General features: G+C 70.8%; 57 protein-coding genes and 1 riboswitch (2 of these 58 only partly in view). Of the genes, 25 read left to right on the top strand and 32 right to left on the bottom strand.

Translation table 11 applies throughout. From position 1 onward, the window contains the following. Positions 1-2,181, bottom strand: the 5' portion of a protein-coding gene (gene ileS, locus EUA06_RS07405; protein ID WP_129474350.1) for an isoleucine--tRNA ligase. The gene continues 1,053 nt to the left of window position 1, outside the view; 2,181 of the gene's 3,234 nt are visible here — the first part of the coding sequence; its start codon is at positions 2,179-2,181; its stop codon lies beyond the left edge, outside the window. Between the two features lie 396 nt (positions 2,182-2,577). After that, a complete protein-coding gene (locus EUA06_RS07400; protein WP_129474349.1) occupies positions 2,578-3,477 on the bottom strand; it encodes a hypothetical protein in 900 nt (299 codons plus the stop codon). Between the two features lie 325 nt (positions 3,478-3,802). On the opposite strand from EUA06_RS07400, the gene EUA06_RS07395 reads away from it, so the two are divergent. Next, positions 3,803-4,333, top strand: a complete 531-nt coding sequence (locus EUA06_RS07395; protein WP_207208247.1) for a DinB family protein — start codon at positions 3,803-3,805, stop codon at positions 4,331-4,333. 22 nt (positions 4,334-4,355) lie between these two features. Here the strand turns inward: EUA06_RS07395 and EUA06_RS07390 are convergent, their stop codons facing one another. Then, positions 4,356-5,060 (bottom strand): hypothetical protein, encoded by a 705-nt coding sequence (locus tag EUA06_RS07390; RefSeq protein WP_129474348.1) that lies wholly within the window; start codon positions 5,058-5,060, stop codon positions 4,356-4,358. A 66-nt stretch (positions 5,061-5,126) separates the two neighbouring features. On the opposite strand from EUA06_RS07390, the gene dapD reads away from it, so the two are divergent. After that, positions 5,127-6,068 carry a 2,3,4,5-tetrahydropyridine-2,6-dicarboxylate N-succinyltransferase gene (gene dapD / locus EUA06_RS07385; RefSeq protein ID WP_129474347.1) on the top strand — a complete coding sequence of 314 codons (942 nt, stop codon included), beginning with the start codon at positions 5,127-5,129 and terminating at the stop codon, positions 6,066-6,068. Positions 6,069-6,113: 45 nt separating this feature from the next. Beyond that, on the top strand, positions 6,114-7,049 hold the full coding sequence (locus EUA06_RS22720; protein WP_207208246.1) for a VldE C-terminal domain-containing protein: 936 nt from the start codon (positions 6,114-6,116) through the stop codon (positions 7,047-7,049). Between the two features lie 35 nt (positions 7,050-7,084). Here the strand turns inward: EUA06_RS22720 and EUA06_RS07375 are convergent, their stop codons facing one another. From EUA06_RS07375 to fdxA, 7 genes are all read right to left on the bottom strand, one after another. Next, positions 7,085-8,659 (bottom strand): glucoamylase family protein, encoded by a 1,575-nt coding sequence (locus tag EUA06_RS07375; RefSeq protein ID WP_129474346.1) that lies wholly within the window; start codon positions 8,657-8,659, stop codon positions 7,085-7,087. Between the two features lie 47 nt (positions 8,660-8,706). Next, complete coding sequence (locus tag EUA06_RS07370; RefSeq protein ID WP_129474345.1) at positions 8,707-9,588, bottom strand: carbohydrate ABC transporter permease; 882 nt, start codon at positions 9,586-9,588, stop codon at positions 8,707-8,709. Beyond that, on the bottom strand, positions 9,585-10,535 hold the full coding sequence (locus tag EUA06_RS07365) for a carbohydrate ABC transporter permease (protein ID WP_129474344.1): 951 nt from the start codon (positions 10,533-10,535) through the stop codon (positions 9,585-9,587). The genes EUA06_RS07370 and EUA06_RS07365 overlap by 4 nt, the downstream gene beginning before the upstream one ends. Position 10,536: 1 nt before the next feature. Then, complete coding sequence (locus EUA06_RS07360) at positions 10,537-11,838, bottom strand: sugar ABC transporter substrate-binding protein (protein WP_129474343.1); 1,302 nt, start codon at positions 11,836-11,838, stop codon at positions 10,537-10,539. Between the two features lie 4 nt (positions 11,839-11,842). Then, on the bottom strand, positions 11,843-12,829 hold the full coding sequence (locus EUA06_RS07355; protein ID WP_129474342.1) for a LacI family DNA-binding transcriptional regulator: 987 nt from the start codon (positions 12,827-12,829) through the stop codon (positions 11,843-11,845). Positions 12,830-13,036: 207 nt separating this feature from the next. Next, positions 13,037-14,155, bottom strand: a complete 1,119-nt coding sequence (gene dapC / locus EUA06_RS07350) for a succinyldiaminopimelate transaminase (protein ID WP_129474341.1) — start codon at positions 14,153-14,155, stop codon at positions 13,037-13,039. Then, positions 14,155-14,481, bottom strand: coding sequence for a ferredoxin (gene fdxA, locus EUA06_RS07345; protein ID WP_091193074.1), 327 nt, complete (start codon positions 14,479-14,481; stop codon positions 14,155-14,157). The genes dapC and fdxA overlap by 1 nt, the downstream gene beginning before the upstream one ends. A gap of 66 nt (positions 14,482-14,547) precedes the next feature. On the opposite strand from fdxA, the gene EUA06_RS07340 reads away from it, so the two are divergent. Beyond that, on the top strand, positions 14,548-15,465 hold the full coding sequence (locus EUA06_RS07340; protein WP_129474340.1) for a GNAT family N-acetyltransferase: 918 nt from the start codon (positions 14,548-14,550) through the stop codon (positions 15,463-15,465). Between the two features lie 209 nt (positions 15,466-15,674). Beyond that, on the top strand, positions 15,675-16,937 hold the full coding sequence (gene aspS / locus EUA06_RS07335) for an aspartate--tRNA(Asn) ligase (RefSeq protein WP_129474339.1): 1,263 nt from the start codon (positions 15,675-15,677) through the stop codon (positions 16,935-16,937). Between the two features lie 31 nt (positions 16,938-16,968). Here the strand turns inward: aspS and EUA06_RS07330 are convergent, their stop codons facing one another. The 5 genes from EUA06_RS07330 to EUA06_RS07310 form a co-directional block, all read right to left on the bottom strand. Continuing rightward, positions 16,969-18,723, bottom strand: coding sequence for a VanW family protein (locus EUA06_RS07330; RefSeq protein WP_129474338.1), 1,755 nt, complete (start codon positions 18,721-18,723; stop codon positions 16,969-16,971). Next, a complete protein-coding gene (locus EUA06_RS07325; protein WP_129474337.1) occupies positions 18,698-19,087 on the bottom strand; it encodes a hypothetical protein in 390 nt (129 codons plus the stop codon). The genes EUA06_RS07330 and EUA06_RS07325 overlap by 26 nt, the downstream gene beginning before the upstream one ends. Beyond that, entirely contained in the window at positions 19,084-19,986 is a 903-nt protein-coding gene (gene mshB, locus EUA06_RS07320; protein WP_207208245.1) for an N-acetyl-1-D-myo-inositol-2-amino-2-deoxy-alpha-D-glucopyranoside deacetylase, read from the bottom strand. The genes EUA06_RS07325 and mshB overlap by 4 nt, the downstream gene beginning before the upstream one ends. 5 nt (positions 19,987-19,991) lie before the next feature. After that, complete coding sequence (locus EUA06_RS07315) at positions 19,992-20,285, bottom strand: hypothetical protein (protein ID WP_242498006.1); 294 nt, start codon at positions 20,283-20,285, stop codon at positions 19,992-19,994. A 98-nt stretch (positions 20,286-20,383) separates the two neighbouring features. Continuing rightward, entirely contained in the window at positions 20,384-21,247 is an 864-nt protein-coding gene (locus EUA06_RS07310) for a hypothetical protein (protein WP_129474334.1), read from the bottom strand. Between the two features lie 356 nt (positions 21,248-21,603). Between EUA06_RS07310 and EUA06_RS07305 the strand changes: the two genes are divergently transcribed. After that, on the top strand, positions 21,604-22,707 hold the full coding sequence (locus tag EUA06_RS07305; RefSeq protein WP_129474333.1) for a hypothetical protein: 1,104 nt from the start codon (positions 21,604-21,606) through the stop codon (positions 22,705-22,707). A gap of 44 nt (positions 22,708-22,751) precedes the next feature. Here EUA06_RS07305 and EUA06_RS07300 read toward each other — a convergent pair whose 3' ends face one another. Genes EUA06_RS07300 through EUA06_RS07290 form a run of 3 tightly spaced genes read right to left on the bottom strand, consistent with a single transcriptional unit; the run spans position 22,752 to position 25,952 of the window. After that, entirely contained in the window at positions 22,752-23,558 is an 807-nt protein-coding gene (locus EUA06_RS07300; protein ID WP_129474332.1) for a thioesterase family protein, read from the bottom strand. A gap of 25 nt (positions 23,559-23,583) precedes the next feature. Further along, the gene (locus EUA06_RS07295; RefSeq protein WP_165354298.1) at positions 23,584-24,633 is read right to left on the bottom strand and encodes a family 43 glycosylhydrolase; all 1,050 of its coding nucleotides are present in this window, start codon (positions 24,631-24,633) and stop codon (positions 23,584-23,586) included. Between the two features lie 29 nt (positions 24,634-24,662). Next, positions 24,663-25,952: a cytochrome P450 gene (locus tag EUA06_RS07290; RefSeq protein WP_129474330.1), complete on the bottom strand. Its 1,290-nt coding sequence runs from the start codon at positions 25,950-25,952 to the stop codon at positions 24,663-24,665. 33 nt (positions 25,953-25,985) lie between these two features. Between EUA06_RS07290 and EUA06_RS22325 the strand changes: the two genes are divergently transcribed. From EUA06_RS22325 to EUA06_RS07255, 8 genes are all read left to right on the top strand, one after another. After that, complete coding sequence (locus EUA06_RS22325) at positions 25,986-26,333, top strand: DUF3054 domain-containing protein (RefSeq protein ID WP_165354297.1); 348 nt, start codon at positions 25,986-25,988, stop codon at positions 26,331-26,333. Beyond that, a complete protein-coding gene (locus EUA06_RS07285) occupies positions 26,317-27,519 on the top strand; it encodes an MFS transporter (RefSeq protein WP_207208244.1) in 1,203 nt (400 codons plus the stop codon). The genes EUA06_RS22325 and EUA06_RS07285 overlap by 17 nt, the downstream gene beginning before the upstream one ends. A 20-nt stretch (positions 27,520-27,539) precedes the next feature. Beyond that, the gene (locus tag EUA06_RS07280; protein ID WP_129474329.1) at positions 27,540-28,433 is read left to right on the top strand and encodes a carbohydrate kinase family protein; all 894 of its coding nucleotides are present in this window, start codon (positions 27,540-27,542) and stop codon (positions 28,431-28,433) included. Further along, a complete protein-coding gene (locus EUA06_RS07275) occupies positions 28,433-29,341 on the top strand; it encodes a pseudouridine-5'-phosphate glycosidase (protein ID WP_129474328.1) in 909 nt (302 codons plus the stop codon). The genes EUA06_RS07280 and EUA06_RS07275 overlap by 1 nt, the downstream gene beginning before the upstream one ends. Before the next feature lie 66 nt (positions 29,342-29,407). Continuing rightward, positions 29,408-29,621, top strand: a riboswitch (cobalamin riboswitch). A 136-nt stretch (positions 29,622-29,757) separates the two neighbouring features. Further along, complete coding sequence (locus EUA06_RS07270) at positions 29,758-32,142, top strand: ribonucleoside-diphosphate reductase subunit alpha (RefSeq protein ID WP_207208243.1); 2,385 nt, start codon at positions 29,758-29,760, stop codon at positions 32,140-32,142. After that, entirely contained in the window at positions 32,139-33,161 is a 1,023-nt protein-coding gene (locus tag EUA06_RS07265) for a ribonucleotide-diphosphate reductase subunit beta (protein ID WP_242498005.1), read from the top strand. Before EUA06_RS07270 ends, EUA06_RS07265 begins: the two co-directional genes overlap by 4 nt. 69 nt (positions 33,162-33,230) lie before the next feature. Next, positions 33,231-33,551, top strand: coding sequence for a hypothetical protein (locus EUA06_RS07260; protein ID WP_129474327.1), 321 nt, complete (start codon positions 33,231-33,233; stop codon positions 33,549-33,551). 31 nt (positions 33,552-33,582) lie between these two features. After that, positions 33,583-33,999, top strand: coding sequence for a VOC family protein (locus EUA06_RS07255; RefSeq protein WP_129474326.1), 417 nt, complete (start codon positions 33,583-33,585; stop codon positions 33,997-33,999). 9 nt (positions 34,000-34,008) lie between these two features. Here EUA06_RS07255 and EUA06_RS07250 read toward each other — a convergent pair whose 3' ends face one another. From EUA06_RS07250 to EUA06_RS22320, 3 genes are all read right to left on the bottom strand, one after another. Further along, positions 34,009-34,854 (bottom strand): alpha/beta fold hydrolase, encoded by an 846-nt coding sequence (locus EUA06_RS07250; RefSeq protein WP_129474325.1) that lies wholly within the window; start codon positions 34,852-34,854, stop codon positions 34,009-34,011. Between the two features lie 68 nt (positions 34,855-34,922). Continuing rightward, complete coding sequence (locus EUA06_RS07245; protein ID WP_129474324.1) at positions 34,923-35,552, bottom strand: NADPH-dependent F420 reductase; 630 nt, start codon at positions 35,550-35,552, stop codon at positions 34,923-34,925. A gap of 35 nt (positions 35,553-35,587) precedes the next feature. Next, positions 35,588-35,737, bottom strand: a complete 150-nt coding sequence (locus tag EUA06_RS22320; protein WP_165354296.1) for a hypothetical protein — start codon at positions 35,735-35,737, stop codon at positions 35,588-35,590. A 26-nt stretch (positions 35,738-35,763) separates the two neighbouring features. Here EUA06_RS22320 and EUA06_RS07240 point away from each other — a divergent pair, with 26 nt between their 5' ends. Further along, positions 35,764-35,994, top strand: a complete 231-nt coding sequence (locus EUA06_RS07240; protein ID WP_129474323.1) for a helix-turn-helix domain-containing protein — start codon at positions 35,764-35,766, stop codon at positions 35,992-35,994. A 57-nt stretch (positions 35,995-36,051) separates the two neighbouring features. Next, the gene (locus EUA06_RS07235) at positions 36,052-37,152 is read left to right on the top strand and encodes a tyrosine-type recombinase/integrase (RefSeq protein WP_242498004.1); all 1,101 of its coding nucleotides are present in this window, start codon (positions 36,052-36,054) and stop codon (positions 37,150-37,152) included. A 328-nt stretch (positions 37,153-37,480) separates the two neighbouring features. Here EUA06_RS07235 and EUA06_RS07230 read toward each other — a convergent pair whose 3' ends face one another. After that, positions 37,481-38,656, bottom strand: coding sequence for a serine hydrolase domain-containing protein (locus EUA06_RS07230; protein ID WP_129474322.1), 1,176 nt, complete (start codon positions 38,654-38,656; stop codon positions 37,481-37,483). Positions 38,657-38,857: 201 nt separating this feature from the next. Here EUA06_RS07230 and EUA06_RS07225 point away from each other — a divergent pair, with 201 nt between their 5' ends. Both EUA06_RS07225 and EUA06_RS07220 read left to right on the top strand, forming a co-directional pair. Continuing rightward, positions 38,858-39,832, top strand: a complete 975-nt coding sequence (locus tag EUA06_RS07225) for an alpha/beta hydrolase (RefSeq protein WP_207082456.1) — start codon at positions 38,858-38,860, stop codon at positions 39,830-39,832. Between the two features lie 36 nt (positions 39,833-39,868). Then, positions 39,869-40,939, top strand: coding sequence for a helix-turn-helix domain-containing protein (locus EUA06_RS07220; protein ID WP_129474321.1), 1,071 nt, complete (start codon positions 39,869-39,871; stop codon positions 40,937-40,939). 118 nt (positions 40,940-41,057) lie between these two features. On the opposite strand, the gene EUA06_RS07215 is transcribed toward EUA06_RS07220, so the two are convergent. The 5 genes from EUA06_RS07215 to EUA06_RS22710 all read right to left on the bottom strand — a co-directional run bounded on the left by EUA06_RS07215 (position 41,058) and on the right by EUA06_RS22710 (position 43,839). Next, the gene (locus EUA06_RS07215; protein WP_129474320.1) at positions 41,058-41,315 is read right to left on the bottom strand and encodes a Txe/YoeB family addiction module toxin; all 258 of its coding nucleotides are present in this window, start codon (positions 41,313-41,315) and stop codon (positions 41,058-41,060) included. 1 nt (position 41,316) lies between these two features. After that, a complete protein-coding gene (locus EUA06_RS07210; protein WP_129474319.1) occupies positions 41,317-41,574 on the bottom strand; it encodes a type II toxin-antitoxin system Phd/YefM family antitoxin in 258 nt (85 codons plus the stop codon). Between the two features lie 251 nt (positions 41,575-41,825). Then, complete coding sequence (ychF, locus tag EUA06_RS07205; protein ID WP_129474318.1) at positions 41,826-42,902, bottom strand: redox-regulated ATPase YchF; 1,077 nt, start codon at positions 42,900-42,902, stop codon at positions 41,826-41,828. 125 nt (positions 42,903-43,027) lie between these two features. Further along, the gene (locus EUA06_RS22715; protein ID WP_207208242.1) at positions 43,028-43,453 is read right to left on the bottom strand and encodes a M57 family metalloprotease; all 426 of its coding nucleotides are present in this window, start codon (positions 43,451-43,453) and stop codon (positions 43,028-43,030) included. Beyond that, the gene (locus EUA06_RS22710; protein ID WP_207208241.1) at positions 43,429-43,839 is read right to left on the bottom strand and encodes a hypothetical protein; all 411 of its coding nucleotides are present in this window, start codon (positions 43,837-43,839) and stop codon (positions 43,429-43,431) included. Before EUA06_RS22710 ends, EUA06_RS22715 begins: the two co-directional genes overlap by 25 nt. Positions 43,840-44,029: 190 nt before the next feature. Between EUA06_RS22710 and EUA06_RS07195 the strand changes: the two genes are divergently transcribed. Beyond that, positions 44,030-44,548 carry a PH domain-containing protein gene (locus tag EUA06_RS07195; RefSeq protein ID WP_129474317.1) on the top strand — a complete coding sequence of 173 codons (519 nt, stop codon included), beginning with the start codon at positions 44,030-44,032 and terminating at the stop codon, positions 44,546-44,548. Continuing rightward, a complete protein-coding gene (locus tag EUA06_RS07190; RefSeq protein ID WP_165354295.1) occupies positions 44,545-46,044 on the top strand; it encodes a PH domain-containing protein in 1,500 nt (499 codons plus the stop codon). The genes EUA06_RS07195 and EUA06_RS07190 overlap by 4 nt, the downstream gene beginning before the upstream one ends. Here EUA06_RS07190 and EUA06_RS07185 read toward each other — a convergent pair. Together EUA06_RS07185 and EUA06_RS07180 are read right to left on the bottom strand one after the other, a co-directional pair. Continuing rightward, positions 46,041-47,837 (bottom strand): acyl-CoA dehydrogenase, encoded by a 1,797-nt coding sequence (locus EUA06_RS07185; RefSeq protein ID WP_129474315.1) that lies wholly within the window; start codon positions 47,835-47,837, stop codon positions 46,041-46,043. The two genes, EUA06_RS07190 and EUA06_RS07185, sit on opposite strands and share 4 nt — an antisense overlap. 81 nt (positions 47,838-47,918) lie before the next feature. Continuing rightward, entirely contained in the window at positions 47,919-48,728 is an 810-nt protein-coding gene (locus tag EUA06_RS07180) for a M57 family metalloprotease (protein WP_129474314.1), read from the bottom strand. A 220-nt stretch (positions 48,729-48,948) separates the two neighbouring features. Here EUA06_RS07180 and EUA06_RS07175 point away from each other — a divergent pair, with 220 nt between their 5' ends. Further along, complete coding sequence (locus EUA06_RS07175; RefSeq protein WP_129474313.1) at positions 48,949-49,728, top strand: exodeoxyribonuclease III; 780 nt, start codon at positions 48,949-48,951, stop codon at positions 49,726-49,728. Here the strand turns inward: EUA06_RS07175 and EUA06_RS07170 are convergent. Then, positions 49,721-51,049: an MFS transporter gene (locus EUA06_RS07170; RefSeq protein ID WP_207208240.1), complete on the bottom strand. Its 1,329-nt coding sequence runs from the start codon at positions 51,047-51,049 to the stop codon at positions 49,721-49,723. The genes EUA06_RS07175 and EUA06_RS07170 overlap by 8 nt on opposite strands. A 71-nt stretch (positions 51,050-51,120) precedes the next feature. Here EUA06_RS07170 and EUA06_RS07165 point away from each other — a divergent pair, with 71 nt between their 5' ends. The 3 genes from EUA06_RS07165 to EUA06_RS07155 all read left to right on the top strand — a co-directional run bounded on the left by EUA06_RS07165 (position 51,121) and on the right by EUA06_RS07155 (position 53,896). After that, complete coding sequence (locus tag EUA06_RS07165) at positions 51,121-52,116, top strand: GlxA family transcriptional regulator (protein ID WP_129474312.1); 996 nt, start codon at positions 51,121-51,123, stop codon at positions 52,114-52,116. 144 nt (positions 52,117-52,260) lie between these two features. Then, positions 52,261-53,430, top strand: coding sequence for a DNA recombination protein RmuC (locus tag EUA06_RS07160; protein ID WP_129474311.1), 1,170 nt, complete (start codon positions 52,261-52,263; stop codon positions 53,428-53,430). 22 nt (positions 53,431-53,452) lie between these two features. Further along, the gene (locus EUA06_RS07155) at positions 53,453-53,896 is read left to right on the top strand and encodes a DUF6542 domain-containing protein (RefSeq protein WP_129474310.1); all 444 of its coding nucleotides are present in this window, start codon (positions 53,453-53,455) and stop codon (positions 53,894-53,896) included. 18 nt (positions 53,897-53,914) lie between these two features. Here the strand turns inward: EUA06_RS07155 and EUA06_RS07150 are convergent, their stop codons facing one another. Both EUA06_RS07150 and EUA06_RS07145 read right to left on the bottom strand, forming a co-directional pair. Beyond that, a complete protein-coding gene (locus tag EUA06_RS07150; RefSeq protein ID WP_129474309.1) occupies positions 53,915-54,538 on the bottom strand; it encodes an L-threonylcarbamoyladenylate synthase in 624 nt (207 codons plus the stop codon). Between the two features lie 11 nt (positions 54,539-54,549). After that, positions 54,550-55,545 carry a 4-hydroxy-3-methylbut-2-enyl diphosphate reductase gene (locus tag EUA06_RS07145; protein WP_129474308.1) on the bottom strand — a complete coding sequence of 332 codons (996 nt, stop codon included), beginning with the start codon at positions 55,543-55,545 and terminating at the stop codon, positions 54,550-54,552. Positions 55,546-55,592: 47 nt separating this feature from the next. On the opposite strand from EUA06_RS07145, the gene xseA reads away from it, so the two are divergent. Continuing rightward, on the top strand, positions 55,593-56,178 hold the 5' end (the start) of the coding sequence (gene xseA, locus EUA06_RS07140; protein ID WP_129474307.1) for an exodeoxyribonuclease VII large subunit. It continues 668 nt past the right edge of the window; only the first 586 of its 1,254 coding nucleotides appear in the window; its start codon is at positions 55,593-55,595; its stop codon lies beyond the right edge, outside the window.

Here is a 56,178-nt window from a genome sequence, read left to right as displayed (position 1 = left end):
GCTGTCGGTCCGCCAGGTGGCCTCGTGGCCGCTGCCGTCGCCCGCCGCGTTGGCGTACAGGCTGAAGAAGGACCAGCTGTTCCACAGCGGGATCAGCACCTGCCGCACCGAGTCGCGGATGCCCTGCTCGGTGACGACGAGGTTGCCGCCGCGCAGGATCGGGCTCGACATGAGGAACCAGCGCATCGCGTCGGCGCCGTCGCGGTCGAAGACCTCGCGGACGTCGGGGTAGTTGCGCAGCGACTTCGACATCTTCTGGCCGTCGTTGCCCAGGACGATGCCGTGGCTCAGGCACGTCGAGAACGCCGGACGGTCGAAGATCGCGCCGGCCAGGACGTGCATCGTGTAGAACCAGCCGCGGGTCTGGCCGATGTACTCGACGATGAAGTCGCCCGGGAAGTGGTTGTCGAACCAGTCCTTGTTCTCGAACGGGTAGTGCACCTGCGCGAACGACATCGAGCCGGAGTCGAACCACACGTCGAGGACGTCGGTGACCCGGCGCATGGTCGACTTCCCGGTCGGGTCGTCGGGGTTCGGGCGCGTCAGGTCGTCGACGTACGGGCGGTGCAGGTCGGGGTTGCCGGCCTGGCCTAGCGGCAGCCGGCCGAAGTCGCGCTCGATCTCCTCGAACGAGCCGTAGACGTCGATCCGCGGGTAGTGCTCGTCGTCGGACTTCCACACCGGCACCGGGCTGCCCCAGAAGCGGTTGCGGGTGATCGACCAGTCGCGGGCGTTCTCCAGCCACTTGCCGAACTGGCCGTCCTTGATGTGGTCGGGCACCCAGCGGATGTCCTGGTTGAGCGCGATCAGCCGCTCCTTGACCTTGGTCACCTCGACGAACCACGACGAGACGCCCTTGTAGATCAGGGGCTGCCGGCAGCGCCAGCAGTGCGGGTAGGAGTGGTCGTAGGTCTCGCGGCGCACGAGCACGGTGCCGGGCGTGACGGAGCCCGTCTCGCCGGCGCCCGTGGTGGCGGCCTTGAGGTGGTCGATGACCTGGAGGTTGGAGTCGAAGACCTGCATGCCCTCGTAGTCGGTGACCGGGAACGTGAACCGCCCGTCCTTGCCGACCGGCATGACCGCCTCGATGCCCTCGCGGTCGGTGACGACCTTGTCGTCCTCACCGAAGGCGCCGGCGGTGTGGACGAGCCCGGTGCCGTCCGTGGTCGTGACGAACTCGGCCGGCACGAGGCGGAAGGCCTTCGGGTGGCCGGCGTAGTAGGAGAACGGCGGGGCGTACTCGAGGCCGACGAGGTCGGCGCCCGTGTGCCGGGAGACGATCGTGGGCTCGTCGGTGTCGGGGAAGAGCTCGCGCTTGTACGACGCCAGGCGGGCGTCGGCGATCAGGTAGCGCTCGGTGCTGCCGGTGGGTCCGTCGGACTCCACGACGACGTAGTCGATGTCCTCGCCGACCATGACGGCGAGGTTGCTCGGGAGGGTCCAGGGGGTGGTCGTCCAGACGAGGACCTTGACGCCCTTCATCGGGCCGTCGGTCGTGACGTCGTAGCCGACGGTGACGGCCGGGTCCTGCCGCATCTGGTAGACGTCGTCGTCCATCCGCAGCTCGTGGTTGGACAGCGGCGTCTCGTCCTGCCAGCAGTAGGGCAGCACGCGGAAGCCCTCGTAGACCAGGCCCTTCTCGTGGAGCTGCTTGAAGGCCCACATGACCGACTCCATGAACTCCGGGTTCATGGTGCGGTAGTCGTTGTCGAAGTCGACCCAGCGGGCCTGGCGGGTGACGTAGTCGCGCCACTCGCCGGTGTACTTCAGGACCGACTGGCGGCAGGCTTCGTTGAACTTCTCGATGCCGAGCTCGACGATCTCGTCGGTGGTCTTGATGCCGTTGAGCCGCATCGCCTCGAGCTCGGCGGGCAGGCCGTGGGTGTCCCAGCCGAAGCGGCGCTCGACCTTGTGGCCGCGCATCGTCTGGTAGCGCGGGATGAGGTCCTTGACGTAGCCGGTGAGCAGGTGGCCGTAGTGCGGCAGACCGTTCGCGAACGGCGGGCCGTCGTAGAAGACGAACTCGTTGCTGCCGTCGTCACCCGCGTCGCGCTGCTCGACGCTCGCGCGGAAGGTGTCGTCGGCCTCCCAGTAGGCGAGCACCGCCTCCTCGATCGCCGGGAAGCGGGGGCTGCTCGCGACGGTCGTGGCATCGGTGTGCGAGACCTTGGGGTAGGTCATCTGGGTGCTCCTCGCGGTGCGTCGTGTCTCGGTCTCCTGACACGAGGACGACGTCTGCCGCGGTACCACCTCGCTTGGGATCCGGGGATCCCCGCTCGTTCCGGCTGTGTCGGGCCGCACCCGCCGGGTTCTACTGAGGTGCCGGCCGGATCGCCGTACCCGTTCTTCCCGAGGCTCGCCGCTGATGACGGCTCAGACGCCTGCCGCGATCGTACGGCGCGCGCCGAGGCCCGCGCCAATCGGTTTGCCGCCGCCTCGGTAGTCCAGTGACTTCTGGCTGCCCCGTCGGGGTAGTCCAGTGAGAATTGGCTGCCGGACCCCCTCCTGGACAGCCATCCCTCACTGGACTACCCCGGTCGGCAGGCAAGGTCGAGCAGCCACCTCACCCGCCACTGATCAGGCAGCCTGGCGGTAGCGGAGGTAGCGGTCGCGCTGCCAGTCGGCCAAGTCCCGCCGCTGGGCGACGGTCTCGGTGGGCGTCCACCACGCCGGTGGGTCGATCGTCCAGGCGCGCTCACCCGCGCGCGTACGTGCTCGTGCGCCCGCTGCGAGAAGGCGACGGGTGAAGGCACCGAGGTCGTGCCAGTCCGTGGCGAACATCGCAACTGGCTCGAGGCCGAGGTCTCGGAAGTCCGCGTCCTGGCAGTTGTCCTTGGACGCTCCCACGAGACTCAGGTGGCTGTCGCCGTGGTACAGCCCCACCAGCCCGGTCGCTGGGTCGATGAGGTCAGGTGTCCCGACGTGATGTCCGTCCAAGGTGAACACGGGCACGTTGCATCGGGGTCGGGGCAGGCCGGCACGCCGCGTCCAGACGCCGCGCATCCTGGTCTCGCGCGGCGACCACGAGTTCTCCTCGGCCTCGAGCAGCGAGTCACGCGCCTGTTGGATCCCGGTGACCGGCCCCAGCTGACCGACGTACGCCGTCACCTCCGCGATGGACACGAGGTCGGAGTAGCACGCCATGTCGATCGCCTCGATCGCCGCGCCCAACCCGTCGGCGTACCTCATCTCGAAGACGACCGACCGGACCGCCATGGTCACCGCGAGGCCGTCGACGACCTCGATCTCGTCGGGGTGCAGGAACTCCTGGCTGACCTCGAAGCCGGGCTGCGCCCGCACGTTCCTTCGAGCCACGACCGTCACCGGCCTCGGTCGTACGCCGTCGTAGGTCCCGTCGAACCACGTGCCACCGAGCCAGGCCAGTCCGGCCCATCCAGTGACGGCTTCGTCCTTCTTCAGCACGGCCGCCGCCTCGACCGCCCGCTGGGCGGGTGTCTGCACGACGTGCGCAGGCACGACGAGCCCGCAACCGGTCGTACGCCATCGCGGACCGCGCGCCTGCCCCCGTGGCGGGCCGAGGAGACCGGCCGCGTCACATCTGACGGGCGCGACCAGACCCGGACGGCGCGGATGGAAGGGCGGCGGCGTGAACACCCCACGAGCGTTCCCGGGCTGGAGGGGGCGTACCGGCTGTCCACAGGGCAGGTTCAGGGGCCGGTGTAGTCCAGTGAGGGTTGGTCGTCGAAGGGCTGGTTCGGCAGCCAGACCTCAGTGGACTACCGAGCGCGGCCGACCAGATCTCACTGGACTACGCCGCCGCGGGCCCGGTTGGGTGGGCCCCATGAACTTCAACGGCATGTGGCTGCCCCAGGACCAGGACCCGCGGATGCAGGAGGGACCGACCCGCGGGGAGAAGGAGTGCCTGGTCGGCTACCTCGAGCACTACCGCGGCACCCTCGCGCTCAAGTGCGACGGCCTCGACGCCGACCAGCTCGCGACGAGGGCGGTGCCGCCGTCGAACATCTCGCTGCTCGGGCTGGTGCGCCACATGGCGCGGGTCGAGCAGAGCTGGTTCCGCCGGGTGATCGAGGAGCGGATGGACATCCCGCGGCTCTTCCAGGACGACGACGGCGGGTTCGACCTCCCGGACGTCGACGACGACCTGGTCCGTGAGTCCCACGCGCTGTGGGAGGGCGAGATCGCGTACGCCCGCGAGGTGCTGGACCGCACCGACCTCGACACCGTGGTCGACGTCCACGGCGAGCCCACCGAGGTGCGCGACATCATCGTCCACATGATCGAGGAGTACGCCCGCCACTGCGGGCACGCCGACCTCGTGCGCGAGTGCATCGACGGCCGCACCGGCCAGTGAGCAGGTCCGGTGAGCAGGTCGACTAGAGGTTTGCGCGGACGGTGAAGCGCAGCACCCCGCGACACCGGTCGTCAAAGGAGTACGTCATGGTGCCCACGCCGCGCGTGGTCGTGAGGAAGTCCAGCACCAGCTCCATCTGCGAGCCGTCGGCACCGACCGCCGTGCCGTAGACCTCGTTGTTGCGCGGGACGGCGATGGCGGGGAAGAGGAAGTCCGCGGTCGTGCCGCAGCTGGTGCGCACCGTGCCCTTGAGGACGTTGATGTAGCCGCCGAGGAGCTGGAAGCCCACGCCGTCACCCGACCACCCCGTCGCACGCGGCGGCAGGGGTGCGGGCCGCAGCCCCAGCTTCACCGACGTACGCCCCAGGGGGACGCCGAGCTCGGTGGCATCGAGCTTGAGGGTCGACGACGCCACGCGGAGCTTCGCCCACACGAGCCCCGTGCGACTGCCCTGGGCATCGAGCGCGCCGACGGAGAGCTTGCGGAACCGGACGCCGTTGCCGCTGCCGGTGACCTGGACGTCCTCGGCAGGCACCGAGGAGGTGTTGGTGACCGTGACCTGGATGCGCGTCCAGACGCCCTTCACCAGCGTGTCGGAGCGCGGCGCGGTGACCTTCAGGGTGACCCCGTCCGCGACCGTGCCGTCCGCCACGGCGGGGCCCACGCCCACGACGGCGAGGACGGCGGCGAGCACGAGGCCGACCACGGAGGAGAGGTGCCTGGTCATGGGCGCAGTGTCGCACCGGGCGGACGCGCATGTGGGCGGAATGGGTCGCATCCGTAGGCTGGTGAGGTGACTGCTGCCTCCGGCTACGGCCTCCTCACCCTCGCTGACGACACCGTCCTCGACGCCTGGTTCCCCTCCCCCGCGCTCGGCGCGACCGAGGGCGACGCACCGGCCGAGCTGACGGCGCTGGAGGGCGACGACGACCTCCGTGGCGTACGTCGCGAGGTGCGGCTGGTCGAGATCGACGACCTCGACGCCGCTCCGGCGTCGACCGAGGACGTCTGGCTGCGGCTGCACCTGCTGTCCACGCGCCTGGTCAAGCCGCACGGCCAGTCGCTCGAGGGCATCTTCGGCCTGCTGGCCAACGTCGTGTGGACCTCCGCGGGCCCGTGCACGGTCGAGGGCTTCGAGGCCACCCGCGCCCGGCTCCGCGGCGCCGGACAGCACGTGACCGTCTTCGGCGTCGACAAGTTCCCGCGCCTGGTCGACTACGTCCTCCCCACCGGCGTCCGCATCGCCGACGCCGACCGCGTGCGTCTCGGTGCACACCTGGCCGAGGGCACGACCGTGATGCACGAGGGCTTTGTGAACTTCAACGCCGGCACGCTCGGCGAGTCGATGGTCGAGGGCCGCGTCTCCGCGGGCGTCGTCGTCGGCGCCGGCTCCGACATCGGTGGCGGCGCGTCCGTGATGGGCACGCTGTCCGGCGGCGGCAAGGAGGTCATCTCCGTGGGCGAGCGCTGCCTGGTCGGCGCGAACGCCGGCATCGGGATCTCGCTCGGCGACGACTGCGTGGTCGAGGCCGGCTGCTACGTCACCGCCGGCACCAAGGTCACCGTCGCCGACATCGACGGCAAGCCGCAGGTCGTCAAGGCGGCCACCCTCTCGGGCGTCGACAACATCCTGTTCCGCCGCAACTCGGTCAGCGGCGCCATCGAGGCCGTGCCGTGGAAGGGCGGGTCGGACGGCGCCGGCATCGCCCTCAACGCGGCACTGCACGCCAACTAGCCAGGGCCCGCGATGCCGTCGTTGCGGACGGTCACCATCGGAGCGGTGGTGGCCCTGGGAGCCGTCGCCACGTCCGTCGTGCTGGTCGAGCGCGGCGGCGTGCCGTCCATCCTCGACACCAGTGGCTGCACCGCCGAGGTCGACGGCCACCGGGTCGAGATCGACCTCGAGCAGGCCGAGAACGCCGCGCTCATCACCGCCGTCGCGATCGAGCGCGGCCTGCCGGCGAGGGCCGCGAGCATCGCGCTCGCCACGGCGTTCCAGGAGTCGAAGCTCTACAACATCGACTACGGCGACCGGGACTCCGTCGGGCTCTTCCAGCAGCGCACGTCGCAGGGCTGGGGGACGATCCCCCAGCTGATGGACCCGGTCTACGCGACCAACGCCTTCTACGACGCGCTCGAGAAGATCGACGGCTATCGCGAGATGGAGATCACCGTGGCGGCGCAGGCGGTGCAGCGTTCGGCCTACCCCGATGCGTACGCCGACCACGAGGACGACGGTCGCGCGCTGGCCTCGGCCCTCACCGGCAACTCGGCGCAGGCGATGTGGTGCGACGTCCCGGGCGACGCCGACGAGGACTCGGACGACCTCGACGACGCCGGGCTGGTCGCGCGGGCCGCGGTCGTACGCACCGACCTCGAGGCCCGGTTCGGCGCGCTGTCGCTCGGCGGCTTCGAGCCGCGGGGCGTCTCGAGCGGGCACATGGACGGATCGGCGCACTACGAGGGGCGCGCGATCGACATCTTCTACCGACCGATCAACGCCGAGAACAACCAGCGCGGCTGGGCGATGGCCACCTACCTCGTGGCCAACGCCGATCGCCTCGACATCAAGACGCTGATCTTCGACGACCGCATCTGGCATGCCGGCTCGCGATCGGGCGACGGCTGGACCGACTACCGCGTGCCGTCGTCGTCAGGCGGTGACCAGCAGATCCTGGAGCACCGCGACCACGTGCACGTCGACGTCTTCGACTGACGCCAGACGTCGACGCGCACGTGGGGTGACTCAGGTCAGCGGGCCTGCGTGGTGAAGACCTCTTCCTCCATCAGCGGTCGCACCTTGTCGGACAGTGCGCCGCGGCTGACGTAGGTGCGCAGGGAGTCGCCGGCGAGGGCGTTGCCGAGCGCGGCGACGACCATGCCCTGGTCGAGCGCGAGGTACTTCTTCGACACCGTGCCCGAGCGGACGGCGACGGCGTCGTAGAAGCCGCCGGGGCCGTAGGCGTCGAAGTTCTCCCGCAGCTTCGCGAGGTTCGCCAGTGCCTGGTCGGGCGCGTAGCGCAGGGCGAGGAAGGACGCGTGCGGGGTGACCACGCCGTCGCCGTACGCCGTCGGGGCGGGCGTCCCGGCGCGGTCCGGGCAGCCCTCGTAGGCCTGCTCCCAGGAGGTCCGCTCCTGGTCGGAGGTGTAGCCGGGACCGTCGATGCCGAGCTGGTCGACGCCGTACTCGCGGTAGCCGCCGGCGGGGTCGTTGGACGGGGAGAAGCCCCAGTAGCCGTAGCCGGCCTCGTCCATGCCGTGCTCGATCTGGGCCTGCACGTAGAGCGGGTGGTTGACGCCCCACGAGCGGGCGCCCCACGTCTCCTCAGGCACGAACAGCGGCACCATCAGCGCCTCGAACATGCTGCCGCCCCACGTCGGGACCAGCCGGTGGCCGCGGTAGGGCAGGGTGCCCTCGAAGACGTCGACGCCCTCGTAGGTGTGCCACTCGCCGGTCGGCTTGGTCTCGGTCCACGACCAGTCGCACGTCGGCGGGAAGGTGCGCAGCGTGCCGAAGTAGTGCTTGGCCGGGATCTGCCCGGCGGCGATGCCGAGGTAGGAGGCGATGCGCGGCTCGGTGTTGAACGACCCGTAGTGGTGGCAGGTGTAGTAGACGTCCTCGTCACCGCGGTAGTTGTCCGCGACCGAGCAGCCGGACGGCGGGTCGACCCAGAAGCCGCCGCGGATCTGACCGCCCACGGGGGCGTCGCTGCCGGGCTCCTTCCGAACCCCTTCGGCCGGGTTGTAGTAGTAGCCGAAGTCCATCTGCGAGCGGATCGCCCGGGCCTGGTGCTTCAGCGCCGGGATCGCCCGCTCGGTCAGGAGCAGGCCGGTCGCGAGCCAGCCGTTGTCGACGCTGGAGGCGAACTGCTCGATGGCCCCGCCGCCCGGGAAGACGTCCAGCTTGTCGCCGGTCGCAGGGTCGTACCAGTTGTAGAACATGCCGGACGGCTCGTGCTTCTCCATCCCGGCGACGGTCGCGATCGTCGTACGCGCCCGCTCGCGCGCCTCGCGACGCGAGATCAGCCCGGTGTCGCGGGCAGCGACCGTGCTCCAGAGGTAGGCGCCGATGTTGGTCGGCGAGGTGTAGCCGCTGCGCGAGGAGGCAGCGAGGTCGCCGCCGATGTTGTCGGCCGGGAGCCCGGTGGACTCGTCGGTCATCGCGGCCATCGACCTCCAGCTGTCGGCCATGTACTCCTCGAGCACGGCGCGGGACCCGGACGAGGGACGGTCGCCGGCGGCGGCCGGTGTCGGCGGCTGGATCGCCAGTGCGGCAGCCGCGAGGGCTGCGGTCGCGGCGAGCGCGACGGGTGGACGGATCTTCATGGGGTGGTGCCTCCTTGCCCGAGAAAGGGCGTCGGTGTGTGGCGTGGCTACTTGATGCCGGTCATCGCGATGCCCTGCATGATGTGGCGCTGCAGGACCAGGAAGATGGCGAGCACGGGCAGCACGACGACGACCGACCCGGCGAGGAGGAGTCCGTACTGCGTGGCGTTCTGGCCGACGGAGTAGAGCGCGAGGGCGACCGGGAGGGTGTACTTGTCCTCGGTCTGCGCCACCACGAGCGGCCACAGGAAGTTGTTCCACGAGGTCAGGAACGTCAGGATCCCGAGCGTCGCGAGCGCAGGTCCGCACAGCGGCAGGATCACCGAGAAGAAGATCCTCAGCTCGCCCGCGCCGTCGATGCGGGCCGCCTGGATGAGCTCGTCGGGCAGCGTCTGGATGAACTGACGCATGAGGAAGACCCCGAAGGGCCCTGCCAGGAACGGCAGGATCATCCCCAGGAGCGTGTTGGACAGCCCGATGTTGGTCGTCAGCACGAAGAGCGGCACGAAGGTCACGACGCCGGGGATCATCAGGGTGCCCAGGACGATCGCGAAGAGCGCCTTCTTGCCGGGGAAGTCCAGCTTGGCCAGCGCGTAGCCGAGCATCGAGCAGAACACCATGTTGCCGGCCGTGACGGCCAGCGCGACGATCGCCGAGTTCAGGAAGTACGTCGGGAAGTCGAGCTTGGTGAACAAGGTGGCGTAGTTGTCGAGGGTGATCGTCTCGGGCCACCATGTCGGCGGCACGGCGCGCACCTCGGCCTCGGGCTTGATGCTCGAGAGCAGCATCCAGACGAACGGGACGACGACCAGGAACAGCCCGACGAACAGGACGGCGTAGAGCCACGACGGCGTACGACGCCACTCCCCTCCGTCGCGGGCAGCCGGGGCCTTCGGCGCGGTCTGCTTCTCAGCGGTGATCGTGCTCATTTCTTCGCTCCCTTGACGGTCGCGTCGTCGCGCTCTCCCAGCCAGCGGAACTGCGCCCACGTGAGGAGGACGACGGCGAGGAACAGCAGGTAGCTGGCCGCCGCTGCGTAGCCGTAGTTGCCGAACCCGAACTGGTCGAAGGTGAAGTAGGTGGCCGACCGGGTCGAGTCGAGCGGACCGCCCTTGGTCATCACGAACGCCTCCTCGAAGAACTGGAGGTAGCCGAGGCCGGTGATGACCGCGCCGAACAGCAGCGTGGGTCGCAGCATCGGCAGCGTGATGTGGCGGAACCGCGCCCAGCCGCTGGCGCCGTCGACCTCGGCCGCTTCGTTGACCTCCTGCGGGATGGTCTGGAGACCCGCCAGGAAGATGACCATCAGCGTGCCGAAGTTGCGCCACACGGCCATCAGGACCAGCGACGGCAGGGCCAGCGTGGTGCTGTCGAGCCAGCCGGGACCGTCGATCCCGACCCAGCCGAGCAGGGTGTTGAAGAGGCCGCCGTTGTCGCGGTAGAGGAACTTCCAGACCACTGACACCGCGACGATGCTCGTCACGACGGGCAGGTAGTAGCCGACGCGGAAGAACCCGCGGAACCGCTCGACCCGGTTGATGCCGATGGCGACCAGGAGGGCGACCGCCATGGTCGCCGGCACGCCGAGCAGCAGGTAGAGCAGGGTGTTGAGGGTGACCTTGCGGAACAGCGGGTCCTGGACGAGCTGGACGTAGTTGTCCAGGCCGACCGGGTTGACCGCGAGCGGGTCGCGGATGTCGGTGCGCCGCATGTCGGTGAAGCTCATCCCGAGGCTCGCGAGCACGGGCCCGAGGCTGAACACCGCGAACAGCAGCACGAACGGCAGCGCGAGCGCCCACGCGGCGACGGCCTGCTGCCGCCGCGTGGGGTCCACGTGCCTGCTCCTGCTCGAGCCGGTGCGGGTGACGGTGCTCATGTCACAGACCGGTGCCGATCTGCTCGGCCTGGCGCTGCATCTCCGCAACGGCGTCCTCGACCGAGGTGTCGCCCTTCGTGGCCTTCTCGACCTCACCGTCGATCACGGTGGCGACCTCCTCCCACGTCGGCACGGCCGGCGGGGCGAGGGCGTTGTCGAGCTGCTCACCGAACACGGTCAGCTGCGGGTCCTCCGAGAGCTCGCCGGTCTCCCACGACTCCGAGACGGCGGGCAGGTCGCCCACCTCGTCGTAGAAGCCCTGCTGGGTCGCGGGGTCGGCGAGCCACTGGACGAACTTCCAGGCGCTCTCCTTGTTGTCGGAGTCGGAGAAGACCGCCAGGTCGCCGCCGCCGACGAACGACGTACCGCCGGCGCTGTCGACGCCCGGCAGCAGCGCGACGCCGTACTGGTCCTCGTCCACGCCCTGGTCCTCGACCAGGCCGGTGTGCCAGGGGCCGGAGATGAACGAGCCGTAGGTGCCGTCGGCGAAGCCGCTCTCGAGCTCGCCCGGGTCGAGCATCCGCGTCGGCGAGATGCCTTCGTCGAAGAAGGACGTGTAGTAGTCGAGCGCCTCGACCATCTCGGGGCTGTCGATGGTGTACTCCGTGCCCTCCTCGTTGGTCACGGCAGCGCCGTTGGTCCACGCGAACGGCAGCACCGTCTGCCACGAGCCGGTGTTGCCGGCCTGGAGCTGGATGCCGTACTCCGCGCCACCCTTGGACTGGAGGTCCTGGGTGAACTGCTTGAGGTCGTCCCACGAGGTGGGGGCCTCGTCCCAGCCGGCCTTCTGGGCCAGGTCCTTGCGGTAGTAGAGGACGCGGGTCTCGACGTACCAGGGCACGCCGAAGGAGGTGCCGCCCACCTCGGTGCTGCCCCACGCGCCGTCGAAGAAGGCGGCGGAGTCGACGAGGTCCTCCGGGAGGGGCTCGAGGCCGCCGGACTCGGCGAACTCGCCCATCCACGTCGTGCCGACGAGCGTCACGTCGGGGGTCTCACCGGCGGCGATCGCGTTGGCGATCTTGTCGTGGGCGCTGTCCCACGGGACGGCCGTGACCTCGACCTCGGCGTCGGGGTTCTCCTCGGCGAAGGCCTCGGCGAAGTCGCCGAGCACCTCGCCCTCGGTGCCCATGGCCCAGACCTCGATCGTGCCGGTGGCCTTGCCGTCCCCGATGGCCTCGCCCTGCTCGACGGGGGCGTCGCTGCCGGCGTCGCGGCCGCAGGCCACGAGGGCCAGGGAGGCGAGTCCGAGGATCGCACCTGCTCGCGCCGTGCGTCGGAGTGGGTTGGTGGCGGGGGTGGTCATGTTCTTACCTTTCGCGGGGGGAACTGCTGGATCGAACGATGAGCTCGGTGGGGAGGACCTCGATGCGCGGCTCGGCCCGGCGGCCGGCGATCAGGTCGTCGAGGAAGCGGGCGGCGGTGGCACCGAGGTCGCGGAGGGGCTGTCGGACAGTGGTCAGCTCGGCGTAGCGGGCGGCCATGATGTCGTCCCAGCCGGTAACGAGGACGTCGCGCGGGACGACGACACCGCGCTCGCGCAGGGCGGTCATCAGGCCGAGCGCGAGCTCGTCGTTGGCGCACGCGATCGCGTCGGGCAGGGCATCCTGCTGGCAGAGGTGCTCGGCGGCGACGGCACCGCCCTGCTCGTCCATGGTCTCGACGCGCAGCTCGCTCACCTCGAGGCCGGCCTCGTCGGCGCCGGCGCGCAGCCCGGCGAGGCGCTCGGTGACGTCGGGCGAGCGGTCCGGGTTGCCGAGGAACACCACGGACCGGGCGCCCGAGGCGGCCAGGTGGCTCGCGAGGGCATGGGCGGTGCGGTGGTTCTCCGCGGCGACGGAGTCCACGCCGGTGACCGGCGGCCGGGCCACGGTGACCAGCGGGACGCCGCGCTCGGCCAGCTCGAGGAGCACGTCGTCGGAGACCGTGTGGCCCAGCACGACGAGTCCGTCGCAGCGACCGGCGAGGCGGGTGATCATCTCGCGCGCTGCGGGGCGTCCGTGGGTGGCGAGGATGAGGACCGCGCGGCCGAGCTCGGACGCGACGTCCTCGTAGCCGACGACGACCTCGCCGTAGTAGGGACCCGAGAGATCGGGGAAGACGATGCCGTTCGCGCCGTGGCGGCGCTCGGCGAGCTGGCGGCCCAGCTGGGAGGGCGTGTAGTCGAGCTGGTCGGCCGCCTCGCGGACCCGGCGGAGGGTCTCGACACTGACGATCGAGGGCTCGCGCATCGCGCGGGAGACGGTCGCGATGGAGACGCCGGCGCTCCTGGCCACGTCGCGGATCGTGGACGCCATCCGACACCTCCTTGAGCCTGAAACCGGTTACAGAAACCGGTTACACCGTGACGGTGATCACCTGCCTCTGTCAACCCCTGGTGGGTCGCCCGGGCGTGTCGCGGGGGTCTGCATGAGTCCCCGCACGGGCGGGGACTCTGACACTTGGAGGGGGTCGCAAAGGCCTACAAGTGCCCGACTCGCCCTCCCAGTTCGCGCCCTGGCGGTTCAGGCGGAGAGGCGGGCCACCGCGGCGTCGACGCGCTCGTCGGTGGCGGTGAAGGCGACCCGGACGTGCTGCTTCCCGGCGGCGCCGTAGAAGTCCCCCGGAGCCACGAGGATGCCCCGGGCGGCCAGCCACGCGACCGTGCTCCAGCAGTCCTCGGCACCCGCACCTGACAGACGCTGCGCCCAGAGGTAGAGCGACGCCTCGGAGTGGTCGATCCGGAACCCGGCCGACTCCAGCGCCTGCTTCAGCTTCGCCCGGCGGGCGGCGTACGTCGCGTGCTGCACGTCGACGTGCGCGTCGTCCTCCAGTGCCGCGATCATCGCGCGCTGCTGGGGCCCGGGCATCTGGAGGCCGAGGTTCTTGCGGACCGCGAGCAGCTCGCCGACCAGGGCGGGGTCGCCGGCGACGAAGGCGCAGCGGTAGCCCGCGAGGTTCGAGCGCTTGGACAGCGAGTGGACGGCGAGGATGCCGTCGTGCGAGCCGCCGCTGACCTGCGGGTCGAGGATCGAGAGAGGGGCGTCCCCCGACCAGGCGCACTCGATGTAGCACTCGTCGGACACGAGGATCGTGCCCCGCTCGCGGCACCACTCGACGACCTTGCGCAGGTGCGCGAGCGGCAGGACCCGACCGCTGGGGTTGGCCGGGCTGTTGAGCCACAGCAGCCGCGGAGTGCGTGGGCCGAACGCGGTCAGGGAGTCGGTGGCCAGGCTGTCGGCACCCGCGAGCGCGGCGCCGACCTCGTACGTCGGGTAGGCCAGGGCCGGGTAGCCGACGAGGTCACCGGGGCCGATGCCGAGGTGCACCGCCATCGAGCCGATCAGCTCCTTGGAGCCGATGACCGGCAGCACGCCGTCGAGGCCGAGGCCGGTGACCGCGTGACGGCGGGCCAGCCAGTCGATCGCCGCGCGACGGGTGGCCTCGAGGCCGATCGTCGTGGGATAGCCCGGTGAGTCAGCGGCGTCGCGGAGGGCCTGCTGCACGACCTCGGGAGTCGGGTCGACGGGCGTGCCGACCGAGAGGTCGACGACGCCGTCGGGGTGCGACCGTGCCGTCGCGGCGTGGTCGGTGAGCTTGTCCCAGGGGAAGTCCGGGAGGCGGCCGGAGACCGGCCCGGCCATCACTCGTCGTGCTCCTGCGGGGGCAGCGCGGCGACGAGCGCGTGGTCGGCGTCGATGACGCCCATCTTGGCGGCGCCACCGGGCGAGCCGAGGTCGTCGAAGAAGTGGACGTTGGCGTCGTAGTAGCCCTTCCACTCCTCCGGGGTGTCGTCCTCGTAGAAGATCGCCTCGACCGGGCAGACCGGCTCGCAGGCGCCGCAGTCGACGCACTCGTCGGGGTGGATGTAGAGCATCCGCTTGCCCTCGTAGATGCAGTCGACGGGGCACTCATCGACGCACGCGCGGTCCTTGAGGTCGACGCACGGCTGGGCGATGACGTAGGTCACCAGGTCCTCCTGAGGAGCGGGGAGCACGGATGGGGGTCAGACGAGGATCACTCTAGTATCCGGGGCGTGTCGGAGAAGTCAGAACCCCAGCCAGTGGGCCAGCACTCCCTCGGGCCGCACGTCGTGGGCCAGCGGATCGTCGTACGACACCGGCTGCCCGACGGCTCCGCGACCGACGTCCTGGGCGTGTGCACGTCGTGGGGTGCGGACACCCTGATCGTCGATCGCGACGGCCCGACCGACAAGATCGGCCCCGTCTCCATCGCCCTGGTTGACATCGTCACCGGCAAGCCGGTGCCCCCGCGCGCGTCGGTCCGGTCGCGGGTCGAGGCCCACGAGGTCGAGGAGCACATCGGCGCGCTCTGGTCGACGATCTCGACCGAGCCCCTGGGCGACTGGCTGCTCCGCGCCTCTCCCCCGCACGGCGGCCGGCTGCGGCGCCGGGGCAACTCGGCGCTGGCGATGCGCGAGCCCGGGATCGGCTGGGCGGACGCGGCGTTCGGCGTACGCCGCTTCTACGACGCGCTCGACCAGCCGCCGATGCTCCAGGTCCAGCGCGGGTCCGTGGTCGAGAAGACCCTGCTCCCGCTCGGCTTCGGCTCCACCGGCGACGGCGACGCCCACGCCCAGCTGGCGTCTGTCGCGCGGGCCCTGCGGTCCGTGCGCGCGGTCGCGCCGACCGTGGAGGCGACGCTCGACGAGTCGCCGCGCGAGGCCACCGTCTCCCTGGCGGACGGAGTCGCGTCGGGCCGGGGCGTGCTGTCCGGCGACTGGCTGCTCCTCGAGTCCGTCGCCGTGGACCCCGCCCACCGTCGCCGCGGTCTCGCGACCGCGGTGCTCGCCGAGCTGCTGGACTGGGGCGCCTCCCTCGGTGCCACCACCGCGCTGCTCCACGTCGAGGTCGTCAACACCGGCGCGATCGCGCTCTACGAGCGGCACGGCTTCACCACGCACCACACCAACCGCTACCTGTCCGCGAGTTAATCGACTTGCTGCGACGTCGGACCGGCCCGCATCATCGTCGCGACGACCGTGAGGACTGACACCCCTCCTGCACGCCAGCAGCGACGCGGCCGTCCGCGCGTCCGGCGTACACCGACGAGAGGCCGGTCTTCTCAGCCGGCGAAGGTGTGGTGGCACCGCGACCTTGCCCCCGCCCACACCTCCAGGGCCACATCCACCTGGAGGTATCCATGAGATCACTCTGTACGTCGCTCGCCACTACCGAACCCGGCTCGACCGTCACTCTCGAGGGTTGGGTGCACCGCCGACGCGAGCTGTCGCGGGTCACCTTCCTCGTGCTGCGCGACCGCAGCGGGCTCGCCCAGGTCGTGCTGCCGGCCGGCACGCCGGTGCCGCCCGAGGAGACGACCGTCCGGGTCACCGGCACCGCGACCGCGAACGCCCAGGCACCCGGCGGCGTCGAGGTCACCGAGGCCGTCGTCGAGCTGTTGACCGAGCCGGCCGCGACCCCGCCGGTCGAGCTCTGGCGCCCGTCGCTCGACGCGTCGCTGCCCACGCTGCTCGACCACGCACCCGTCCTCTGGCGTCACCCCTCCCAGCGCGCGAAGTGGGAGCTCGCGGCGGCGTCGCTGAAGGGCTTCCGGGCGACCCTCGACGGGCTCGGGTTCACCGAGGTGGCCACGCCGAAGATCGTGGGGACGGCGACGGAGTCCGGCTCGTCGGTCTTCGAGGTCGACTGGTTCGGCCGGCCGGCGTACCTCGCGCAGAGCCCGCAGTTCTACAAGCAGCAGCTCGTCGGGGTCTTCGAGCGGGTGTACGAGGTGGGGCCGGTGTTCCGCGCCGAGCCGCACGACACGGTGCGTCACCTCGCGGAGTACCGGTCCCTCGACGTCGAGCTCGGCTTCATCGAGGACCACCGCGACGTGCTCGCGGTCCTGCGCGAGGTGCTCGCGGGGATGGTCGCGTCGATCGAGCCCTCGCTCGCCGAGCGGGCCGGCGCCCGGCTGCCGGTCGTGCCGGAGGAGATCCCGGTGGTCCACTTCGCCGAGGCGCTCGCCCTGGTCGGCGCGCCGGCCGACGAGCCCGACCTCGCACCCGAGCACGAGCGGGCGCTCGGCGCGTGGGCGCTGGCCGAGCACGGCAGCGACTTCGTGGCCGTCGAGGGCTACCCGATGGCGAAGCGGCCGTTCTACACCCATCCCCAGCCCGGCGACGAGCGGTGGTCCAACAGCTTCGACCTGCTCTTCCGCGGCCTCGAGCTGGTGACCGGCGGCCAGCGGCTGCACCGGCCGTCCGACTACGCGCAGGCCATCCGGGCACGCGGCGAGGACCCGTCGGCGTACGACTCCTATCTCCAGGCGTTCCGGCACGGGATGCCGCCGCACGGTGGTTTCGCGATCGGGCTGGAGCGCTGGGTGGCGCGGCTGGTCGAGGCGGCCAACGTCCGCGAGGTCACGCTCTTCCCGCGCGACCTGCACCGGCTCACGCCCTAGGGCTCCGTGATCGGCCCGGCGCCGTCGGCGACTACTCGTCGACGGCGTCGGGGTTGGTGCAGATGACCGTGTCGCTGGGCGTGTACGTCGTGCTGAAGACCTCGTCGTCGCGGGTCTCGGTGTTGCCGTTGACGGGCGTGAAGTAGCGCACGACGTCGATGTCGAAGCCGCCGTAGCCCTCGTTGGCGTGGCACGTCAGGTCGTCGATCCTGCGCACCTTGGCCTTGGTGAGGTTGTAGCGCTCACCCGCGGTGGTGGTGATGTCCCAGTACTTCGTCGAGTACATGGTCACCGTGGCGGAGCCGGAGGTGCTGGGAGTCGAGGGGGTGACCGAGGCGTCGATGAGGATGCCGTAGGGGGTGTCGTTCCTGAACTGCAGGTCGACGGCCCCCCAGGCCACCGTCGCCTCGCGACCGATCGGGTAGCGGTCGATGTAGAACGAGTGCGGCTTGTGCTCGACGTCCTCGAGGCCGGCGAAGAACATCGCGTTGAACGTCGTCGTCGCGATCTGCGAGACGCCGCCGCCGAGGTCCTGGATGAGGATGCCGTCGCTGATCACGTAACCCTTGGTGAAGCCGTTCGCCACGGTGCGCTCGCCCACGGTGCCGTTGAGCGAGAACGTCTCCCCCGGCTTGAGCACGGTGCCGTCGATGAGCTCGGCGGCCCGGCCGAGGTTGATGTTGCGGTACTCGGCGTAGGGGAAGTAGGTGGTGAAGGTCGACACCTGCTCGCGGATCTTGAGGGCGCGCGCGTCCTTGGTGGTGAAGGCGGGCTGCGCGACCTTGGCGGCCAGCGTCAGCGTGCGCTCGCCCTGCGGCTTCGCGACGGTCTCGAGGAAGCCGGCCTCGAGCTGCTGCTCGTCGAAGGTGACACCGGGCTTGGCGGGGACGACCTGCGGCGTGCCGTTGACGAGGGTGACGGTCGCATCGACGGGTGCGCCGCTCGTGACCTTGGCCCCGACGACCTCGGTGAGCTTCGCGGCGTCGAGCGTCGGCACGAGCTCGCCGTCGGTCGGCACGAGGCTGAGGGCGGCGGTGTAGTCGGCCGGGAAGACCTTGACGTTCGATCCCTCGAAGCTCAGCGTCACCGGCGCCGCCACGGCCGGCGAGGCGAAGGTGTCGAGGGTCTCCTCGACGTCACTCGCGTCGATCGCCGGGACGACGTCGGTCATCTCGAGCGCGACCTCGCCGGGCTCGTCCTCGAGGAAGGCCGTACGCAGCACGGCGAGGGTGTCGCTCGGGTCGAGGGCCGCGCCGGTGCGCGCCTTCTTCGTGACCACCCGCGCGCCGTCGAACGACACCGCGCCGTCACGGGCCGTGGCGCCGTACTGCTCGTCGAGGCCGGTGAGGTAGGTCTCGAAGGCGGTGTCGTCGACGACCACCTCGGCCTCGAAGGCGTCACCGCCGGTGAAGTAGTTCCAGAGCCGGACCGGGTCCCAGCTCTCCTCGCCGCCGGCCTCGGCGACGGACGCCTCGTAGTCGACACCAAGTCCTGCCTGCGCCGGGGCGATCGCCACCGGCTGGCCCTCGACCGTGGTCGCGATGTCGCGGTTGACCTTGTCGGCGAGGCCCGCCTCGAGCCGCTGGGCAGCCTCGGCCTGCGGGTGCCCGCCGATGCGGACGCCGGAGACCGTCGTGTTGCGCGGGACCTTGTCGCCGGCGATGTAGTGGGCGGCGACGTAGAGCCCGCCGAAGAGCACCACGAGGCCGAGCAGGAGCCACACGACGACCGACGCGCCGGCCTTGTCGCGGGGCTGCTCGCTAGTGCTCCTGGGGTTCTTCGCCACGCGGCGAGTCTAGGTAAGGAGTCCTCGAACTCCCTGATCCTCGGCGCGCCGTGGCTCCGCTCCGGAGGGTCGCCAAGGCGGCCAGCAGCAGCACGAACGAGGCCGCCAGCCAGGACCAGCCGGCGGCGTCGGAGGCGACGAGGAAGCCGCCCGCCGGGCGCTCGACCGCGCCCCGCGCGACCGCCAGGCACCACCCGACGGCGAACGCGAGGCGTACGACGCCCGGCGGAAGCCACCCGAGGGTCGCGATGCCGGCGACGAGCGCCAGTGCCAGGCCCCACCAGTGCTGGTGGAGCAGCGTGCCGGCCGCTCCGGAGAGGAGACCGACGACGCTGGCGAGCAGCGCCATCACGGCGGTGCTCACAGCCCGGCGAAGAGGTCCTCCTCGAACCCGTCGGAGCCGGCGGGGCCGGCGGTGCCCTTGACCAGGCGGTAGTACTCGTCGGACCACCACGAGTGGCCGCTCTCGGCGCCGGAGAAGAAGTGGCCGTCCTGCTCGACCTGGGTGGCGTGCTTGCGCAGGGCGTCCATCTTGCGCCCAACCGTGGCGGAGCCGTCGACGCGGGCGCTGATCAGCTCGTCGGGGGTGACGAAGGGCGGCAGCTTGCCGTCGGGCTCCATGCCCTTGAAGGTCTCGGTGTCGCCGGACTCGCGGAGCTTCCGGAGGCTCTCGCGCATCCGCGACTCGCTCATCGCGGTCCAGTAGATCTTCGTGATGTCGTGCGGCTCACCGAGGTCGACGCGGTAGGAGGGCGCGGCGCCGAGCTGGGCGGCGTACATCGCGACGCGGTGGGCCTGGATGTGGTCGGGGTGGCCGTAGCCGCCGAACTGGTCGTAGGTGACGAGCACCTGCGGGCGCACCTCGCGGATCACCTTCACCAGCTCGTCGGCGGCCTCGATGAGGTCGGTGGTCCAGAACGCGTTGTCAGGGATGGACTCGGCCGGGATCGCGTGACCGTCCTCGTGCCAGGCCATCCCGGAGTCGTGGAAGCGACCGAACCCGCCGAGGAAGCGGTGGTCGGTGACGCCGAGGACCCTCATCGCCTCGTCGAGCTCGCCGCGGCGGCGCTCACCGAGGCCGCCCTCCTTCTCGTAGGCGAGGTGGGCCAGGTCGGGCACCAGGACCTCGCCCATCTCGCCCGCCGTGCAGGTGACCAGGGTGACGCCGACGCCCTCGTCGACGTAGCGCGCCATCGTGGCGCCGGTGCCGATGGACTCGTCATCGGGGTGGGCGTGGACGAGCAGCATGCGGTGGTCGGTCATGAACCTCAGCCTAGGTCTGGGCGCTTGATCCGTTTCGGCGCCATCGGGAGGTGCAACGGCGGGAGCGGTGGTCCCTGTTCCCCCGGCCCGTCGTCGTCCTCGTCGAGCCAGCCGTCATGGGTGTCGACGAGCACCTCGAGCATGAAGGCCGGGGCGTCGGTGACGACCGCCCACGGGTGGTCCTCGTCGTCGTCCTCCCCCGCCAGCCGCTCCCGCTCGACGTGCGCCTCGAACCCGTCCGCGCGGAGGCGTCGTACGACTGCCTGCGCGTCGTCCTCGCCGAAGAAGATCGCCCTCACGGGGGCCATCCTCCCCGGCCTGCGGTAGTCCCCATCAAATGGGTCGTGATGATCGGTTGGCGACAGCCCATCTGATGGGGACTACCCCGACGGGAAGATCAGGCGAGCCCGTGGGCCTGCGCCCACGGTTCCCACCAGGCTGGCTTCTCGAGCGTCCACCCCCGACGCTCCGGCGGGAGGAACAGGGACCGGTCGCGCGCGGCGTGCATGCGCTTCGCCACCAGATCGGCGTCCCGCAGGTCGCCGCCGACCACTTCGAACACCTCGATGCCGGCCGTGCGGAGCCGTTCGTGTCGTGCGACATCTTCACGATGGCGCTCGCCGTCCTTGTGGTCTGCGCCCTGGTACTCGCCGGCGCAACCCGCCTCCTCATCGAACAGGTCGGGGATCGCCAAGAGGTTCCCCGCTAGGTCGAACACCGGTCGGTTGCACAACGGTCGGGTGAGCTCGGCGTCGATGACCCATACGAGCACCATCCGCACCTCCTGCGGGCTCCAGCAACCGAAACCCGCGACAGCGGCCGCGTCCCTCGCGAAGCCCACACCGGTCCAGGCGTTCCGGGAGGCGACGTACGCCCGGAACCCATCGGCCGTCACCTCATGGGCCGCGATGGCCATCTCGATGTCCACGATCGCCTGGCGCATGACCCGGTGACGGCGGACCTCGTCGAAGAGGGCCCGCTCGGCCACCGCCGTCCATACGCCGTCCACCAGCTCGCGCTCACGCGGCGGAAGCTGTTCGAAGCTGACGGTGATCCGCGGGTCCGGGCGGAGCAGGCCGTGGCCGACCACCACCGGTACGGGCAGCAGCTCGTCGGCCGCTGCCGTGCCGTCGAAGAACGTCGTTCCCCTCCACCGCAGGCCGGCCCAACCGGTCACTGCCCCGTGCATCCGGATCCGGCTGCCCTGTTCGAGGATGCGCTGCTCGACGGATGTCTCGTCGATGTCGGCCGGGACGTACATCCCCGACGACGTCTGTCTCCAGCTCGGCCCCCTGGCCTGCGAACGTGTCGGTCCGACCGCCCCGTCGACATCGACCCGGACAGGCCTCACGAGGTGAGTCGCCCGAGGAGTGCGTGGCGACCATCGGTGTTCGTCCATCGGACGAGCAGACCGCGGCACACCGACGTACGTCGTCCGCCGGGTGCGGAGCCTGTGGACAGTGCACGGGCAGCCGACCTGTGGACGTCTGGTGGCACCTCCTTCCTGACGTAGTCCCCATCAAGTGGGCTGCGGCGGCGCCAGCTGGACGACCCATTCGATGGGGACTACCCGTTGAGGGGACGGCAGGCGGGCCGGCGCTGGCTAGGGTCGAACGCGTGAGCACCGCGTCGGAGTCGCCCTACGTCGAGGGGGTGCACCTGCAGCGCACGGACGAGAACGTGCGCGAGATCGCGGCGCTCGCGGAGGTGCTGGGCGAGCCGACCGGGCTCGACGGGGTGCTCGCCGACCTGAAGTACGACGTACGCCGCTCGCGGGCGCCTCGGCTGCTGGGGCGGGCGGTGCGCGAGGCGTACCGCTGGGACGACTACGACGAGCGCGACGAGCAGTGGTACCCGCAGGGCATCTCGACGAGCGCCGACTCCTCCGACACCGAGGACATCGGCGGCCGGAGGGTGGTCGTCACGACGTGGTACTCGACCGGCAGGGACGGCACCAAGCGCGGGTCACGGGTGACCTTCGTCGACCTCGACTCCGGGAAGTACCGCCACGTCCTGCTGGTCTCGCCGGTCTTCGACAAGGCCGGCCACCTGGTGCTGAAGCCGATGAGCATCCACGCCGGCGGCATCGTGTGGGCCGGTCCCTACCTCCACATCGCGGCCACCAACCGCGGCTTCGTCACCGCACGCGTCGACGACATCATGCGGGTGAGCGGCGACGACGACCACCCGGAGAAGTTCGGCCTCGACGGCGCGCGTCTCTACTCCTACGGCCACCGCTACGTGCTGCCGGTGCGCTTCACCTACCAGGCCTTCACCGACGAGGGCCACGAGAAGCTGCGCTACTCCTTCATGTCGCTCGACCGGCGCTCGGACCCGCCCGCGCTGATCGCAGGTGAGTACGCCCTCGGCGCGAAGGCCACGACCCGGCTGGCCCGCTACCCCCTGGACCCGCAGACGTGGCAGCTCGCCGTGGGCGACGACGGCTTCTCCCGACCGCTGGCGCTCGACGAGGGCGGGGTGCGCCAGATGCAGGGGGCGGTGATCGCCTCGGGGCGCTACCACGTGACGGTCTCGCACGGGCCGTGGATGCCGGGGACGGTGTGCGCCGGCCAGCCCGGCTCGATGAAGGTGCACCGCTGGGCGCTGCCGATGGGTCCGGAGGACCTGTCCTACTGGCCGTCGACCGACCGGATCTGGTCGGTGACCGAGCACCCCCGACGCCGCTGGATCGTGTCGATGGACCGCGCGTTCTTCGACTGACTGGCCCGTGAGTCGCTGGGAGACTCACGGTCCATCGGCGCAGGTCAGCCGCGCGGCTGCATCGCGAGCTGCCGGCTCTGGGCGACCAGCCGCCCGGCCGAGTCCCAGACCTCGCAGTCCTCCTCGAACATCCCGCCCGCGACGTTGCGGGTGCGGTGCGAGACCTTCAGCCACCCGGGAGCGGGGACGGCGCGCACGTGCACGGTCAGCTCGAGCGTCGGCGCCCAGCCGGGTCGGCCGAGGTCGAAGGTCACCGGCGGCAGCGCGTCGCAGACCATCAGCAGCCCGACCGGGTCGACCTCGTGCCCGTCGGCCATCCGGAACCACGCCTGGATGTGGCCGTTGCCGCTCGGCGCACCCATCGCCCAGCCCACGCACGCCGGGTCGAAGCGGAGGTCGAAGCGCTCCATCAGCGGCGCGACCCGGCGCACCTCCTCCGGGGCCATCGTCCCGGGCACGCACTCCTCGACCGGCGGGAGCGTGGGCTCGACGGCCGTGGTCGAGACGTCGGACGGCATCGCCCGCAGGTCGCCGTACGTCGCCAGCGCGGTGATGCGCGTAGCGCCCTCCTGGCCGAGCTCGGCTGCCACGGTGGCGACGCTGCCGCCCTCGCGCAGCACCTGGGTCGAGACCTGCGCGGGGCCGGGCGTGGACGCGGAGAGGTAGTAGGCGCTGACCGCGAGCGGGTGGGGCTTGGCCGGCACGGCCTCGGCGATCGCCCGACCGACGATGCCGAGCAGGTAGCCGCCGTTGACGCCGCCGCCGACCAGCCAGCCGGGATCGAGCTCGGCGCCGAAGAGACCGTCGCCGGACGCGGTCAGCGAGGTGTGCGAGTCCCACTCAGATGCCATGGGCCGAGCCTAGGACGGTCCGGCCTCAGGGAGCCCGGAGCCAGCCGGTGACCTCCGGCACACCGCCGACCCAGCCCAGCTCGGCGGCGTACATCGCCCGGATGCCGCGCTGGCGCGGCTTCATGTCCCACTTGCCCCGGCCGACGCACGGGAGGTCGGTGCCGCGGCAGGTCCAGCCGTGGAGGAACGCCAGCGTCCGGCCGCCGCTGCCCTCGACGAGGTCCGCGCCGCCGGGCCCGCAGAGCGGCGTCGTCACGGTGTCGAGCAGGGTCGTCGGCACGGCGGCCGACCAGTCGAGCAGCAGCGGCGACGACCGCCACGTCGTCGCGTAGCCGCACCGGGTCCAGTCGCCCTCCGACGCGAACATGACGTAGCCCTCGGGACGCTGGGTGAGGACGGGGTTCTCGATCACGCCGGCCGAGCGCACCAGCTCGAGGCTGGTCGCGCCGGGCGCGACCGACTGCCCGGTCGGCGCGAGCGGGACGATGCGGACGGTCGAGGGGATGCGGTCGGTCTTGTAGAGGAGGTACGGCGTGCCGTCGGCGTCGCGGAAGAAGGACGGGTCGATCACGCCGGCGCGCGGGAGGGTGGGGTCGCGCGGCAGGAGCGGGTCCTGCGCCGTGGGCACCCGGGTGTACGACGGACACACCAGCGGACGGCGCCCGACCGGGCGGAACGGACCGCGCGCGGACCCGGAGCGGGCGACGCCGATGCAGCGACCGGTCGCGCCCAGGCTCGGCACGGGCGTCGCGTAGTAGAGGAGCCACGTGCCCCGGACGCGTGCGACGTCGACCGCCCAGATCCCGCCGTCGCGCGACCACGACGGCTTGTGGGTGAGCAGCCCGGGGCCGCGCCGCCACGGACCGTCGGCGCTGCGCGACCAGGCATGGGGCACGCGGTCGCCGGTGGAGTAGGCGACCAGGCCCGACCCGGTGGCGACGACGGCCGGGTCGGGGAAGTCGACGCCGAGGACGGGACGCGGGACGGAGTCGTCGGCGAGCGCGGGGGACGCGACCCCGAGAAGGGTGGCGGTCAGCAGCAGCACGAGCAGGCGTACTGCTCCCCGGATCGACACCGCCGGACGGTATCGCGCCTGCAAGCCAACTAGGGACGCAGCGTGGCGGGAAGTCGCTCGTAGCCACGCAGGATGCGGGTCTCCCGACGACGGGCGCCCGGCTCGAGGCGCAGGTCGGGGTAGCGGTCCCAGATCGCGCGCAGCCCGACCTCGCCCTCCATCCGCGCCAGCTGGGCGCCGAGGCAGTGGTGCCGCCCGGCAGAGAAGGCGATGTGCTCGCGGGCGTTGGCGCGGCCGACGTCGAAGCGCACCGGGTCGTCGAAGACCTCGGGGTCGCGGTTGGCGGCGCCGAGGATCGCGGTCACCATCGACCCGGCGCGGACGGACTGGCCGGCGACCTCGGTGTCGCGCAGCGCCATCCGCCCGGTGAGCAGCACCGGCGGGTCTAGCCGCAGCGCCTCCTCGACGACGTTGGTCCACAGCGACGGGTCCTCGACCACGCGAGCCCGCTCGGACGGGTGCTCGTGGAGCAGCGCGATGCCGTTGCCGAGGAGGTTCACGGTCGTCTCGAAGCCGGCGGCGAGGACCAGGCCGGCGGTGGCCTTGAGCTCGGTCTCGTCGAGGCCCTGCCCGTCCTCGCGCGCCGCGACGAGCTGGCTCAGCAGGTTGTCGCCGGGCTCGCGTCGCAGGTGCTCGAGGTGGTCGCCGAGCCAGGCGTCGAAGCGCGCCAGCGCCTGCGAGACCGAGCGGTAGCGGGCCAGTCCCAGCCCGAGGTCGAGGCTCGGCGCGGCCGCCGACCCGAAGTCGAGGACCTTCCCGCGCTCGGCGTCCGGGACCCCGAGGATCTCGGCGATGACGGTCACCGGCAGCTGCGCGCAGTAGGACTCGACCAGGTCGACCGGGCTCGTCGCCCGCGGCTCGAGGGCGTCGAGCAGGTCGGCCGCGATCTCCTCGGTGCGCTCGCGCAGCCGCTCGACCGCACGCATCGTGAAGACCCGGGTGACCAGCTTGCGGTAGCGGGTGTGGTCGGGCGGCTCGGTCACCAGCAGCGACGGCGGCTGCACCGGGTGGAGCGTGGTGGGTGAGGCCCACCGACCGATCCGGCCGAGCATCCCCTCGTCGGTCGGCAGCCCCGAGCGGAAGTCGTCGCTGGTCAGCACCTGGCGTACGGCGGCGTGGCTGGTCGCCACCTGCCCGATGCCGGAGCGGTAGAGCGGGCCGCGCGAGCGGATGTCCTCGATGAGGTCGAAGACCCTCTCCTCCGAACCCATCGACCCGACCCGGATGAGCTGTGCCTGCAGGTCCCCGCGAGCTGCGGCCCGCCGCAGGAACAGCGTGGGCAGCCCGTGGGCCACGCCCCAGTGGACCGTCGACTTCATGTCCCGACAGTAGCTGTGCCTAGGGTCGGTCCCATGTCCGGTCGAAGGTGGCTCGTGATCGATCTCATGCTGGTTGCCGTCTTCGCGGTCATCGGCCGACTCAGCCACTACGGCACCCTCACCGCCGGCGGCTGGTGGACCACTGCCTGGCCGTTCCTGGCGGGCACGCTGGTCGCCAGGGCCGCCCTGGTCGTCGTACGCCGTCCGCCCGAGGCAGTCGCCTCGGGAGTGGTCGTCTGGCTCGGCGCGCTGGTCGTCGGGATGCTGCTGCGACAGGCGAGCGGCCAGGGCACGGCCACCGCCTTCGTGGTGGTCGCCACCCTCGTCCTCGGCGCGCTGCTGGTGCTGCCTAGAGTCGTTGCACGTGTCCGACGTCGATGACCGCCCGCGCGGCGCAGCCCTCCCCTTCGCCGTCCTCGTCATCGCGATCGTCCTCGTCTCGATCAACCTGCGACCGGGCGCCTCGTCGCCCGGCCCGGTGCTCCAGGAGGTGCGCGACGGCCTCGGCATGAGCGCGGGCATCGCGGGTGCGATGACCGGCCTGCCGGGTCTCTGCTTCGGCGTCGTCGGCGCGCTCGCGGTGGGCTTCGCGCGCAAGGTCGGGATGACCGCGGGCATCGCCATCGGCCTCGCCGCTGCAGCGGCGGGCCTGCTGCTGCGGGTGGCGACGGACAGCGTGCCGCTCTTCCTCGTCCTCACCGTCGTGGCCCTGTCCGGGATGGCGGTCGGCAACGTGCTCGTCCCCGCCTGGGTCAAGGCCCACGGCCACGCGGTCGTGCTGATGACGGTCTACGGCACCGGGCTCGTCGTCGGCGCCACGTTCGCGGTGATCGTCACCGCCCCCGTCACGGAGGCGACGGATTCGTGGCAGGCCGGGCTCGGGGTGTGGGGCGTGCTGCTCGCGGTCGCGGTGCCGCTGTGGGTGTGGCTGGCGCTGCGCGAGCGGCGTTCGCCGACCGAGCACGACGTCAGCGGCGAGGCGCCGTCGGGACGCGTGGTCCACTCACCCACGGCGATCGCGCTCACCGTGCTCTTCGGCATCCAGTCCATGCACGCCTACGTCCAGTTCGGCTGGGTGCCCACCATCTACCGCGACGCCGGGCTCTCCGCGTCCCACGCCGGCGCCCTGCAGGGACTGCTCTCGGGCGTCGGCATCCTCGGCGCGCTCGCGATGCCGACCGTGATCGCCCGCGGACGCGGGCTCCGCGGGCTGATGGTGCTCTTCGGACTGACGCTCGCGGTCGGCTACGTCGGCCTGCTGCTCGCCCCCGCGACGGTCCCCTGGATGTGGGCGTTCTCGCTCGGCTTCTCCGGACTGGCCTTCCCGACCGCCATCTCGCTCATCACCGCACGCACGCGGCACCCCTCGGTGACTGCCCAGCTCTCCGGCTTCGTGCAGCCGATCGGCTACGCCCTGGCCGCGATCGGTCCCTTCGCCGTCGGCCTGGTGCACGAGGCGACCGGCGACTGGACGCTGGTGCTGGTGCTGCTCGCACTGACGTCGGTGCCGTTGACCTTCGCCGGGCTCCGCGTCGCGCGACCGGCGTACGTCGACGACGAGATCTGACCCTCTGTCAGGATCTGCCCGTGGAGAACTGGGTGGTGGTCGTCGGCGGCACCAACATGGACGTCGTCGCCCGCACCTCCGCCCCGCTCGTCGCCGCCACGAGCAACCCCGGCCACACGCGGATCTCGCCGGGAGGCGTCGGCCGCAACATCGCCGCCTGTCTCGGCCTCCTCGGTGCCCCGGTGCGGCTGGTGTCGGCCGTGGGCGAGGACGCCTTCGGCGACGAGGCCCTGCGCGTGACGGCCGCGTGCGGTGCGGACGTCTCGGCCGTACGCCGCGTGCCGGGCGCCGCGACCGGCACCTACACCGCTGTCCTCGACGATGCCGGCGAGCTCGTCGCGGCGGTCTCCGACATGGCCGTCGTCGACGCGCTGGTGCTCGAGACCGTGCACCTGAGCGATGCCGCGCTGGTCGTGGTGGACGGCAACCTCGCCCACGCGCAGGCGTCGCTCGTCGTGGCGGCAGCCGCGGCAGCGGACGTGCGGGTGGCCTTCGAGCCGGTGTCGGTCGCCAAGGCCGCGAGGCTCGCCGACCTCGTGCACGACCTCTTCCTCGTCACCCCCAACGCCGACGAGCTGGCGGCCGTCACCGGCCGACCCACCGACCAGTGGCGCGAGTCCGTCGCCGACCTGCACGCCCGCGGCGTCGAGCACGTCTGGGTGCGGCAGGGCGCGGACGGCTCGTGGATGTGCACCAGCGGCAGCGAGCCCGTCCACCTGGCCCCCGAGCCTGCGACCGTCGTCGACGTCACCGGTGCCGGCGACGCGATGCTCGCCGCGTGGGTCGCCGCGTGGCTGGACGGCGCCGACCCGGTCGCGGCGGCGCGCGCGGGCCACCGCGCGGCGGCCGCCACCATCGAGAGCCCGCACACTGTCCGGCCGGACCTGGCCGTCGTACTCACCGAGGAGCCCTGATGTCCATGCTGACGATCACCGACGAGGTCCGCGACGCGCTCTCAGACGGCCGGCCCGTCGTCGCGCTGGAGAGCACGATCATCAGCCACGGCATGCCCTACCCGCAGAACGTCGAGATGGCCCGCACCGTCGAGGGCATCGTCCGCGACGGCGGCGCGGTGCCGGCGACCATCGCGGTCCTGCACGGGAAGCCGACGATCGGCCTCTCCCCCGACGACCTCGAGCTCCTCGCCTCCGACGAGTCCGTCATCAAGGTGTCCATCCGCGACCTGCCCTACGTCGTCTCGCGCGGCCTGCACGGGGCGACGACCGTCGCCTCGACGATGCGGCTGGCGGCCCTCGCCGGCATCGGCGTCTTCGTGACCGGCGGGCTCGGCGGCGTGCACCGCGGTGCCGAGACGTCGTACGACGTGTCGGCGGACCTCACCGAGCTGTCGACGACGTCGGTGGCCGTGGTCTGCGCCGGCGTGAAGAGCATCCTCGACATCGGGCTGACGCTCGAGAAGCTGGAGACGCTGGGCGTGCCGGTGCTGGGCTACGGCACCGACGAGTTCCCGTCGTTCTTCTCCCGCTCGTCGGGGTTCGGCGCGCCGATGCGCGTCGACACCCCCGCCGAGGTCGCCGCACTCATGAAGGCGAAGTGGGACCTCGGGCTCGACGGCGGCGTGGTCGTCGCGAACCCGATCCCGGCGGAGGCCGAGATCCCCGCCGACGAGATCGGCGCGATCATCGACCGGGCGCTCGGCGACATGGACGCGCTCGGCATCCGCGGCAAGGACGCGACGCCCTACCTCCTCGGGCGCATCGTCGAGATCACCGACGGCGAGTCGCTGAAGGCCAACATCGCCCTCGTGGAGCACAACGCGAGGCTCGGCGCGGCGATCGCCGGGGCGTACGCCGGACGCTGACCTGCGGTTTTCCGCAGGACACGCCGACACAAGATGTGGTCCCCCACTTCGCTATCTGCCCTACATATGGTGTTCCACGCAGCTGGTTCGGCGCGTCATCCAGGCGCGTCGAGGCAACAGGGAACCCGGTGTGAGTCCGGGACTGCCCCGCAGCGGTGAGTGGGAACGACAGCCGTCACACAGCACTGGATCGCACGATCTGGGAAGCGACGGCCAGTAGGGGTCGAGAACGTTCGACGTGCCCATGAGTCCGAAGACCTGCCAGCGCACCGCGCCCGTCCGGGTGCGGTGGTCCGAGGCCTCGTGGGACGGCCGGTGGGCACGTACGACGTCTGCGCGGGCACTCCCCGTCGCCAGCGTCGTACGCCCTCCTCTCCCGCGACCCCGGACTCCGTCCATCTCGCGAGGAGAGAGAAGTGACCATCACCGAGTCACCGGGCCGTACGGCCATGCAGGTGCGCAAGCGGAACGGCGACAGCGAGCCTGTCGACGTCAACAAGATCGTGCGGGCGGTCGACCGGGTCAGCGCCGACCTGGCCGACGTGGACCCGATGCGGGTCGCGACCCGCACGATCAGCGGGTTGTACGACGGCGCCACCACCGCCGAGCTGGACCGGCTGTCGATCCAGACGGCCGCGGAGATGATCGGCGAGGAGCCGCAGTACTCCCGGCTGGCCGCACGCCTGCTGGCGGGCTACATCGACAAGGAGGTCCGCAACCAGGGGGTCATGTCGTTCAGCCAGTCGGTCGCGCTCGGTCACGCCGAGGGCCTGATCGGCGACGACACCGCGCGGTTCGTCAAGGACAACGCCCGCAAGCTCGACTTCGCGATCGACGACGGTGCCGACCACCGCTTCGAGTACTTCGGGCTGCGCACGGTCTACGACCGCTACCTGCTCCGCCACCCGTCGAGCCGGCTCGTGGTCGAGACGCCGCAGTACTTCCTGCTGCGGGTCGCGTCCGGTCTCGCGCAGAGCCCCGGCGAGGCGATCCGGTTCTACCGGCTGATGTCGTCGCTGGCCTACCTGCCGAGCAGCCCGACGCTGTTCAACTCCGGCACCCGGCACACGCAGATGTCGTCGTGCTACCTCGTCGACAGCCCCCGCGACGACCTCGACTCGATCTACGCGCGCTACGCGCAGGTCGCCAAGCTGTCGAAGTTCGCCGGCGGCATCGGGATCGGGTTCTCCCGGGTGCGCTCCCGCGGCGCGCTGATCCGCGGCACCAACGGCCAGTCCAACGGCATCGTGCCGTTCCTGCGCACCCTCGACTCGTCGGTCTCCGCGGTCAACCAGGGCGGACGCCGCAAGGGCGCCGCCTGCGTCTACCTCGAGCCGTGGCACCCCGACGTCGAGGAGTTCCTCGAGCTCCGCGACAACACCGGCGAGGACGCGCGCCGCACCCACAACCTCAACCTCGCCCACTGGGTGCCGGACGAGTTCATGCGACGGGTCGAGGCCGATGCCGACTGGTCGCTGATCGACCCCGACCAGGCCCCGGAGCTGCCGGACCTGTGGGGTGCCGCGTTCGACGAGGCCTACCGCCGTGCCGAGGAGGACGGCCGCTACGTCCGGCAGGTCAAGGCGCGCGAGCTCTACGGGAAGATGATGCGCACCCTGGCCCAGACCGGCAACGGCTGGATGACCTTCAAGGACGCCAGCAACCGCACCTGCAACCAGACCCGCGATCAGCGTCCCGGACAGGGGGCGGGCGGTCCGGTCGTCCACCTGTCCAACCTCTGCACCGAGATCATCGAGGTGTCCTCCGACGACGAGACCGCGGTCTGCAACCTGGGCTCGATCAACCTCGCCCAGCACCTGACCGCCGACGGCATCGACTGGGACAAGCTCCGCGAGACCGTGCGCACGGCGGTGCCGCTGCTCGACCGGGTCATCGACATCAACTACTACCCGAGCACCGAGTCGGCCGCCTCCAACCCACGCTGGCGCCCGGTCGGGCTCGGGCTGATGGGCCTGCAGGACGCGTTCTTCGCGCTCCGGCTGCCGTTCGACTCGGCCGAGGCGCGCGAGCTCTCGACCCGGGTGCAGGAGGAGATCTACCTGACGGCGCTCGAGGTGTCGGTCGACCTGGCGCGCCGCCACGGACCGCACCCGTCGTACGCCGAGACGCGGGCCGCCGCTGGCGTGCTGCAACCCGACCACTGGGACGCGTCGCCCGCACAGTCCGAGCGGTGGGCACAGGTGCGTGCCGACATCGCCGAGCACGGGCTGCGCAACTCGCTGCTCATCGCGATCGCACCGACGGCGACCATCGCGTCGATCGCGGGCTGCTACGAGTGCATCGAGCCGCAGGTGTCCAACCTGTTCAAGCGCGAGACGCTCTCCGGCGAGTTCCTCCAGGTCAACGCCGCGCTCACCCGCGAGCTCAAGGCGCGCGGTCTCTGGACGCCCGAGGTCCGCGAGGCGATCAAGCGGGCGGAGGGGTCGGTGCAGGGCGTGAGCGAGCTGCCCGACGACGTGCGCGAGCTCTTCCGCACCGCGTGGGAGCTGCCGCAGCGCGCGCTGATCGACATGGCCGCGGAGCGGTCGGCGTACATCGACCAGAGCCAGTCGCTCAACCTCTTCATCGCCGGGCCGTCGATCGGGAAGCTCTCGTCGATGTACCTCCATGCGTGGAAGGCCGGGCTCAAGACGACGTACTACCTGCGCTCACGTCCGGCGACGCGGATCCAGCAGACGACGACGTCGGTCAACGCACCCACCACACCCACCACCCTCTCCGACGACGAGGCACTCGCCTGCTCGCTGGAGAACCCCGAGAACTGCGAGGCCTGCCAGTGACGATCACTCACGAGAACACCCAGATGCTGCTCGACCCCGGGATGAACCTCACCCTGCGGCCGATGCGCTACCCGCACTTCTACGACCGCTACCGCGACGCGATCAAGAACACCTGGACGGTCGAGGAGGTCGACCTGCACTCCGACCTCAAGGACCTCCAGCGGCTCAGCGAGGCCGAGCGGCACCTGGTCTCGCGCCTCGTCGCCTTCTTCGCGACCGGCGACACGATCGTGGCCAACAACCTCGTGCTCAACCTCTACCAGCACATCAACTCGCCGGAGGGCCGGCTCTACCTCTCGCGACAGCTGTTCGAGGAGGCGGTGCACGTGCAGTTCTACCTGACCCTGCTCGACACCTACGTCCCCGACGAGACCGAGCGGCACGAGGCGTTCGCGGCCGTCGACAACATCCCCTCGATCAAGGCCAAGGCCGACTTCTGCTTCACCTGGATCGACTCGGTCTTCGACCTCGACCAGCTCGAGACCCGCGAGCACCGCCGCAAGTTCCTGCTCAACCTGATCTGCTTCGCCGCGGTCATCGAGGGGCTGTTCTTCTACGGCGCGTTCGCCTACGTCTACTTCCTGCGCTCGCGCGGCTTCCTCAACGGTCTCGCGTCCGGCACCAACTGGGTCTTCCGCGACGAGTCGATGCACATGGCCTTCGCCTTCGACGTGGTCGACACCGTGCGGGCCGAGGAGCCTGAGCTCTTCGACGACGAGCTCGCGGCGCAGGTCCGGCAGATGCTGATCGACGGCGTCGACGCGGAGGCGCAGTTCGCGGACGACCTGCTCGGCGGCGGGGTGGCCGGCCTGTCCACGGCCGACATGCGCTCCTACCTGGAGTACGTCGCCGACCGCCGGATGGAGCGACTGGACCTGCCGATCATCTACGGCTCGAAGAACCCGCTGGCGTTCATGGAGCTGCAGGACGTGCAGGAGCTCTCCAACTTCTTCGAGCGCAAGGTCTCGGCCTACCAGGTCGGCGTGACCGGGGCCGTGGGGTTCGACGAGGACTTCTGAGCGGAGGGCGGCGGGCGCGGGCGGGCCCGCCGCCCGCCGCTCGGCGCGGCCGTGTGATGGGATCGCCGCATGCCACCTCGGTCGGACAGCTCGGGCGCCCTGTTCCGGGCGTACGTCCGGAGCCTCCGCTGGCAGGTGCCCTTCACCCTGGTCGCCGTGGTGGTGCTGTGGGGCCTCGACGTCAACGGGATGCGCGCGTACGGCTTCGGCCCGGTGCTGATGGTCGGCATCGGGCTGCTCGTCGTGCTGAGCCCACTGCTGTTCCTGCGCTACGAGTTCACCTGGCGACAGGACAGGCGACTGGCGATCTGGCTCGCGCTGTCGATCGTGTGGATGGCCGTCTCCGGGGTGCTGGTGTTCGCGCTGCTCGCGCTGGTCGTCGGCGACTGACCCACCGCCCCGGCCGTGCTTGGATCGACCCATGGCCTCCCGACTGACCGAGATCTCCCTCGACTGCCACGACCCCGACCGGCTGGCCGAGTTCTGGACCGCTGTCCTCGACTGGGAGGTGCTGCACCACGAGCCCGGGCTCGTCGAGATCGGGCCGGGCGGCCGCGCCGACGCCGAGCTCCTCGACGCCGTGCGCTCGGGACCGGTCGCGCCGACGATCTTCCTGGCGCAGGTGCCCGAGGAGAAGGCGGCGAAGAACCGGGTCCACTTCGACGTCTCGCCCGTCGACTGCTCCCAGGAGGAGGAGGTCGAGCGGATCCTCGCGCTCGGCGCCACCCGGGCCGACATCGGGCAGACCGGCGAGGAGTCGTGGACCGTGCTGGCCGACCCCGAGGGCAACGAGTTCTGCGTGCTCCGCAGCCTGGCGCCGGAGCACTTCTCGCTGTGACCGGGCGCGTCAGTCGTCCGTCATGAAGTCCTGCAGGACGCGCGCGAACCGCTCGGGGTCGTCGAGGTGCGGGAAGTGGCCGGCACCCTCGAACAGCTCCACGCGGCAGTCGGGCACGGCGCGCTGGGCACTCAGCGCGTGCCAGGCCGGGATCATCCGGTCCTTCGAGCCCCAGACGATCAGGGTCGGCGGCGGCGTCACCGCTCCGAGGTGGTCGTAGGCGTTGATGCTCTGGCCGCCGAAGTCGATGACCGCGCGGGTCGTGGCGAGGAACGCGCGCCGGCTCTCGCTGTCGCCCAGCGAGGTGAAGCCCCGCCAGATCGCGCCGATGTCCGCCCCGGGCTTCCACCCGACTTTTTGCGCGCCCCGCCCCAGCGCCTCGGCTCGTTCCAGGACGGGAGCGGAGGCGGCCACGCTCAGCACCTGCGCGGCGCCCGGCAGGGTGGCCGCGCGCAGGACCAGGTTGACCTCCCGGCCCAGGCCGCCGCTGGAGACGAGGACGAGGCGGTCCACCCGGTCGGGGAAGAGGTAGTAGAACTGCATCGCGATGCCCCCGCCGAGCGAGTGCCCGACCAGGGTGACCCGCTCGACCCCGAGGTGGTCGAGCAGGTCGCGCAGGGTCGCGGCGTGCGAGCTGAGCGAGTAGTCGCCCGTCGGCTTGGCCGACTCGCCGTGGCCGAACAGGTCCGGCACGACGACCCGGTGGTCGTCGTCGATCCGGTCGACGAGGTGGGACCACTGGCGCTGCGAGCCCAGGATGCCGTGGATGAAGAGCACGACGGGGCCGGAGCCGCTGTCGACGTACGACAGCTCGTGGCCGTGGAGGGCGACCGTGTGCGGGGCCGGGCGGGCCATGGGTGACATCCTCGCGGTGGTGGGGTTGGTTACCCCACGGTAGCCGCGACGGCGGCGATGCCGGGAGCTCAGCCCGCGGCGAGGGCCTCGCGCAGGGCGTCCGCACCCAGCTCCGCGCCGTACGCCGGCTTGTCGCGCTCGAAGCGCTTCCCCTCGGCGAGCGGACCGGCGTCGACGACGTCGAAGCCGAAGGACTCGATCAGGTCGGTGACGACCGCCTTGGCCTCCGCGTCGTCTCCTGCGATCGCGAGGGCGCGGCGGTCGTCGGCGCCGGCCGGGCGGCCCTCCGTGACGATGTGGGCGGCCTGGATCGCGTTGAACGCCTTGACGACCTTCGACGTCGGCAGGTGCGCGGCCAGCATCTCGCTCACGCTCGTGCGGCCCTCGTCGAGCTCGGCGTAGTGGCCGTCGCGCTCGAAGTAGTAGTTGTTGGTGTCGATGACGACCTTGCCCGCGAGGGGCTCGACCGGGACGTCGAGGTGGGCCTTGAACGGGACGGTCACGACCACCAGGTCACCGGCCTCCCCTGCCTCCTTCGCGGTCGCCGCCCTGGCTCGCGGGCCGAGCTCCGCGACGAGGTCCGCCAGCGTCTCCGGGCCGCGCGAGTTGCTGAGCACGACGTCGTGCCCCTGCTCGATCGCGCGCCGCGCGATCGCCGTGCCGATGTGTCCACTGCCGATGAGTCCGATGGTCGTCATGGGGGTGGAACGCAGGGCGTCGCCGTCTGCTTCCCTCAGCCGGTGACGCCGAAGCGCTCGACCCGGATCGCCTCAGGGCTCAGGCCGGAGGCGATCAGCAGGTCCTCCGCGAACTCGGCGAAGCGGGAGGAGCCGCAGACGTACGCCACCTCGGCGCCGGCCAGGAGCGGGGCGACCTCGTCCATAGTCGGCGGGCCCGCCGGAGGCCGCCATGACCACGCAACCCAACGCCCCACGATCCCGGCAGAACCCCGGCGACGAGATGCTCAGTCTCCAAGAGGCCTGCGCATTCCTCCGCGTCCCCGAGGGCACCTTGCGCTATTGGCGCCACCTCGGCGCGGGACCCCGCAGCTTCAAGGTCGGCCGCCACGTCCGCTACTGGCGAGCTGACCTAGTCCTTTGGCTCAGCGAGCAGACCAACCGTCCACAGGGTCACCGCTGAGAAGAGACGCTGTCGGATCTCAGAGAGAGGATGACCAGAGCCTGGAAGGAGGATCACATGGCGGGAAACATCGCCAAGCGAGCCAACGGCAAGTGGCGGGCGCGGTACCGCGACGAGGCCGGCAAGGAGCACTCGCGGCACTTCGATCGCAAGATCGACGCCCAGCAGTGGCTGGACCAGGTCACCTCGGCGGTGGTCACCGGCACCTACGCCGACCCCAAGGCCGGGCGAATCACGTTCGCGGCCTTCTTCGGCGAGTGGTCGGCCCGCCAGGTCTGGGCACCCGGCACCGTCCTCGCGATGTCGCTGGCGGCAAGATCCGTTCCCTTCGCGGGGAAGCCGATGAAGCAGATCCGGCGATCGGACGTCGAGACCTGGATCAAGCAGATGAACGCCGCCGGGCTTGCCCCCGGCACGATCAAGACGCGGTACGTCAACGTCAGGTCCGTGTTTCGCGCTGCTGTGAAGGACAGGGTGATCGGGTCCGACCCGACCGACGGCGTACGCCTCCCCCGCGGCCGTCGCGCGGACGTCGCAATGTCGATCCCCGCACCGGAGGAGGTGGGGCAGCTCATGGCCGTGGCTGACGAGCGCTTCCGGCCGTTCATCGCCCTCTGCGCTTTCGCAGGCCTGCGGCTCGGCGAGGCCGCCGGAGTCCGGCTTGTCGACGTCGACTTCCTCCGCAGGTCGCTCAAAGTCTCCCGCCAGGTCCAGCGCGTCAACGGCGGGGCGATCGACGTACGGGCGCCGAAATACGGCTCGGAGCGCGTCGTCTACCTTGCTGACAGCCTCATCACCGTTCTCGCCGATCACGTCACCGCTCACGGCACCACCGGCAAAGATCGGTGGCTCTTCGCCGGGGAGAGCGACGACCCACCGCACCAGAACACGGTCGGCTACTGGCGCAAGACGCTGCGCGACGCCGGGTTGTCCGATATCAAGCTCCACGACCTTCGGCACTTCTACGCTTCTGGCCTCATCGCGGCCGGGTGCGACGTGGTCACCGTCCAACGTTCGCTCGGCCACGCGAAGGCAACCACGACGCTGAACACCTACGCACACCTCTGGCCGACTGCGAGGACCGTACGAGGAAGGCGGCAGAGTCGATCATGGCCGCGTCGCTCGGCGAGCCAACCGCGGACCCGGTCAGGTTGGTGACGAGTCCGGCCGAGTGAGCCGTGGCCCCTGATCGCAGACGCACGTCGCCCGCGCGTGAGCCGGTGTCACGTCACAGCGCCGCCTGTCGGGGACGCTCGCAGCTTCTGGACCTGCCGGCATGAGTGCGCGACGGTCGGTCAATCTCCTCGAGGACTCGGTCTTTCGCGACTGGACCATTCTTACCTCTCCAGGTTTCACCACGAGCGAGTCGGCGAGTGGTGACGTCGCCGCTACACCAGGCGGCTAGGCGGCTAGGGCGATAGACGTGCACGAGGAGCCTCGGTCTTTCCCTTACCCCCGAGCATCATGGGTTCCACGCTCGGTCCGATCAGAGCGCGGCGTACACCGCCTCCTCAAAGTCTCCGCAGAGCTTCCAGGCCTCGTGACGCGTGATGAAGGGCAGCGAGTTGGTGTAGATCGAGGCGCAGATACCGGTCGTGCGGTCGATGAAGAAGTGGGTGTTGAAGAGCCCTGCCCACGACCCGGTGCCGGCGCGGCGGCGGCCAGGGATGTCGTGGCTGTTGAGCAGGAGTCCGTAGCCCCATTTGTGGCCGGGTCCGGCATACATCGTGTCGGTGATCGGCGGGTCGGCAGTCGGGATCTCGGCGGGGAAGTCGAGGTCGCCGATTTGGTTGGTGAAGGCGGCGTCGACCGTGGCTTCGTCCAGGATGCGCATGCCGTTGAGCTCGCCACCTCGCAGGAGCGCCTGCTCGAAGCGGATGTAGTCGCGGGGGGTGGAGAAGAGGCCGTGGCCGCCCGCCCACCAGTCGGGTTCGGGGTTGAGGATGTTGCCAGCAGACGCCCATGTGCCGTCCTCGCCCTTCACGTGGACGGTGACGGCGTTGTCCATCTGCGTCTGGTCCGGGTGAAATGTGGTGCTGCTCATGCCGAGCGGGCCAGCGATGCCCTCGTCAATGACTGCGTCCAGCTTCTTGCCGGCGACGGCCTCCACGACGCGGCCGAGCCAGTCGGTGTTGATGCCGTACACGTACTTCTCCCCGGGGTGCGCCGTCATGGGCGCACCGAAGGCGGCCATCGACCCGGGTACGACGTTCGGGACGCCAGTCGCCGCTTCGTACTTCACGAGCTGGTCGTTCCAGAACCAGTACCCCAGGCCAGAGGTGTGCGTCACGAGGTGGTGAACCGTGGCCTTCGTGCGCGGCTCGACCAGGATGGGCTCGTCCCCGTCGAACCCCTCGAGCACCTTGACGTCGGCGAAGTCCGGGACGTACTCCTCCACCGGAGCGTCGAAGTCGAGCTCGCCACGTTCCTTCTGCTGCAGCGCAGCGACGGTGCAGACCATCTTGGTCATCGACATGATGCGGAAGTGGGTGGAGGTGCCGACCGGGTCATCAGACTCTCCCGCTATGCGGATCCCGGCGCCGCCCTCGTAAAGGACGCCGTCGCGGTCGGCGACGATCGCTGCGACGTGCGGCACTGCGCCGTCCGACACGGCGTCGGCGAGCACGCGGTCGATCCCGGATCCGTCGATGTGTGTGGCCATGGCTGCTCCTCAGAATGCGGGGACGGTTTCTCCGTCCGGCTGCCGACCACCGTCTTCCAACCGGTGGCGAGTGGGAACCGACAAGACGTCTGGGTCGGAGGAGTGACGACCGCCACATGGCGGTGGCAGGCTGGCGAGCCAGCCGATCTACTGAGACGCCCAAACTGCGATTCGCTGATTGCACAAGATGCGGAGAGACCTGTGACAGCCGAGGTGCAGCCCGTCGCGCGCCCGCCGTTCGACGCCGAGCTGCGGGCCGGCCTGACGGTGGTCGGCGGCATGTTCCCGCCGACGATCACGCCCGACCTCATTGATTTCATGCGTACGTCCTACGCGGCGCCGCCGATCGATGACCTCCTCCTTGCCAAGGGCATCGTCTGCACCGACGACGTGGTCGTCGCTCCGGACGGGCATGAGGTCGCCGTGTCGGTGCTGCGTCCCAAGGATGCGCCTGGTGAGCGCCCGGGCGTGGTGTATGCGCACTCGGGCGGGCTGATGTTCGGCGACCGCTTCAGCGGGATCGACCTGGTCCTCGACTGGGTGTCCGACTTCGGCGCGGTCCTCGTGACAGTGGAGTATCGCTTGGCACCCGAGCACCGGCACCCGTACCCCTTCGACGACATGTACACCGCGCTCGAGGCCGCTGCCTCGCGTGCAGGGGATTGGGGCCTGCGGCGTGACCGCCTCGTGGTCGCAGGAGCGAGCGCCGGAGGTGGGCTCGCAGCAGGCCTTGCGCTCGCAGCCCGCGACCGGGACGGACCGGCGCTACGGGGTCAGGTACTCGACTACCCGATGCTCGACGACCGCGGCACCACGGCCTCGACCCACCAGTTCGACGGCATCGGCGTGTGGGACCGCGTCAGCAACGAGACCGGCTGGACCGCTCTGCTCGGCGACGCCCGCGGCACCGAGGCGGTGTCAGAATACGCCGCCCCCGCCCGCGCAAGGGACCTCTCGGGCCTGCCTCCGGCGTTCATCGACGTGGGTGCCGCCGAGATCTTCCGCGACGAGGCGATCGCCTACGCAGACGGGATCTGGCGTGCGGGCGGTGACGCGGAGCTGCACGTGTGGTCGGGGGCCTTCCACGCATGCGACATCTTTGCCGCCCATACCTCCGTCGGCCGCGCCATGATCCGGGCTAGGAACGACTGGGTCGAGCGGATCATCGCCGACTGAGAACCGGACTACGCTCGCTCGCAGAAGGAGGTCGTCGTGCAGGAGCTGCTCGGCCGCATTGCCCGGCTCGACCCGAGCGCGAGCCTCGGGCTGCGCGTCATCGCCTGCTTCGACGAGCTCATGGTCGGCAACGTCAACACGCGCGCGCTGCTTGCCGCTGCCGCATCGCTCTCTGGCTGCGTCGCTGGCTTCCACTCCGAGACGCCGGCCCGGACCGTGCGCATCGATCACCGCGGCCATCACGCGGACGGCGTACGACCGGAGGTGGACCCGGCCTTCCAGCAGGATGTGAGCGACGGACTGACAGTGTGGTTGGAGCGGAACGGGGCGCGGCAGCCCAACGACGCCATCGTGCTGGAGCGACTCGCCCTGGCGGTTCGCATGCGGCACGGCCGCGGGCGTGAGAGCGACCACCGCCGCGACCTGAGCCTGCTGCTCGATCCCGACGTGGACGTTCAGGCCCGCTGCGTCTCGGCGATCACCCTCGGACTGCGTCCGGGGACGCGCTACCGAGTGGTCTGTGCGCCGCTCTTCGCCGTGTGGCCCGAGCACCCGCAGGGCCCCGAGGACGTCGTTGCAACGCGTTTCGGTGCAATCCACGCGCTGGTCCTACCGGCCAGTGCACACGAGGTGACCGCTGTACCCAGCGGGGTCGGGGTGGCCACCGAGGTGGAGGACCTTCACCACTCCTTCCGCACAGCTCTCGTCGCGCTGCGGCTGTGCGATCCGCCGGCGGTCGGGTCGGTCCTGGCCGACGACTTCGGCGGACTGATCGGGCTGCTCGCCGACGCGCCGGACGGCTCCTTCCAGCCCGACGTCGCGCTGGTCGACGCGGTGATGGCCTATGCGTGGGGCGCGGAGACCTTGGCTTCGGTCGTCCGGTCGCACTCGTTGCGGCAGGCAGCTCGCGAAGCCGGCGTGCACCACAGCACGATGCAGTCGCGCCTCGAGACCGTGAACGCAACCCTCGGGTTCGACCCATTCGAGGGCTACGGGCGCACACGCCTTGGAACGGCGTACCTCGTCTGGCGCCTGCGCCACTCGCGCGTCTTGGACCTACCCGCGCCCACCGCCACACCTGAGGGTTCTGACGGTCGGTTCGGCTAGATCCGCGATCACACCGGTATCTGAACGCCCCCGGCTATTGCGTCTTTCCGCCGCGATCGGACCGGTCCCGAGTGAATGTCAGCGGCGGTGGGGCCTGGTTGTCACAGGGCCCGGGGCGCTATCCATAGTGGTAGCGACACGCGGCTATGCGCACTTCCTGATCCGCGATCTTGTACACCAGACGGTGTTCATCGGTTATGCGTCGCGACCAGTAGCCGGCGAAATCGTGCTTGAGCGGCTCCGGCTTGCCGATGCCCTGGTTGCCGTTGCGCTGGATGTCTGCGAGGAGGGTGTTGATCCGTTTGAGGACCTTGCGATCCTGTGCCTGCCACCACAGGTAGTCCTGCCAGGCGTTCTCGTCCCAGACGAGCAGCACGTCAGTCGGTCTCGAGCAGGTCGTGAGCTTCGCCGTGACCGGCTTCCAACCTCTCCATCGCATCCAGGAGTCGTCGAGCATTCGCAGGTGAGCGCATCAGGTAGGCAGTTTCGCGCAGGGACTCGTAGTCCTCGAGCGAGACGATGACAACGGGCTCGTGACCGGCGCGGGTGATGACGACCTCTTCACGGTCGTCGGTGACGCTGTCGAGTACCTCGGCGTAGCGGGCTCGGGACTCGGTGTAGCTCATCGTCTTCATGGTCCACCTTTCTGTACAGAAAAGTGTACGTCCGGGTTGGCGTAGCGGCAAGCCGATTGGTCAGCCCTGCTCGACCGCGGCGCCGAATCCGTCGCCAGAGAGGCACCTCGCGGGTGGGTCACTGGCAGCACCCGGGGTCCGGAGATCGGCCCTCCGAGCGGCCAGCTCGAGCCCATCACGCCAGGACTGTTGCGGACTCTGTGCGGACTGGAAGCGGTCACACCCCGCCCGACCTGCAGTTTTGCGTCGATTCAGACGTTGAAGCGGAACTCCACCACGTCGCCGTCGGCCATCACGTAGTCCTTGCCCTCCATGCGCACCTTGCCGGCCTCCTTGGCCTTCTGCATGGTGCCGAGCGCCATCAGGTCGTCGAAGGAGACGATCTCGGCCTTGATGAAGCCCTTCTGGAAGTCGGTGTGGATGACGCCGGCGGCCTCGGGAGCGGTCGCACCCTTCCGGATCGTCCAGGCCCGCGTCTCCTTGGGACCCGCGGTCAGGTAGGTCTGCAGGCCGAGGGTGTCGAAGCCGACACGGGCGAGCTGGTCCAGTCCCGACTCGGTGATGCCCATCTCGGCGAGCATCTCGTGCGCCGTCTCGTCGTCGTCCATCTCGGCCAGGTCGGCCTCGAACTTCGCGTCGAGGAAGATCGCCTCGGCCGGCGCGATGATGGCGCGCATCTTGTCCTTGAGGGCCTCGTCGGCCAGCTCGTCGGCGTCGCAGTTGAAGACGTAGATGAACGGCTTGGCCGTCAGCAGCGACAGCTCGCGCAGCAGGGAGCGGTCGATGTCGGTCGCGATGATCGAGCTGCCCGACTCGAGCGCATCCTTGGCAGCGCGGGCGGCCTCGAGGTTGGCGACCAGGTCCTTGACCTTGCGCGACTCCTTCTCGAGCCGGGCGATCGCGCGATCGACGGTCTCGAGGTCGGCGAAGATCAGCTCGGTCTGGATCGTCGAGATGTCGTTGGCGGGGTTGACCTCACCGTCGACGTGGGTGACGTCCTCGTCGCGGAAGACGCGCGTCACCTGGCAGATCGCGGAGGACTCACGGATGTGGCTGAGGAACTTGTTGCCGAGGCCCTCCCCCTGGGAGGCGCCGCGGACGATGCCGGCGATGTCGACGAACTCGACCGTCGCAGGCAGCAGCTTCGCCGAGCCGAACACCTCCGCGAGCTTCGCGAGGCGGTCGTCGGGGACACCGACGACGCCGACGTTGGGCTCGATCGTCGCGAACGGATAGTTCGCCGCGAGGACGTCGTTCTTGGTCAGTGCGTTGAAGAGCGTCGACTTGCCCGCGTTGGGGAGACCGACGATGCCGATGGTGAGAGCCACGGGCGGGGAGTCTACGGCGGCGACGGACGCCCGCACGAAACGCCAACCCGGGACGACAGAAGGGCCCGACCCGCTGGATGTTCACAGCGGGTCGGGCCCTCCCCCCGGTCAGGGGACGTGTCGGCTCAGGAGCCGTAGACGGTCCGCACGCCCTGGCGATCGGTCTCCGTCATGGAGAGGTCGCTCGACGATCCGTTGCACTGCGGGTAGTGCATGATCGACGCCGAGTCGTACGGCGTCAGCGGACGCCAGTTGTTGTCCTCGAAGCAGGTGCCCGACTCGGGACGCGTGTGCTCGTGGCGGAAGCCCAGTGCGTGGCCGAGCTCGTGGGCGATGATGTTGGACGGCGTCCAGGAGCCCGAGGTCCAGATCGAGTCGTCGACCAGGACGTTGCGCTGGCTGTCCGGCGTGCTCGGGAAGAACGCCCGGGCGATGTACTGGCTGGTGTTCACCGGCTCGACGGAGAAGAGCACGGTGTTGTTGCTCACGGTGCAGCTCGCGTCGGCGGACGGGACGTAGGTGAAGTTCACCCGCTCGACGCGGCCTCCCACTGACCTGCGCCTGACTGCATCGCCGAGACCATCGCGGACTTGTAGGAGCCGAAGCGGTCGCTGACGCAGTAGGTGAGGTTGCGGGCCGTGGTGGCCGACCACTTGTCGTCGGCTCCGCCCACGGTGTTGATGACCAGCGACTGCGAGTCGGTGTACTTGGAGCCGACCATGCTGTCGTAGTAGGTGCGCAGCTCCTGGGTGGTCGCGATCGTCTCGTCGCCGTTCACGACGTACTGACCGCCGACGTCCTGGAAGGTCGCGGCCTTGAACTCCTGGAAGCTCGGCACGTCCTCCCGAGCGGGTGCTGCACTCGCCGGCTGCATCGACGCAGCCAGCGCACCTGCTCCGAGGGCGGCGGCCAATGTCCTGGTGATCGTGGTCTTCATGGGTGCTGTCACTTCTTCCGGTTGGATTGGTGTTGGCCCCTCCACCACATCGCGGTCTAGACCAGAGGGGAAGGCCTGGTCAGGGTCAGGTGTGTGCACTGCACGAACCTGCAGAAGTTCGTCAGCCGGCCCGACGGATCGCCGGATTGCACAAGTTCGCCGATGCGGTCCGACCTGCAAGACTCAGCGCATGAGCGACGAGGGGGCGGGACCGGTCGTGCACGCAGCCGTGCTGCGGGAGCCGGCCCACCGGGTCTCACCCCAGGCGGTCCCGTTCTGGCGGGTGTCGGCCCTGATCGGTGACGCGGTCCTCGTGGTCGCCGTCGTGGTGGCGTACGTCCTCATCCCCGACGTCCCGGGCTGGACGCTGGTCCTCGTGCTGCTGGTCGCGGCGGCTGCGATCGCCCACGTGGTGCTGATGCCGCAGATCCGCTACCGGGTCCACCGGTGGGAGGTCACCGACACGGCCGTCCACACGCGCTCCGGCTGGATCGGGCGCGAGACCCGCATCGCGCCGATCAGCCGCGTGCAGACCGTCGACTCACGGCAGGGTGCGCTGATGCGGCTCTTCGGGTTGGCCTCGATCACCGTCACGACCGCCTCCGCCGCCGGCCCGATCACCGTCGACTGCCTCGACGCCGACACGGCCCGCGAGGTCGTGGCGCGACTGACCGCGATCACCGCCGCCACGGAGGACGACGCCACGTGATCCCCACCCCCGGCTCCCCGGGCGAGGGGTGGTTGCGGCTGAGTCCGCGCAAGCTCCTGCTCGACCCGGTCAAGGCCATCGGCCAGGCGGTCGTCCCCCTCGTGGTCGCGCTGGTCGGCATCAGCCGGAGCGACTCCGGGTTCGGCTGGGTGATCCTCCCGATCGCGATCGTCGCGCCGCTGCTCTTCGGCGCGCTCCCGTGGCTGACCACGCACTACCGCCTCACCGACACCCAGATCCAGGTGCGGTCCGGCGTCCTCAACAAGAACACGTCCACGGCGCCGCTCGACCGGGTCCGCAGCGTCGACCTCGAGGCGTCGCTCCTCCACCGCGTCCTCGGCCTCCAGAAGGTGCAGGTCGGCACGGGCGTCGACGACGACCGCATCACCCTCGACGCGCTGGCCGCCGCGGACGCCGACGCACTGCGTACGACGCTCCTGCGCCGCCGCGAGGCACCGGCCGTCGTTCCCAGCGACCCCGACGCCCCCGAGGGCGTGGCCCCGGCGCCGGTCGCGGTCCCCGTCGAGCTCGCCCGGATCGACTGGTCGTGGCTGCGCTTCGCACCCTTCAGCCTCGCTCGCCTGGTCCTCCTGGCCGGCGCCCTCGGCGTGCTCTCGCAGTTCGGCGACGACCTGCCGATCTGGAACGAGGAGACCGCGCGCTCGACGTGGGACTGGGTGATGCAGTTCGCCCTCACGGCGGTCGTCCTCGTCCTCGCCGTCGCTGGGCTCGCCGTCTGGCTCGTCGTGTCGGTGACGGGGTACGTCGTCCAGTGGTGGCGCTTCCTCCTGATCCGCGAGCACGGGTCGCTGCACCTCACGAGCGGGCTCTTCACCACCCGCTCGATCACGGTCGAGGAGGCCAAGGTGCGCGGCGTCGAGATGACCGAGCCGCTCCTCATGCGGGTCGTCGGCGGCGCCGAGCTCTCGACGCTGGCGACCGGCGTCGAGGACGGGGTGACGCAGGTGCTGCCGCCGTGTCCGCGCGACGTCGCGGTCGGAGTGGGCGAGTCCGTCCTCGAGCACCGCGGCCCGCTCACCGACCCCTTGGTCGCGCACGGGCCGCTCGCCCGCCGCCGGGCCTGGTTCCGCCAGCTGCGCGACGCGCTGGTCGTCGTCGCCGCGGGTGCTGCCGCCACCTGGTGGTTCGGCGTCACCTGGTGGTGGGTCGGCCTCGGCGGTCTCGCCCTGCTGCTGGCGGCCGCGGCGGCCGGCGAGTCGTCGTACCGCCACCTCGGCCACGCCCTCGCCGGCGACCACCTGGTCGCGGGCAGCGGGATCCTGGCGCGCGTGCGCACCGTCCTCGAGACCGACGGCATCATCGGCTGGGTCGTCTCCCAGTCGTGGTGGCAGCGCCGCATCGGGCTCGCCGACCTCGTCGCGACCACGGCCGCGGGCAACGAGCGGGTGCTGGTGCGGGACGTTCGCCTCACCGTCGCCGTCGAGCTCGCGGCTGCTGCGACGCCCGGCCTGCTGACCGAGTTCCTCGAGGTCTAGAACCAGCTCGCCCGCATGTCCAGCGTCGTCGTGTCGCCCGACGCGAGCAGGTCGAGCATCGGCGTGACCTTGGGCAGCTCCCATCCGAAGAAGTAGCGAGCGGCCGCGCGCTTGCCGTCGTAGAAGTCGCCCTGCTGCTCACCGACCGCGACGAGCTGCTCGAGCCACATCCACGCGATCACGACGTGACCCGCGGCCTCGAGGTAGACGGTGGCGTTGGCCATGATCCGCTCCGGGTCGCCGAGCCCGGCGAGGCCGAAGGTGACCTCGCCCAGCCGGTCGACCATCGCCTTGAGTGCAGCGGCGCGGGCAGCGGGCTCGCCGCCGAGCTCGGTCGCCCGCGCGACGGTCTCCTCGATCTTCGCGGCCAGTGCGAGCAGCGCGGCGCCACCGCCGCCGAGCACCTTGCGCCCGAGCAGGTCGAGCGCCTGGATGCCGTGGGTGCCCTCGTGGATCGGGTTGAGCCGCTGGTCGCGCCAGTGGGCCTCGATGTCGTGGTCGCGGGTGTAGCCCGAACCGCCCAGCACCTGGATCGCCAGGCTGCACGACTCCTGTCCCCACTGCGAGGGCCACGACTTCGCGATCGGCGTGAGCACGTCGAGGAGCTGGCCGGTGGCGAGCCGCTCGGCGTCGTCGGTGGCGGTCACCTGCTCGTCGAGGAGCCGGCTGCACCAGAGGTTGAGCGCGAGCGCTCCCTCGACGTAGGACTTCTGCGCCAGCAGCATCCGTCGCACGTCGGCGTGCTCGATGATCGGCACCTGCGGCCCGGTCGGGTCGGCGGCGGTGAGCGAGCGGCCCTGCGGGCGGGAGCGGGCGTACTCCAGGGACTTGAGGTAGGCCGTGTAGGCGGTGGTGGTCGCCGACATCCCGACGCCGAGGCGGGCGGCGTTCATCATGTGGAACATGTAGGAGAGGCCCTTGTGGGGCTCGCCGACGAGGTAGCCGACGGCGCCCGGCGCACCACCCGGCGTGAACGCGCCGTCGCCGAAGACCGGTGCGGTGTTGACCGTGCCGCGGCTGCCGAGCTTGTGGTTGATGCCGGCCAGCGAGACGTCGTTGCGCTCGCCGATCGAGCCGTCCTCGTTGACGAGGTGCTTCGGCACGATGAAGAGCGAGATGCCGCGCGACCCGGCGGGCGCGTCGGGCAGCTTGGCCAGCACCAGGTGGACGATGTTGTCGCCCATCTCGTGGTCGCCGCCGGAGATCCACATCTTGCTGCCGAAGATCCGGTGGGTGCCGTCGTCGGCGGGCACCGCTCGGGTGACGACGTCGCCGAGGCTGGAGCCGGCGTGCGGCTCGGAGAGCGTCATGGTGCCGAAGAAGCGGCCCTCCAGCATCGGCCCGACGTAGCGCTCGACCTGCTCGGGCGAGCCGTGCGCGAGCAGCAGCCCCGCGTTGGCGATGGTGAGGAAGGAGTACGCCGCGGTGCCGATGTTGGCGGCGGTGAACCACGCCATGCAGGCCGACGCCACGACGCGCGGCACCTGCATGCCGCCGTGCTCCTCGTCGAGCGACAGGGTGAGCAGGTCGGCCCGCGAGAGCTTCTGCAGCGCCGCCTCGATCTCCGGGATGAGGGTCACCGTCGAGCCGTCGAACGTCGGCTCCTCGGTGTCGCTCTTGCGGTAGTGGGTGGCGAAGTGCTCGGTGGCCAGCTCCTCGCAGAGCGCCAGCAGGGCGTCGTACGACTCGCGGTCGTGGTCGGCGAAGCGCGGGCGCTCGCTGAGCCGCTCGACGTCGAGCCACTCGAAGAGCATGAACTCGAGGTCGCGGGCGGAGAGGATGGTGGAGGGCACCTGCAGACGGTATCCGGGCAGACGAACGCCCCCTCCGCTCGGGACGGAAGGGGCGTTCGCGTATCTGGTCGGGCTACGCGATCACGCGCCGTAGAGGGCCGCGACTCCCTGGCGGTCGGTGGCCGTCATGCTGAGGTTCGACGAGGTGCCGTTGCACTGCGGGTAGTGCATGATCGACGACGAGTCGTAGGGCGTCAGCGGGCGCCAGTTGTTGTCCTCGAAGCAGGTGCCGGCCTCGGGACGCGTGTGCTCGTGACGGAAGCCGAGCGTGTGGCCCAGCTCGTGGCCCACGATGTTGGTCGGCGTCCAGGAGCCCGAGCTCCAGATCGAGTCGTCGATCAGGACGTTGCGCGAGCGCTTCGGGGTGCTGGGGAAGAACGCGCGCGCGATGTACTGCGAGGTCTGGACGGGCTCGACCGAGAACAGCACGCTCTTGTTGCGCGTGTTGCAGTTCGCGTCCTGGGACGACACGTAGACGAAGTCCACCGCCGAGGCGTCCTCCCACAGCTGGGCGCCGCTGGCCATCGCGCTCACGACGTCGGCGTACCGGCTGCCGAACTTCGTGCTGACGCAGTAGGTCAGGTTGCGCACCTGGCTCGCCGACCACTTGTCGTCGACGCCGCCGACGGTGTTGACGATGAGGCCGTCCTCCATGGCCTCCTCCGAACCGTGGACCATGCGGTCGTAGTAGGCCTTGAGCTCGCCGGTGGTGGCGATCGGCTCGTCGCCGTTGACGATGTACTGCTTGTCCGCGTCCTGGTAGGCCGTGGCCTGGTACTCCGAGAACGACGGGATCTCCGTGTCCGTGGCGGCCAGTGCCGGTGAGGCGAGGGCCGCGCCGAGAAGTGCCGAGGTGCCGAGGGCGATCGCCCCGAGTCGACTGCGCTGCATCGTGATTGTTCTCCTTGATGGGGGATGTGGGCACACGCCATCTCGGAGTCTTTGAAATGGATCGACCGAGGTCGAACCGATGGTGAGCACGAAGTTCCCGAGACCAGTGCGCTGCCGCTGAACCTCGCCCATGACCGACCGGTCTGCAAAGGGCTCCTTCCGTAAAACCTTCCGCGACCCACGGTCGTGAGCGTGCGCGCAGCCTCCCTAGGGTGGTCTCGTGCGCATCGCCACCTGGAACGTCAACTCCCTCCGCTCCCGCATCGACCGCGTCGAGGCGTTCGTGCAGCGCCACGACATCGACGTGCTCGCACTGCAGGAGACCAAGGCCCGCGAGGACCAGCTGCCGCTGATGGGGCTGCAGGCCCTCGGCTACGACATCGCGGTCGCCGGGCTCAACCAGTGGAACGGCGTCGCGCTGCTCTCCCGCGTCGGCCTGGACGACGTGCAGGTCGGCTTCGAAGGGATGCCGACGTGGGGCGACCCGGCGGCCGAGGAGGCCCGCGCGATCGCCGCGACCTGCGACGGCGTACGGATCTGGTCGCTCTACGTGCCGAACGGCCGCAAGCCCGACGACCCGCACTACGCCTACAAGCTCGACTGGCTCGCGAGCCTGCGCGAGAGCGCGCGTGGCTGGCTCGACACCCCGACCGCGATGGTCGGCGACTGGAACATCTGCCCGACCGACGACGACGTCTTCGACCCGGCGCAGTTCCAGAAGTCGACCCACGTCACACCGCCGGAGCGCGCCGCGTTCCAGGGCTTCCTCGACGACGGGTACGCCGAGGTGACCCGCGCGCACGCCCCCGGCTACACCTACTGGGACTACTACCGCCAGCGCTTCGAGCGCGACCGCGGGCTCAAGATCGACTTCGTGGTGGCGTCCCCGTCACTGGCCTCGCGGGTCACCGGCGCCTTCATCGACAAGGACGAGCGCGACCCGGCGCAGGGCACCGGCTCGCCGTCCGACCACGCACCGGTCGTCGTGGATCTCAGCTGACCGGCACCTGTTCCGGCGTCGCCGCCGGAGTCGGCACCCGCCGGATGGCGTACGACATCAGGCCCGCGACCGCACAGAGCCCGGCAGCGGCGTAGAACGCCGGGTCGTAGCCGCCGGTGACGTCGCGGACGACGCCCGCGCCGGTGGCGGCGACGGCCGCGCCGATCTGGTGGCTCGCGAAGACCCAGCCGAAGACGATCGGCCCGACCCCTCCCCCAAAGTGCTCGCGGCACAGCGCGACCGTCGGCGGCACGGTCGCCACCCAGTCGAGGCCGTAGACGATGATGAAGACCCACATGCTCGGCGCCACGTGCGGCGCCATCAGCGCCGGCAGCGTCATCAGGCCGACGCCCCGCAGGACGTAGTAGCCGACGAGCAGCAGCCGCGGGTCGACCTTGTCGGTGAGCCAGCCCGACGCGATCGTGCCGACGACGTCGAAGATGCCGACCACGGCGAGCAGTGACGCTGCCGTGGTGGCGGGCATCCCGTGGTCGTGCGCCGCCGGCACGAAGTGGGTGGCGATCAGGCCGTTGGTGGTCATCCCGCAGATCGCGAACCCGCCGGACAGCAGCCAGAACGTACGACTCCGCGCAGCATCGCGGAGCACCCCGAGCGCCCGGCCGGCGCTCGACCCGACCTGCTGGTGCGGCGGCGGCCCGGGGTCGGCGTCGGTGGCCCCGAGGGCCCGCAGACCCATGTCGGCCGGGTGGTTGCGCAGGAAGAGCAGGACCAGGGGGATGACGGCGAGGGACGCGAGGGCGGCCAGCAGCGCCGCCGTACGCCAGCCGTGGTTGGTGGCGAGCCATGCGACGACCGGCAGGAAGATCAGCTGGCCGGTGGCGTTGCCGGCGGTGAGGATGCCGCTGACCAGGCCGCGGCGGGCGACGAACCACCGGCTGGTGATGGTGGCGACGAAGGCCATCGACATCGAGCCGGTGCCCAGTCCGACCAGCAGGCCCCAGCACAGGATCAGCTGCCACGGCTCGGTCATGAACACCGTCAGGCCGCTGCCGACGGAGACCATGACGAGCGCGAACGTGACCACCGGACGCACCCCGAAGCGATCCATCAGGGCGGCGGCGAACGGGGACATCAGGCCGAAGAGCATGAGGTTGAGCGACACGGCGGACCCGATCAGGCCGTGCGACCAGCCGAACTCGTCGTGCAGCGGCTCGATCAGCACGCCGGGCACCGAGCGGAAGGCCGCGGCGCCGACGAGGGTCACGAAGGCCACGGCGGCGACGACCCACGCCCAGTGCAAGCCCTCAGGACGCTCGTCGTGTCCCGGGGAGGTGGGCGCGCCTGCGCTCGTCGTCGTCACCGGGCCAGCCTCTCGCACGCAGGGACTTCTAAACGAGTGGCAGAATTGTCAACATGTGCAAGGATTCGGCCATGCCTCCCGAGTCGTCCACACCGGTCCCGCACCGCGTCGTCGTGCTCGCGATCCCGCCGGTGATCGGCTACGACCTCACCATCCCGCCGCAGGTGCTCGGCGAGGCGTTCGACGAGGACGGCCACCCGCTCTACGACGTCCAGGTCGTGTCGCTCGACGGCGGTCCGGTGGCGGCCACCCGTGGCTACGCGATCGCCCCGTCGGCCGGCATCGAGGCGCTCGCCACGGCGCAGACCGTCATCGTCCCGGGCACCCAGATCGCCGGTCCGCGGCGCGAGGGCACGCTGCCCGACGACCTGCGTGCGGCGCTCGCGACAGTCCCGGCCGGGGCACGCTGGGTCTCGATCTGCACCGGCGCCTTCGTCCTCGCGGCCGCCGGGATCCTCGACGGCCACCGAGCCACGACGCACTGGAAGTACGCCGACGACTTCCGCCGCCTCTACCCCGCGGCGGCGGTCGATGAGGACGTCCTCTTCACCGACGACGGACGGGTGCTGACCTCGGCCGGGCTGAGCGCCGGCATCGACCTCTGCCTCCACCTCGTGCGCACCGACCACGGCACCGCGGTCGCGAACGCGGTCGCGCGGCACATGGTCGTCCCGCCGTGGCGCGACGGCGGGCAGGCGCAGTTCATCGAGCGGCAGGTGCCGCGGCGCTCGGACGAGTCGACGAGCGACGTACGTGCGTGGGCGCAGGCCCACCTCCACCAGCCGCTCGACGTGACCACGCTCGCGCGCCGGTCGTCGATGAGCGTGCGCACCTTCACCCGTCGCTTCCGCGAGGAGACCGGCCAGTCCCCCGGTGCCTGGGTCACCCAGCAGCGGGTCCGCCACGCGCAGCACCTGCTCGAGGCCACCGACCTGCCGGTCGACCAGGTCGCGACCCGTGCCGGGATGGGCACCGCCGCGTCGCTGCGCCAGCACCTCCGGACGAGCGTCGGCGTCTCGCCGTCGGCCTACCGGCGTACGTTCCGGGGCGCCTCGACCTCGGCGTAGTCCAGTGACCTCTGGCTGTCCGGCCGGGGTAGTCCAGTGACGGATGGCTGCGAACTTCGGTCCGCCACAGCCAATTCTCACTGGACTACCCCGGTCGGCCGCGAGGTCCCCCACGCTGTCGGTGGGCCCGGCCATGCTGGATCCATGGACACCTTCCCCCTGCTGCTCACCCTGGCGCTGGTCCTCGCCGTCGGCCTCGGTCTCGGCACCCTGATCGGCGTGCTGTGGTCGCGCAGCCGCCCCGAGGACGACGTCGCCGTGGCCGCGCTCCAGCAGCGCGTCGCCGACCACGCCGTCGTCCAGGACGGGCTCGAGCGCCTGCAGGACCAGCTCAGCGACCTCGCCCACGACCGGGTGGCGTGGCAGGCGCAGCTGCACCAGCAGGTGGCCGACGTTCGCCTCTCGACCGACACGCTCCGCCGCGAGACCAGCACGCTGGCCGCCGCCCTGCGCAAGCCGCAGGTGCGCGGGCAGTGGGGCGAGCTCCACCTGCGCCGCACGGTCGAGCTGGCCGGTCTGGTGGACCGCTGCGACTTCGCCGAGCAGGTGCGCCTCGACGACGGCCGGCTGCGGCCAGACCTCGTGGTGTCGCTGGCGGGCGGACGGACGATCGCCGTGGACGCGAAGGCCCCGCTGGCGGCGTTCCTCGACCTGACCGGCACCGACGACCCGGCCGAGCACGACGCCGCGATGGTCCGTCTCGGTGAGCACGTGCGCAAGCACGTGGCCGACCTCGGGTCGCGCCGCTACTGGGAGGCGCTGGCCGGGACGCCCGAGTTCGTCGTGCTGTTCCTGCCGGGCGAGGCCATCCTCCAGGCCGCACTGCAGGCGGTGCCCGACCTCGTCGAGCAGGCCGCCGCGCGCAACGTCGTGCTCGCGACGCCGTCCACCCTCATCGCGCTGCTGCGCACCGTCGCCCAGGGCTGGCAGCACGAGCTGCTCAACGCCCAGGCCCACGAGGTGCAGCGACTCGGCCAGGAGCTCCACGCCAGGCTCGGCTCGATGGCCGGCCACCTCGACCGGGTCGGACGGTCACTGGGCGCCAGCGTGGCGGCGTACAACCAGGCGATGGGCTCGCTCGAGGGACGCGTCCTGGTGTCCGCGCGGCGCTTCTCCGAGATGGGCGTGACGTCGGAGCCGCTGGAGGCTCCCCGCCAGGTCGAGGCGGTCCCGCGGTCCCCCGCCGCCCCCGAGCTGACCGTCCTCGACGGCGTTCCGACCGCCCTCGACGACCCGACGATCGACGAGCTGCTCGCCGAGCAGGCCACCCCGGAGCCGGTGGACCACCCGGCGCGCCGCGTGGAGGGTGCGTGAGGTGCGCCCTAGGTTGAGCCTCGTGAACCAGGCCGAGGCGTTCTGGGAGGTCGGGCGCGAGCCGGGCCGCCAGGTGGTGTCGCTCGGAGTCGCCGTCACCCTGACCGCGGTCAGCATCGATGTGCTGCTCGTCGGCCGGCTGTCGATCTTCTTCGACCTGTGCTTCATCGTGCTGTGCCTCGGCCTGGCCGCGCTCGTGCGCCGCCGCGACTTCTACCTGGTCGCGCTGCTGCCGCCGTTCCTGATGACGCTGGTCTTCGCCTTCGTCGCGCTGGTCGCCCGCGATGCGATCGCCGACCCGGCCGACAGCCTGCTGCAGGCGCTCGTCTCGGGGGTGGCCACGCACGGCGTCGCCCTCTTCCTCGGCTACGCCCTCTGCCTGGGCTGGCTCGCCTGGCGGCTGCACCGCGAGGGCGAGGCCGACATCGCGACCGAGCTCAGCCGCGAGCTGTCACGCCCGGCCTGAGCCGGATCCGGCTGGGGGTCACTCCTCGAAGCGCGACACGTCGCCCGCCCCGTGGCGTACGACGACGGGCTGGGCCTCCGACCAGTCGATCACCGAGGTGGGCTCGGCGGTGACCTCGCCCGACTCGACGACGATGTCGACGGAGTGGTCGAGGTCCTCCTTGATCTCCCAGCCCATGGTCCGCGCCTCGGTCTCGCCGGGCAGGATCAGGGTGCTGGTGAGGATCGGCTCGCCGAGCTCCTCGAGCAGCGCGCACACCAGCGCGTGGTCGGGGATCCGAACGCCGACCGTGCGCTTCTTGGGGTGCATCAGCCGCTTCGGGACCTCGCCGGTGGCCGGGAGGATGAAGGTGTACGGCCCGGGCGTCGCGGCCTTGATCGCACGGAACGCGTAGTTCTCCACGTGCACGAACTGCCCGAGCTGGGCGAAGTCCTTGCACATCAGCGTGAAGTGGTGGCGGTCGTCGAGCTCGCGGATCTTCAGGATCCGGTCACGCCCCGCTCGGTTGCCGAGCTGGGCGCCCAGCGCGTAGCCGGAGTCGGTCGGGTAGGCGATCAGCTCGTCGTTGCGGAGCGCGTCGACGACCTGGGTGACCAGCCGCGGCTGCGGGTTGTCGGGGTGGATGTCGACGAAGCGAGCCATCTCTCGGCCCCTCAGCCCTGCTGGGCGGCGCGGAGGTCGCGGCGCAGCTCGGGCGGAAGGGCGAAGATCAGCGACTCCTCGGCCGAGTGCACGGCCTTCGCGTCGGGGTAGCCACGCTCGGAGAGGAAGGCGAGCACGCCGTCGACGAGGTCCTCCGGCACCGACGCGCCGGAGGTCACCGACACGGTCTCGACGCCGTCGAGCCAGGCCTCGTCGATCTCGGTGTGGTCGTCCACGAGGTACGACGCCTTGGCGCCGGCCTCGAGGGCCACCTCGACCAGGCGGACCGAGTTGGAGGAGTTGCGCGAGCCCACCACGATCACCAGGTCCGCGGACGGCGAGATCTCCTTGACCGCGAGCTGGCGGTTCTGCGTGGCGTAGCAGATGTCGTCGCTCGGCGGGTCGAGCAGCAGCGGGAACTTCTCGCGGATCGCGGCGACCGTCTCCAGCGTCTCGTCGACGCTCAGCGTGGTCTGCGACAGCCAGGCGACCTTCGCGGGATCGCGTACGACGATCCCGGCCACGTCGGCCGGGCTCTGCACCAGCTGGATGTGGTCGGGCGCCTCGCCCGCGGTGCCCTCGACCTCCTCGTGCCCCTCGTGCCCGATGAGCAGGATGTCGTAGTCGTCGCTCGCGAAGCGGCGCGCCTCGTGGTGGACCTTGGTGACGAGCGGGCAGGTGGCGTCGATGGTCTTGAGCCCGCGCTCGGCGGCCTGCTCGTGCACCGCCGGGGAGACGCCATGGGCGGAGAAGACGACGGTGCGGCCCTCGGGGACCTCGTCGAGCTCCTCGACGAAGATCGCGCCGCGCGACTCGAGGTTCGCCACGACGTGCTTGTTGTGCACGATCTGCTTGCGGACGTAGACCGGCGCACCGTAGAGGTCGAGCGCCTTCTCGACGGTGATGACGGCACGGTCCACGCCGGCGCAGTAGCCGCGGGGGGCGGCGAGCAGCACGTTCTTGGCGCTCTCGGGGTCGAGGACCGGGGGCAGGCCGAGGTCTGTCATGGGCACAAGTCTACGGGCGTGTCCGTGCCCTCCCCTATCCTCGCCGCGTGCCCTCCCTCCGCGACGCGACGCTCGAGCAACCGGCGCCCGTGCGCGCGGTCGCCAACGCGGTCACGCAGTGGATCGACAAGCTCGGCAGCGTGTGGGTCGAGGGCCAGATCGCGCAGGTCAACCGGCGTCCGGGCGTCAACACGGTCTTCATGACGCTGCGCGACACCGTGGCCGACATCTCGGTCACGCTCACCTGCCAGCGATCACTCTTCGACTCGATGAATCCACCCCTCGTCGAGGGCGCGAGCGTCGTGGTCCACGCGCGGCCGAGCTTCTACCCCAACCGCGGCTCGTTCTCGCTCGCCGCCCGCGAGATCCGGATGGTCGGCCTCGGCGAGCTGCTCGCCCGGATGGAGCGCCGGCGCCAGCTGCTGGCCGCCGAGGGCCTCTTCGCGCCCGAGCTCAAGCGCGACCTGCCCTTCCTGCCCGGTCGCGTCGGCCTGGTGACCGCGCCCAACAGCGCCGCGGAGCGCGACGTGCTGGAGAACGCCCGGCGCCGCTGGCCAGCGGTGCAGTTCGAGGTGGCCTACGCCGCCATGCAGGGCACCCGCTCGGCCGCCGAGGTGATGGAGGCGCTCGACA

Source organism: Nocardioides glacieisoli (assembly GCF_004137245.1).
In the GTDB taxonomy this organism is placed as follows: Bacteria; Actinomycetota; Actinomycetes; order Propionibacteriales; family Nocardioidaceae; genus Nocardioides; species Nocardioides glacieisoli.
The sequence above is the reverse complement of the archived record's forward strand: the minus strand, read 5'-3'. Positions and strand labels throughout refer to the sequence as shown.

Bases quoted from the DNA above. Each gene is read 5' to 3' on its own strand.
- EUA06_RS07395 (WP_207208247.1), top strand. From the start codon at position 3,803: ATGAACTTCAACGGCATGTGGCTGCCCCAGGACCAGGACCCGCGGATG.
- EUA06_RS07390 (WP_129474348.1), bottom strand. From the start codon at position 5,060: ATGACCAGGCACCTCTCCTCCGTGGTCGGCCTCGTGCTCGCCGCCGTC.
- EUA06_RS07375 (WP_129474346.1), bottom strand. From the start codon at position 8,659: ATGAAGATCCGTCCACCCGTCGCGCTCGCCGCGACCGCAGCCCTCGCG.
- EUA06_RS07370 (WP_129474345.1), bottom strand. From the start codon at position 9,588: ATGAGCACGATCACCGCTGAGAAGCAGACCGCGCCGAAGGCCCCGGCT.
- EUA06_RS07365 (WP_129474344.1), bottom strand. From the start codon at position 10,535: ATGAGCACCGTCACCCGCACCGGCTCGAGCAGGAGCAGGCACGTGGAC.
- EUA06_RS07360 (WP_129474343.1), bottom strand. From the start codon at position 11,838: ATGACCACCCCCGCCACCAACCCACTCCGACGCACGGCGCGAGCAGGT.
- EUA06_RS07355 (WP_129474342.1), bottom strand. From the start codon at position 12,829: ATGGCGTCCACGATCCGCGACGTGGCCAGGAGCGCCGGCGTCTCCATC.
- dapC (WP_129474341.1), bottom strand. From the start codon at position 14,155: ATGGCCGGGCCGGTCTCCGGCCGCCTCCCGGACTTCCCCTGGGACAAG.
- aspS (WP_129474339.1), top strand. From the start codon at position 15,675: ATGAGATCACTCTGTACGTCGCTCGCCACTACCGAACCCGGCTCGACC.
- mshB (WP_207208245.1), bottom strand. From the start codon at position 19,986: ATGACCGACCACCGCATGCTGCTCGTCCACGCCCACCCCGATGACGAG.
- EUA06_RS07310 (WP_129474334.1), bottom strand. From the start codon at position 21,247: ATGTACGTCCCGGCCGACATCGACGAGACATCCGTCGAGCAGCGCATC.
- EUA06_RS07300 (WP_129474332.1), bottom strand. From the start codon at position 23,558: ATGGCATCTGAGTGGGACTCGCACACCTCGCTGACCGCGTCCGGCGAC.
- EUA06_RS07290 (WP_129474330.1), bottom strand. From the start codon at position 25,952: ATGAAGTCGACGGTCCACTGGGGCGTGGCCCACGGGCTGCCCACGCTG.
- EUA06_RS22325 (WP_165354297.1), top strand. From the start codon at position 25,986: ATGTCCGGTCGAAGGTGGCTCGTGATCGATCTCATGCTGGTTGCCGTC.
- EUA06_RS07275 (WP_129474328.1), top strand. From the start codon at position 28,433: ATGTCCATGCTGACGATCACCGACGAGGTCCGCGACGCGCTCTCAGAC.
- EUA06_RS07260 (WP_129474327.1), top strand. From the start codon at position 33,231: ATGCCACCTCGGTCGGACAGCTCGGGCGCCCTGTTCCGGGCGTACGTC.
- EUA06_RS07255 (WP_129474326.1), top strand. From the start codon at position 33,583: ATGGCCTCCCGACTGACCGAGATCTCCCTCGACTGCCACGACCCCGAC.
- EUA06_RS07250 (WP_129474325.1), bottom strand. From the start codon at position 34,854: ATGGCCCGCCCGGCCCCGCACACGGTCGCCCTCCACGGCCACGAGCTG.
- EUA06_RS07245 (WP_129474324.1), bottom strand. From the start codon at position 35,552: ATGACGACCATCGGACTCATCGGCAGTGGACACATCGGCACGGCGATC.
- EUA06_RS22320 (WP_165354296.1), bottom strand. From the start codon at position 35,737: ATGGACGAGGTCGCCCCGCTCCTGGCCGGCGCCGAGGTGGCGTACGTC.
- EUA06_RS07240 (WP_129474323.1), top strand. From the start codon at position 35,764: ATGACCACGCAACCCAACGCCCCACGATCCCGGCAGAACCCCGGCGAC.
- EUA06_RS07235 (WP_242498004.1), top strand. From the start codon at position 36,052: ATGGCGGGAAACATCGCCAAGCGAGCCAACGGCAAGTGGCGGGCGCGG.
- EUA06_RS07230 (WP_129474322.1), bottom strand. From the start codon at position 38,656: ATGGCCACACACATCGACGGATCCGGGATCGACCGCGTGCTCGCCGAC.
- EUA06_RS07210 (WP_129474319.1), bottom strand. From the start codon at position 41,574: ATGAAGACGATGAGCTACACCGAGTCCCGAGCCCGCTACGCCGAGGTA.
- EUA06_RS22710 (WP_207208241.1), bottom strand. From the start codon at position 43,839: ATGAAGACCACGATCACCAGGACATTGGCCGCCGCCCTCGGAGCAGGT.
- EUA06_RS07195 (WP_129474317.1), top strand. From the start codon at position 44,030: ATGAGCGACGAGGGGGCGGGACCGGTCGTGCACGCAGCCGTGCTGCGG.
- EUA06_RS07180 (WP_129474314.1), bottom strand. From the start codon at position 48,728: ATGCAGCGCAGTCGACTCGGGGCGATCGCCCTCGGCACCTCGGCACTT.
- EUA06_RS07165 (WP_129474312.1), top strand. From the start codon at position 51,121: ATGCCTCCCGAGTCGTCCACACCGGTCCCGCACCGCGTCGTCGTGCTC.
- EUA06_RS07160 (WP_129474311.1), top strand. From the start codon at position 52,261: ATGGACACCTTCCCCCTGCTGCTCACCCTGGCGCTGGTCCTCGCCGTC.
- EUA06_RS07150 (WP_129474309.1), bottom strand. From the start codon at position 54,538: ATGGCTCGCTTCGTCGACATCCACCCCGACAACCCGCAGCCGCGGCTG.
- EUA06_RS07145 (WP_129474308.1), bottom strand. From the start codon at position 55,545: ATGACAGACCTCGGCCTGCCCCCGGTCCTCGACCCCGAGAGCGCCAAG.